The following is a 45,605-nucleotide window of genomic DNA, read 5'->3' as shown; positions in this document are numbered from 1 at the left end:
CGATCGTCATCGCCCAGCACATGCCGGGCGCCTTCACCGGCCCGTTCGCCCAGCGGCTGAACGATTCCATGCCGATCCGCGTGGTCGAGGCCTCTGACGGGGAGGTGCTTCGCCCGGGTACCGCCTACGTCATTCCCGGCGGAAAGCACGGCGAACTCGCCGGTCGGCCCGGTGCCTACAAGCTCAACCTGCGTGACCCGGTGGCCGACGAGCACTACCGGCCGAGCGTGAGCCTGGCGTTCTCCTCGGCCGCGCGTGTCGCCGGGAACGATCTGCTCGCGGTGGTATTGACAGGCATGGGGGATGACGGCGCCGAGGGCGCGCGCCAGGTGACCGCCGCACGCGGCCACGTCTGGGCACAGGACCAGGCGACCAGCGTCATTTACGGGATGCCGGCAGCCGTGGCCAAGGCAAACCTGGCCGAATCGATCCTGCCGTTGGGGCAGATCGGCGCGGCGATCGGAGGGGCATTGCGATGAAGATCTGGGCCGTTGCCAATCAGAAGGGCGGGGTGGGCAAGACCACCACCAGTGTCAGCCTGGCCGGGCATCTCGCCCGCGAGGGAAAACGCGTGCTGCTGGTCGACCTCGACCCGCACGGTTCGATGACGGTCTACTTCGGCATGGAGCCCGAGGCGCCGGGGGCGAGCGTCTACTCGCTGTTCAAGGCGGCCGCCGAGGGACAGCCGCTCGATCCGACGCGGGTCGTCCATCCAACGGCATTCGAGGGCATCAGCCTGATGCCCGCCTCGACGGCCCTGGCCACGCTGGATCGCCAGCTCGGCATGCGCGACGGCATGGGGCTGGTGCTCAAGCGCTCGATCGACCGCATTCGCGACGACTACGACTGCGTGCTGATCGACTGTCCGCCGATCCTGGGCGTGACCATGGTGAACGCCCTGGCCCTGGCGGAATTCCTGATCGTGCCGGTACAGACCGAGTTCCTTGCGCTCAAGGGGTTGGAACGGATGCTGCGCACGCTGGCGATGGTGCAGCGCTCGCGTCGCCAGCGGCTGGAGTACGTGATCCTGCCGACCATGTTCGACCGGCGTACGCGGGCCTCGCACGATACCCTGCGCATCCTGCATGATCGCTACCACGATGACGTCTGGACCGACGTCATCCCGATCGATACCCAGTTCCGCGAGGCGAGTCGCCAGGGCAAGCCCCTGCCGCTGATTCAACCCGACGCCCGCGGCAGCGAGGCATACAAGCAGTTTCTCCACTGGCTGGAAACCCATGTCGACGGGGAGGCGAAGGCGCCGGCCGCCGAACTGGATGCCAGCGGTGCCCGCCTGCAGGAGTCCCGCTGATGGCCGCCGAAAAGTATTCCGACAACCGGCAGTCGATCGTCGACCAGGACGCCGCGATCACCGCCTACCTCGACGGGTTGCTGCGCGATCCGGACGCCGACGAGCCGCCCGAACCCAGCGCACCGCGTCGTGTCCCCGGGCTCAAGGTGATCAACGTGCCGGAAGCACCGGTTGTCCCCCAGGCGCGATCCGGGTCGTCTCCACCGGTCGCTCAGGCGGCCGACGACCGTGGCGAGGTCGAGCCCTCTTCCGGGGCCGGCGATGCCTGGCGGCCCGAGGCCGGCGTCCTCGGGCAGGAACCCGTGACGGTGGCCGACGAGCCGGCGACGGACGAGGCACCAACGCCGACGGAATCGCCCGCCGACACATCAGTAGAAGAGGCCGAACCCGGGACTCAAGCTGCCGCGGAGTCGGCGGTATCGCCCGGGTCCGAGGCGGTCGTCGAGCCGGGGCGGGACGGCCGTTGGGGCTGGTTGCGCGTCGGTGGCATGACCATGGCCATCCCGGGCGATGCCGTGACGGCGCGCTATCCGGAGCCCGCGCTTGACCCGGTGCCGGGTGCGCCGGCCCATGTGGCCGGGGCGCTGGCGGTCGACGGACGGCCGCGCCTGATCCTGTCGCTGGCCGCCCTTGCCGGTATCAAGGAGCGAGACCTGGCCGCGCGTGAAGTGCTGCTGCTCGGGCAGGGGGGGCTGTGGGGCGTTGTCGGCGAGCGCGTCGACCGGGCTCCCGAGCTCGATGACCAGGCCGTCGAGTGGCGTGGCGAGGAGCAGAAGGCGCATCGTCGCCCGTGGCTGGCCGGTACGGCACCGACGGCAGGCGTGGCGGTGCTCGACGTGGCGGGGCTGCGTGCGGCGCTGAGAGCGTCCCGGTGATCCAAGAGGTGAACAGATGATGAATCAAGCGATGGAAAAGACCCGGACCCCGGAAGAGTACGACGAGGAGTTGGAGTCTCAGGATCAGGGACCGTTGATGCGTTGGGTCAGCTTCACGGTCGACGACGAGACCTACGCTCTTAACGTGCTGGACGTCCAGGAAGTGTTGCGCGACGCCGAGATCACTCCGATCCCCGGGGCGCCGGATGCCATCCTCGGCATCATCAACCTGCGAGGCAACGTGGTGACCGTGGTCGATGCCCGGACCTTCTTCGGCCTCGAGGAAAAGACCTGGGACGAGAACAGTCGCATCATGGTCATCGAGGTGGCTTCCGGCGAGATCGTCGGCCTGGTCGTCGACAGCGTTGCCGAGGTGATCGCCCTGCCGCAGGCCGTGGTCGATCAGGCGATGATGGCGGTGGCCGATGATCGTGCCCGGCACATCCTCGGCATCGTGCCGCAGGACGAGAAATTGATTATCCTTGTCGACATGAAGAGCCTCTCCGACATCTCTGCCCCATGAACCTGCCGCCCCTCTGGCTCGCAGGCGCCTCGCTGATCCTCGGCCTGATCGTCCTGCTGGTGACACTGTCTTTGTACCGGGAGCTCAAACGAGCCCAGCTGACCCGCGAGCGCTGGTTTCAGACCCAGATGGAGCGCCTGGAGCGTGAGCATCGCGGCCTGGAGTCGGCACTGGCCGGTTTCGGTAGGCATATCGATCAGCTCGACGAGCGGGTCGATACCTTGGGCGAACGTATCACCCAGCTCAACGCCCGCATCGATGCCGTGGCCGCGGATGACGACCAGCCCGGTTTCGGTCACGCGCTGCGGTTGGCCTCCCAGGGGCGGATCAGCGTCGACGAACTGATCGAGGACTTCGGCCTGTCGGAGAGCGAGGCGCGCCTGCTCATGCAGGTCAACCGACCCGAGGAGGACCGGCGCTTCTCCTCGTGATCACCCCGCGAAGCCGCCCGACAAGGAAGAAGGCCCGCCGATTCGGCGGGCCTTCTTCGTCGCTGGCGCCGAGCGGTGCCTGGCGTGGAGGGCGGGTCAGTCCTCGGCCTCCCGTTGCGCGGCCGCCAGGATCTCCTCGCGCAGCAGCTCGCGTACCGGCGCCGTGTCCGGACGCTTGCCGTGCCAGAGCGTGAAACTCTCGGCGGCCTGCTCGACCAGCATGCCCAGTCCGTCCAGGGCACGCGCCCCGCGCGATTCGCCCCACTCCATGAACACGGTCGGCTCCGCCCCGTAGGCCATGTCGTATGCCACAGTGCCCGATCCGACCAGCGCGTCCGGCAGCGGCGGCAGCTGGGCGGTCAGGCTGGCCGGGGTGGCATTGATGATCAGATCGAATCGCGACTCCTCGATCCCCGCCAGCGGGCAGCCCGAAAGCTGGCAGTCGCCGGCGGCATCGCTGAATTCCTCGACCAGGCCGTAGGCCCGTTCGGGGTTGCGGTTCGCGATCACGAGTTCCTCCGGCGCCTGCTGCAGCAAGGGGGCGAGCACCCCGCGGGTCGCCCCCCCGGCCCCGAGGATCAGCAGCCGGCGGCCGGAGACATTCACCCCGTGGAAGGTCAGGTCGTTGACCAGGCCGACCCCGTCGGTGTTGTCGGCGAAGATCGGCTCGGCAGGATCCGGCGCGAACACCAGGGTATTGGCGGCCAGCGCCCGTTCGGCGCGTTCGCTATGACGGCCGGCGAGGTCGAAGGCCTCGAGCTTGAACGGTACGGTCACGTTCATGCCGCGCCCGCCACGCTTGACGAAGGCGTTCACGGCCTCCTCGAAGCCGTCGATCGGCGCCCAGATCTTCTCGTAGGTCAGTTCGAGATCGAACTGACGGGCAAAGGCCCGGTGAATCAGGGGCGACCGGGAATGTTCGATCGGGTTGCCGATCACGGCGTACAACGCAGGCGTGTTGGTTGCCATTGGGGTTCGTGTCACAGGTTCATGGGGGCGAGATGTTCGCGCGACCAGGCGGCCCGTTCGGCGGGCGTTTCATGGCGCGCGAGGTGGTCGACGTGCCGGTCGATGCGTTCGATACGGTGACGCAATCCCTCGCCGTTTGCAACCTGGATGGAAAGCCCCGGACGGGCATTGAGCTCGAGGATCAGCGGACCCAGTTCACGGTCCAGGACCACGTCCACGCCCAGGTAGCCCAGGCCGGTCATGTCGCTGCATTTCGCCGCCATTTCCAGCAGGGATTGCCAGCCGGGGATCTCCACACCGCTGATCGGCTCGCGGGTGTCGGGATGGTGGGTCACGTGTCGATTGTGGGCGACTCCATCGAGTGTGTGGCCGCCGGCCATGTCCACGCCGGCGCCGATCGCACCCTGGTGGAGGTTGGCCTTGCCATCGGATTGGGTGGTTGGCAGGCGAACCATCGCCATCGTGGGGTAGCCGCGGTAGACGATGGTGCGAATGTCGGGTACGCCCTGGAAGCTGATCTTCTCGAACAGGGGAGAGAACTTCACCCGGTACTCGATCATCGCCACGTCCGGACGCCCACCGAGGCTGTAGGCGCCGGCCAGGATGTTGGAGATGTGCAGCCCGATCGCATCGAGGTTGATGGCCCGTCCGGAACTCTTGCGGTAGATCAGCGGCTTCTCGGACTGCTTGCCGTCGATCACCAGGATGCCGTCGCCACCGGCGCCGTGGGCCGGCTTGATGACGAACTCCTCGTGTTCGCCGACCAGTTTCGACAGGTGCTTGATCTCGTGGGTGCTGCGGATCACTCCGTAGAGCGCCGGGACGTTGAGTCCGGATTCTTCGGCCAGTTCCTTGGTCAGCAGCTTGTCGTCGACCAGGGGGTAGTAGCGGCGCCGGTTCATTTCGGCGATGAACTCGCCGTTGCGCTGGTTCATCCCGAGTACGCCCAGCTCCTTGAGCCGCCGTGGAGAGATCGGCCAGTTGATGGCCATCAGCGATGGTCTCCCGGGGGGGTGTCGCCCGGCGGGTCGGGGCGGCGGGCCTGCGCGAGCGTCTTGAAGGCGCGGAAGCGGAACAGCTCGGTCAGCCGGTAGCCGGTGTAACGGCCCACCAGCAGGGTGACGGCCAGGACGACCAGGAGGAGCTCGGGGAAGACGAAGAACAGGTGCGTGACGTAGGCGTTGACCATCACCAGGTAGGCCAGCGCCGCGACCACCAGCGAGCCGGCCGCTTGCGCCAGCGCGTCGCCGGGGCCGTGTTCCTCCCACACGATCGAGACCCGCTCGATGGTCATGGCGAGGATCACCATCGGGAACAGGCCGACGGACAGGCCGATGTCGAGCTCGAGTCGATGCGAGACGACGCTGATCAGCGCCATCAACAGGATCACGACGATCACCACGGCCGCCAGTCGTGGCACGAGGAGGAGCTTGAGTCGCTCCAGGTAGAAACGGATGGCCAGACCGAGCGCGACGATCAGCGTGAACAGCACCACGCCAGCGACCAGTTGCGTCTCGCGGAACGACAGCGCGATCAGCACCGGCATGAAGGTGCCGAAGGTGCGAATGCCGATGACGTTGCGCAGCAGCACGATGATCAGCGCGCCGAGCGGCACCAGCAAGAGGATCCGATAGGTGTTCTGCGTGTCGATCGGCAGGTCGAGCAGCGAGAAGTCCATCAGCCGGGAGTCGGCAATCGTCGATTGCAATTGGGCAGTCTCGACGGCGTCACGGGCGTTGCGCGTCGTGGCAAAGGTCAGTTCCATGTCCCGAAGGCCCGACGTGGTCAGTGCCGACCGGTCGCCATGCCACCACACCAGGAACTGTCGCGGGTAGCCCACCGCCCCCGAACGCGGGTCGATCGGCACCCAGCGCCGCGAGTTGTGCACCTCGAGCCAGGTGGTGGGGGTGAGGTTGCGCCCCTCGTCGGTGAGCATGACGCCGTGGGCCATGCGTGCCGGAATGCGGGCGATGGCCAGCAGTTGGATCGCCAGCCGGGTGCGCTCGGTCTCGGTGGCATCCGGCTTGAGAAAGGCGGCGATGTTCTCGTCCGGGCGACTGGCGTTGACTTCCTTGACCAGCAGGGTGGCGAAGGTCTGGATGTCGGCCGAGCCAGCCCGGATCTCCTCGACGAACGATTCGGCGGCCGACTTGAGCGGCTCCTCGAGCTTGGGTGGTGTGGCCGGGCCCGGGTAGGGCGAGGGTTCGATCTCCTCCTGATCCCGGTAGACCGTCGCCTGGTAGTAGAGGGTCTGGTTGCCCGCCGGATTGCGCTTGGTCCAGATTGACTCGCGCTGACGGTCGCTCGACTGGGTGGTCAGGCCCCAGCCACGCGAGACGAATCCCTCGTCGAGCAGGGTGTAGTGGGGAGGGTCGGTCGGCAGGGCGAAGCGGACCGATGCCGGTGCCGTACCCGGCTTCACCCCGATCTGCGCCTCGACCGTCCACGTCTCCGTCTCGCGGTCCGGGGTCAGGGGAAAGCCAAGTGTCTGGTACTTGTACCAGGCGACCGACAGGCCGACGGCGGTCAGCAGCAGGACGACGAACAGTAGATGGAGGCGTCTCATGGTCGCGAGCAGGGCTCCGGGGAGGACAAGGGAGGTGGTTGTCGGTCGGGTTCGGGCGGCACTCGACCGACGGGCTGGCGCGAGCTGGCCGTCGTCGCCAGGATCATCAGGATCGCCGGACTCGCCGGGATCACTGGCAGTCCGGCTCGCGCGTGTCCCTGACGGCGGAATCGACCAGCACGTGGCCGGCCAGGTGATTGCGGCCCACGAGCAGCGGGTAGTTCCACTTCTTTCGCGACGTCAGGGTCACTTCCTCGGTGATCAGCCGATCGCCGATGCACAAATCGAGCTCCACCACATAGCGCTCCTGCGCCTCCTTGCCATGACGCTTGATGCTGACGGTACGGGTGATCGGCTCCTCGAGTTCCTGTTCCTCGTCCGTGTCGCGATTGACCACGATGAAGCGGACCCACTCCTCGTCATCCTTCTCGAATTTATCGATGTCGCGCGCATCGATCGACGAGGTGGTTGCGCCGGTGTCGAGTTTGGCGCGCATGTCCCGCTCGAGTTCCATCACCCGCACGTTCTCGATATAGCCGAAAATCTGCTTGTGCGTGTCATCGTCGGCCTGGACCGATGCGATCAGCGCGCAGGTCAGCACGGCGATCCCTGCCTTTACGACGCCCGCCATGCGAGTTCGGCTCATCACCGGTTATCCGTCGATCTTGCGGATGTCGCCATCGGCGGTGCCGAGGATCAGCACGTCGGCCGGGCGCAGCGCGAAGATGCCGACGGTCACGACGCCGGGCAGGTCGTTGAGTTCCGCCTCGAGCTTGGCCGGCTCCATGATGCGCAGATTGTGCACGTCGAGGATCTGGTTGCCGTTGTCGGTGACGAAGCCGTCGCGGTAGACCGGCTGGCCACCGCGCTTGACCAGCTCGCGGGCGATCATGCTGCGGGCCATCGGAATCACCTCGACCGGCAGCGGGAAGGCACCGAGCACGTCGACCAGCTTGGTCTCGTCGGCGATGCAGACGAACTTCTTCGCCATCTGGGCGATGATCTTCTCACGGGTAAGCGCGCCACCGCCGCCCTTGATCAGCTGCAGGTTCTCGTTGGATTCGTCGGCCCCGTCGATGTAGACGGGCACGTCGTTGACGCTGTTGAGGTCGAACACCTCGATGCCGTGGTCCCTGAGGCGCTTGGTACTGGCCTCGGAGCTGGAGACCGCGCCCTCGATGCGATGCTTGATCTTGGCCAGTTCGTCGATGAAGTAGTTCACCGTCGAGCCGGTGCCCACGCCGACCACGCTGCCGGCCGGGACGTATTCGATGGCCGCGGCGGCGGCGAGTTTCTTGCCTTGTTCGGTATTGCTCATCAGCTGTTCCACTCTAGTTCGGGATTGGGGCCTCGGTCGCGGCTGGTCGCGGGGCCTTCAAGATTGGTCCCGGGGATGGGGCGCGCCTCGACTCGCCGTCGTCTCCGACGAGGCGGCTCGTTCGCCCGTCAGGGCCCGATGCACGCCGACCTTTCCCGGGATTCTGATAACCTCCTATCCTATATCAAGACCACCGTTCGGCGGGCAATGCCCCCCCTTGAAACCTTTTGAAACCGTTCCCGATCACCCACCAAGAGGTGCAGATTTGACGCCCCTGCTGCGCGATTATCTCGAGGCGATCCTCAAGGCCCGGGTCTACGACGTGGCGATCGAATCGCCCCTCGAGCCGGCCATTCAGCTTTCCGAACGCATCGGCAACCGGGTGCTGTTAAAGCGCGAGGACATGCAGCCGGTCTTTTCCTTCAAGCTGCGCGGTGCCTACCACAAGATCCACAAGCTCTGGCGCGAGGGGCGTATCGGGGGCGGCGTGATCGCCGCCTCGGCCGGCAACCATGCCCAGGGCGTGGCGCTGGCCGCCCAGACGCTCGGCCTGCGCGCGGTGATCGTGATGCCCGAGACCACCCCGGCGATCAAGGTCGACGCCGTGCGTCGGCGCGGCGCGGAGGCCGTGCTGGTGGGCGATGCCTTCGACGACGCCTTCGCCCACGCCAGGACGCTGATCGCCTCCGAGGGGCTCACCTACATCCCGCCCTACGATGACCCGGACATCATCGCCGGCCAGGGCACCGTGGGCGCCGAGATCCTGCGCCACCACCCCGATCCGATCCACGCGATCTTCGTGCCGGTCGGTGGCGGTGGCCTGATCGCCGGCGTGGCCGCCTACGTCAAGGCGTTGCGTCCCGAAATCCGGGTGATCGGGGTCGAGCCGGCGGATGCCGCCTGCCTGGCCGCCGCGATGAAGGCGGACGAGCGCGTGATCCTCGAGCAGGTGGGGCTGTTCGCCGACGGGGTGGCCGTCAGGCAGATCGGCGAGTATCCCTTCGAAGTGGCGCGCGAGGCGGTCGACGAGGTGATCACCGTCGACACCGACGAGATGGCCGCGGCGATAAAGGACATCTTCGACGACACCCGCAGCATCAACGAGGCGGCCGGAGCGCTCGCCACGGCGGGCCTCAAGCGTTACGCCCGCGAGCGGGACCTGACCGGCGAGACCCTGGTGGCGATCGCCTCCGGGGCGAACATGAACTTCGACCGGCTGCGCTTCGTCGCCGAGCGCGCCGAGATCGGCGAGCACCGCGAGGCGCTCTTCGCGGTCACCATCCCCGAACGTCCCGGCGCATTCCTCGCCTTCTGCGAACTGCTCGGGCGGCGCCAGATCACCGAGTTCAACTACCGTTACGCCGATGCCGACCGGGCGCACATCTTCGTCGGCATCAAGCTCGCCGAGCAGGCCGATCGCCAGCGGGTGTTCGAACAGTTCAAGTCCGCCGCGCTGCCCGCGATCGACCTGACCGACAACGAGATGGCCAAGCTGCATGGCCGGCACATGGTTGGCGGGCACGCCGGCGATATTCGCGACGAGCGGCTGTTCCGCTTCGAGTTCCCCGAACGGCCCGGGGCGCTGCTGAAGTTCCTCTCCCACCTCGGTGCGCGCTGGAACATCAGCCTGTTCCACTACCGCAATCACGGTGCCGACTACGGTCGGGTGCTGGTGGGCATCCAGGTGCCCGAGGACGAGGTGTCCGAGCTGACCGCCTACCTCGAGCAGTTGCGTTACCCCTACTGGGCCGAGAGCGACAACCCCGTCTACCCGCTGTTCCTTGCCTGAGCCTCAGACACTCGGCGTTGACCGCTATGGCAGGCGGGCAACTGCCCTCCCGAGCGGATCGTCGGGCCAAAGCCCGAACACGGGGTGGTTTCTCTCCACGTTCACGGCGCGATCAGGACGGTTGTGGGCGGGGCTTTCAGCCCCCACGTCGACCGTCAGGTCGACTTTTCGTCAGCCCTGATCCTCGAGCGAGAGGATGTGCTCCCATTGGTCCTCGGTCACCGGCATGATCGACAGGCGATTGCCACGGCGCACCAGCGGCATCTCCTCGAGGGCCGGGTCGGCCTTGAGTTCGGTCAGCGGGATCACGCGCTTGGTGTGGCGGACGTACTTGACGTCGACGAGGAGCCAGCGGGGCTTGTCCGGGTCGGACTTGGGGTCGTGGTACTTCGCGTCCGGGTCGAAGGCGGTGGGGTCGGGGCGCGGCTGGCTGACGATCTCCATGATGCCGACGATGCCGGGTACCTTGGTGTTGGAGTGATAGAAGAAGGCGCGGTCGCCCGGCTTCATCTCGTCGCGGATCATGTTGCGCACCTGGTAGTTGCGGATGCCGTCCCAGGGTTCGGTGCCGACGCGCTCGAGATCGTCGATGGAAAAGGCGTCGGGCTCGGATTTCATCAGCCAGTAGGCCATTGGCGTCTCCTGTGCGTCTGGATGCGGTGTCAGGTGGGACGGGCGTCGATCACGCCGGCGTCGGTCACGATGTAGTCGAGCGGCTGGTCCCAGGGGTCGACCGGCAGGGCCTCGGTCTGCTGGTCGGCGAAGGCCACGCCGATCGCCAGGGGGCGGCGGCCGCGCCGCTGGGCCAGCGCCCGGTCGTAGAACCCGGCGCCCATGCCGAGGCGATTGCCGCGCGCGTCGAAGCCCACCAGCGGGATCAGCAGGGCGTCGAGGCTGTTGATGCCGCGTCGGCGCGGGTCACCGGATTCGATGATGCCGAAGCGATTGGTACGCGGCATCCGCCGGCGCGAGCAGGCGGTGGGCGGATCGGCGTGGTGGAAGGCCAGCCGGTTGTCCGGCAGCACGCGCGGCAGCCAGATCTGGCCGCGATGGCGCCTGAGCCAGCCGTCGAGCTCGGGCTCGCCGTCGAAGGCGCAGTAGGCGGCCACCACGGTCAGGGACAGCCCGCGGGCGAGCCGCTCGAGATGCGCCTCGATGCGGCGGATGGCCTGGTGCCGGGCAAAACCGCCCAGCGCCTTCCGGCGAGCGCGCAGGGCTTTTCTCAGGGCGGCTTTGTCGGGCTGTTGCATGATCGTCGCAAGGAAGGCCCGCACGGGCCCGAAACCGCGCTGGCTCGACGAGCCATCGGGAATCGCGGTTTCGGGCCCGTGCGGGCCGTTTCGGTGTGAGGTGTCTTCCAGAACGCCGCTGGCGGCGCTACGACCTTGAACCGGAAGGTTCAAGTCGGGGGCTCCGCACGGCTCATCAGGCTTTCCGCGCTGGGCGCGGACATGCGCACAGAACCGTTTTGTCGCCCCCTGTGTCGCAATTTAAGGCTCAAGGGATTGAGCGCTGCCTGGCGCACGTCCCAGAAGACTGACTCTCATGCTAGGGGCGCTCGCCGAAGCTTTCAAGGATTGTTGCGTCGCCAGGCGATCTGTTCGCCGGCTCAGTGCTGCTCCATGGCCTCGAGCAGACGATCGATGCGCCCGGCCAGCTCGCCATTGTCGAGGTCGGCCGGCAGTTCGAGCTCGCGCCCTTCGAGCAGCTGGCGGGTGATGTTCAGCGCGGCGAGCACGGCGATCCGCTCGGTGCTGAGCACCTTGCTGGTCTTGCGGATCTCGGCCATCTCGTCGTTGAGGTACTCGGCGGTGCGCAGCAGCATGCCTTGCTCCTCGGGCGGGCAGACGATGCGGTAGTCCTTTTCCATCACCCGGACGGTGACGGGGCGGTTCGGCTGGCTCATGGGTCAATCCTCGCGTTGGGTCTCGGCGGCCTCGTTCTCGAGACGCCGCAGCTGGCCGGCCAGTTCCTCGATCCGGTCGTGGCTGTGCTCGATGAGTCGGCGCAGCTCCCGGTTCTCCTCGGCCAATGAGGTCGCCTGCGCGCGCCATTCGTTGCGCTCGGCATGGGCATGCTCCGCGGCGGCGAGCAGTCGTTCGATCTTGTCGGCAAGCCCTTCGGCCATGTGTCGAATCTCCGCGTGAATCGCCCCGGTGCATCCGTTCGGATGCCGGGCGGGGTGACGGGTGGGCGAGCGCCCGAAGTCCCCCGAGAGTCTATCATTTGGCCAGCTAAGCGGTGACAATGTGTCGGGTCGCGAGGCCCCGAGCCCGGGTAGCCATGACGGGCGGACAGAGCGGTCGAACAATCCGGGCGAACATGTATTGAGACGCGCAATGACCGAATATCAACGAATCCAGCAGTCGCTCGACTCCATCGGTGCGCTGGCCAACCCCGCCGAGGCGCATGGCGTGCTGATCGGCATGTGGATCGGCGGCGGACCGACCGAGCAGTCGCGCTGGCTCGCCGAACTGGTCGAGGAAGACGAGCCGCCGCAGGCGGTGCCTGCCGAGCTTGCCGGGCTCTACCAGCGCCTGGTCGAGCAGGTCACCACGGCCGACAACCTCGGTCTCGACCTGGTGCTGGCCGACGAGGAGGCCAGCCTCAAGGCGCAGGTGGAGGGCCTGATCGACTTCGCCCAAGGCGTGCTCTACGGCTACGCGATCGAGAACGGCCCGGCACGCCGGGCGCTCGGGGACGAAGCCCGCGAGGTGTTCGACGACCTCGGCGACATCGCCCAGCTCGATCCCGAGTCGGTCAAGACCGAGGACGACGCCTTCGATATCCACCAGATCGAGGAGTACCTGAGCTCGGCGCTTCTCGTGATGTACCTGCAGCTGCATCCGCCGGTGCCCGAGACGGCAGGCTCGCAGCGGCTGCAGTAGTCCGACGCCCCATCGATTCCCGACACGAGCGACCCAATGCAATTGATCGGTCCTTCTCCCACCGAGCGACGTGAATACCAGCGCCGCCGCAAGCGCCTGATCAAGGCGATCGGCAAGCGCAGCGCGGCCATCGTGCCGGCGGCCGTCGAGCAGCGGCGCAACCACGACAACCCGTGGCCGTTTCGCCAGTCGAGCGACTTCTACTACCTCACCGGCCTGGCCGAACCGGACGGGCTGCTGGTGATCTGCCCCAAGCGTCCCGAGGGCGAGGTGGTCGCCTTCGTCCACCCGCGCGACCCGGAGCGCGAACGCTGGGAAGGCCCGCAGCTCGGCACCGAACGCGCCCCGGCGACACTGGGTATCGACCAGGCCTTCGCGATCGACGAGATCGACGAGCGACTGCCGGAGCTGCTCAAGGGCTACTCCAAGCTCTACCTGCCCTTCGACGAGCACGACTGGGTGGTCCGGGCGCTCGGCTGGTTCGACGAGCTGCGCCGCGGAGCGCGGGCCGGGATACAGCCGCCGCAGACGCTCCGGGACGTGGCCGACCCCATCCACGAACAACGCCTGGTCAAGTCGGCGCAGGAGATCGACCGGTTGCGCCGGGCCGCGGCGGTGTCGGTCGAGGCGCATCTCGCCGCCGCGCGGGGCGTGCACGCGGGACTGTTCGAGTTCGAGATCGCCGCGATCCTGCAGAAGGTGTTCGCCAGCGCCCACGGTGAGCCGTCGTTCGCGCCGATCGTCGCCGGCGGGGCCAACGCCTGCGTGCTCCATTACCGGGCGAACGCCGCCGAGCTCAAGGACGGCGAGCTGGTCTTGATCGACGCCGGGGCCGAGGTGGACTACTACGCCGGCGACATCACCCGCACCTGGCCGGTCAGCGGCACGTTCAGCAAGCCGCAGCGGGCGCTCTACCAGGTGGTGCTGGACGCCCAGCTGGCCGCGATCGAGGCGATCGGCCCCGGCGTGTCCTTCGATGCCCCGCACCAGGCCGCCGTGCGCGTGATCACGGAGGGCCTGATCGAGCTCGGCCTGATCGAGGGGCCGCTCGACGAGGCGATCGAGGCGGGGCGCTACCGTGCCTACTTCATGCATCGCACCGGCCACTGGCTGGGTTCGGACGTCCACGACGTCGGCGGCTACCGTGTCGACGGCGACTGGCGCGAACTCGAGCCGGGCATGGTGATGACCGTCGAGCCCGGCCTGTACATCGACCCGCAGTCGGAGGCTCCCGAGGCATACCGCGGCATCGGCATCCGCATCGAGGACGACGTGCTGGTCACCGATGATGGTTTCGAGGTGCTTACCCGCGGTGTGCCCAAGCGGATCGACGAGATCGAGGCGCTGTTCGCCGGGCGGCGCGATCCCGTCAGCCAGCCGCTCGAATAGAACACTGGAGCAAGCCCTGGAGTGAACCGCAGCATGACACGCGATTCGGCCGTGCGAGACGAAGCATTCGACACCGACGTGATGATCGTCGGTGGCGGCATGGTCGGCGGCGTGCTGGCGCGCGCCCTGGCCGCGGACGGCTGGACGGTGGAGGTGATCGAGCCGCGTCAGCCGGACGACTCGGCCAGTTTCGACCGACGCCTGACCGCGGTGGCCGATGCCGGCTGGCAGTACCTCGACACGCTCGGCCTGGTCGACGCACCGCTCGCCGCGGCCGCCGAGTGCATCCGCGAGGTGCGGGTGTTCGACCGGGGGCATTTCGGACTGACCCGCATTACCGCCCGCTCGGCGGGCGTCGAGGCGCTTGGGTACGTGATGCCCAACCGCGCGCTGGGCGAGCGCCTGGAAGCCCTGCTGGCCTCGCCGCCGGCGGGGGACGGGCGGATCCGTTACCACCGCCCGGCACGTTATGAGCACCACGACACCGATGCCGACGGTGCGACCGTCGTGTTCCACGTCGATGGTGAAGGGCTAGTGACGCGCCGAGCGCGACTGGTGGTCGCGGCGGACGGCGCCGATTCCACCGTGCGCGAACAGGCCGACATGGCGGTCCGCCGCCGCGAGTACGATCAGGTCGCCACGGTGGCCACCGCCATGCCGGCGCGTCCGCACGACGGGGTGGCCTTCGAGTGCTTCACCACCGGTGGCCCGCTGGCGGTGCTGCCGGCCGCCGAGGGACGGGTCTCGCTGGTCTGGGTGGCGCGCTGCGCTGAGGCCGAGCGGCTGGCCACGCTGGATGACGAGGCCTTCGCCCGAGCCGTGGACGAGACCTTCGGCCACCGTCTGGGCGGCTTCTCGGCGCTGTCCCCGCGGGGCCAGTACCCGCTCACCCTCGTAACCGCCAATGAGCCGGTCGCCGACCGGCTGGTGGTGCTGGGCAATGCCGCCCATGCCCTGCATCCGGTCGCGGGGCAGGGTTTCAATCTCTGCCTGCGCGATATCCGGGACCTGGCGCGGGTGCTGCGTGCCGATCGCGGTGCGCCGGTCGATCCGGGCGACCCGGCCCGCCTGGCTCGTTACCGCGCGCTGCGCGAGGCGGACTACCGGCGCACGATCGGATTGACCGACGGCCTGGTGCGCGGTTTTTCGCTGGACCTGCCGGGACTGGGGCATCTGCGCGGCGGAACCTTGTCCGTGTTCGACGGGCTGCTGCCATTCAAGAATCGCCTGGTGCGCGCCACGCGGGGGATCGCCTGATGGCGGCCGTGCACCGGGTGGATGTGATCGTCGTCGGGGGCGGCATGGTCGGCGCCGCTACCGCGCTGGCACTGGCGCAGGCGGATCTCGAGGTCGCCGTGATCGAGCGCGAGCCGCCGGCGCCACTGGCCGGTGACGATCCCTTCGACCTGCGGGTCTCGGCCCTGGCACCGGCGAGTATCGCGCTGCTCGACCGGCTGGGCGCCTGGGCGAGCATTCGCGCCGAGCGCGCCGCCCTCTATCGGCGCATGCGGGTCTTCGATGCCGCCGGCCCGGGCGACCTGACCTTCGATGCCGCCGAGGTGGGGCGGCCGTATCTGGGTTACATCGTCGAGAATCGACGTGTGCAGCTGGCGCTGTGGTCGCGGTTGCGCGACTTCGACAACGTGGAGTTCTTCACCGGCAGCGAACCGCAACGTCTACAGTCCGGCGAGCGGGAGGTGGCTCTGACGCTCGCCGACGGACGCGAGCTGCGCGCCGATCTCGTGATCGGGGCGGACGGACAGCGCTCCTGGGTGCGCGAGGCGTCGGGCATCGGTGCGAGCAGTCGCGACTACGCGGTCGCCGCGCAGATCCTCTCGGTCGAGACGGCCTACCCGCAGCAGGACATCACCTGGCAGCGCTTCACCCCGGACGGTCCGCAGGCGTTCCTGCCCCTGGCCGGCCCTCGCGGCTCGCTGGTCTGGTACGACGCCCCCGAACGGGTGCGCGCCCGGCACGCCCTCTCGCCCGAGGCATTGCGCGAGTCGGCCATGGCCGCGTTTCCCGAGGAGCTCGGCGAGATCACGCGGGTGGCGGATCAGGGCTGGTTCCCGATCCGCCGCCTGCATGCCCACCGCTACTGGGCCGATCGCGTGTTGCTGGTCGGGGACGCGGCACATTCGATTCACCCGCTGGCGGGGCAGGGGGCGAACCTCGGTTTCGCCGATGTGGCGGCATTGGCGTCGGTCATCGACGAGTTGGGCGACCGAGGCCTCGGCGATGTGCGACTGGCACGCGCCTACGAGCGTCGCCGCCGTGCCGACAACCACCTGGTCCAGTCGTTGATGGATGGCTTTGACTGGGGCTATCGCCGCCGCGATCCGCTCACCATCGCCGCCCGTACCGTGGCGACCCAGCTGGTGGCCAATGTGCCGCCCCTGCGTCGCTGGATGACACGGATGGCGGGAGGTCAGCGCCTTGACGAATAAGGCATTGTTCGAATCGCCCGAAAAGCAGACGGCGAGACTTCTGATCAGCTGGGGGCTGCGATTGACCCGGCTGCTCGGCATTGCCGGGGTGGCCGATCACGAGAATCACGCGGCCCGCCGCTGGGCCATGCGTCTCGAGTTGCCCCTGTTGCTGATTTCCCTGTGGATCCCGGTGCAGTGGTATCTGGAGCATACAGGCCAGGTCGAGGTGGGGCAGGGCTTCTGGATCGATCAGCTCATCTGGGGGTTTTTCCTGGTCGAGCAGCTGATTCTGCTCGCCCTGGTCAAGGACAAGATCTTTTACTTGAAGACCAACTGGTTGCTGGTCGCCGTGGTGGCCGTTGGTTTGCCGTTGATCCTGATCGAGGCCGTGGCGTTCATGCTGGGGCTGCGCTTGCTGCGCGCGCTGCTGGTGTTGATTACGGCACTTCGGCTCGGGCGCCGTTACTTCCGCGAGCTGGGCCGGCACGTGTTCTTCGCCATCGGGCTGATGACGGCATTCCTGCTGGTGTTGGCAGGCTCCCTGATGCCGGTACTGGACCCGCAGACCTTCGACGATTTCAGTGACGGGGCCTGGTGGGCGCTGGTCACCTTGTCGACGGTCGGCTATGGCGACCTGGTGCCTCAGACTGACGCCGCCCGGGCGATGGGGTTCGTGTTCGTTGGTCTGGCGGTTGTCTGGCTGGCCCTGATCAGCGCCTCGACCGCCGCCTTTCTTGTCGGCCTGCGAATGGAGGCGAGCACCCAGAACGAGGAACGCATCGACATGCAGATGCTGTCCCGGCTCGATCGGATCGAGGCCTTGCTGGAACGCGATCTGGCGGCGCGAAGAGACGAGGAGTCTCGTCTGGCCGACAGCGAGAACAAACACGAACCACCGGGACGGTAGTGCCTCGACTCAGGCCGGACGGTGCCCTGCTACCAGCGCCCAGTCGCCCAGCTCGCGGAAGGTGGTGACCTCGTTGCCGGCGGCCGTCCAGGCCGCGGCCACGGCATCGGCCTGAGGAGCGAGGATGCCGGACAGCGCGAAGCCCGCACCCGGCTTGAGGTGGCCGCTGAGCATCGGGGCCAGTTCGATCAGGGTGGGGGCGAGGATGTTGGCCAGCAGGCCGTCGACCTGACGATCGGCGGGGTACTCGTCGGCCAGGTACAGCGAGAAGCGCGACGGATCGATATCGTTGAGGTCGGCGTTGCCACGGCTGGCGGTGAGTGCCTGCGGGTCGATGTCGGTGCCGTCGACCTGCCGCGCGCCCAGACGCAGGGCCGCGATCGCCAGGATCCCCGAGCCGCAACCGGCGTCCAGCCAGTGCTGCCCGGCGATCTCCTGCGTCTCCAGCCATTCCAGGCACAGGCGCGTGGTCTCGTGCTTGCCGGTGCCGAAGGCCAGTCCCGGGTCCAGCCGGATCGCGATGCGCTCGCCGGACGATCCGCCTTCCTCCCATGCCGGTTCGATGATCAGCCGTTCGCCGATCGGCATGGCGGTGAAATCGGCCTGCGTGCGGCGCACCCAGTCGTCCTCGTCGAACACCGCGTGGCCCAGCCGGTCGAGCAGGGCGGGGCGCAGTACTCCGTGCAGCGTGGCGACGATGTGCGCCGGCGAGACACTGCCCTCGAACAGTCCCACCACGCGGGTCTCGGCCCACAGCGGGGCCTCGCCCGGCTGCGGTTCGAGCACCGGCTCGTCGCCAAGCTCCTCGAGGGTGACCGACAGGGCGCCGGCAGCGAGCAGGGCGTTTTCGACCGCCTCGACGTCCGCTTGTGGGACGTCAAGCCAGAGGTGCTGCCACTCGTCGGCCATCAGGAAGTGATTCCGAGGCGCTTGTGCAGGAAGTGGATGTCCATGCCGCCGGCGATGAAGTTGGCATCCGACGTCAGCTCGCGGTGCAGCGGGATGTTGGTCTTGATGCCGTCGATCAGCATTTCCTCGAGCGCGCCGTTCATGCGGCGGATCGCCGCTTCGCGGTCGCCGGCGTGGGCGATCAGCTTGCCGATCATCGAGTCGTAGAACGGCGGTACCGAGTAGCCGTTGTAGATGTGCGAGTCGACCCGCACGCCCAGTCCGCCCGGGAAGTGCAGGTTGGTGATCTTGCCGGGGCTGGGCGCAAACGTGGCCGGGTCCTCGGCGTTGATGCGGCACTCGACCGCGTGCCCGCGGAACTCGACGTCGTCCTGGGTCAGTTGCAGCGGCACGCCCGCGGCGATCGCCAGCTGCTCCTTGACCAGATCGATGCCGGTGATCATCTCGGTGACCGGGTGCTCGACCTGCAGGCGGGTGTTCATCTCGATGAAATAGAACTCGCCGTTCTCGTACAGGAACTCGAAGGTACCGGCACCGCGGTAGTTCATCCGCTTGCAGGCCTCGACGCAGACCGCACCGATCTTGGCGCGCTGCTCGGGCGTAATGCCCGGGGCTGGCGCCTCCTCGATCACCTTCTGGTGGCGGCGCTGCATCGAGCAGTCGCGCTCGCCCAGGTGGATGGCGTTGCCCTGGCCGTCGGAGAGCATCTGTACCTCGATGTGGCGCGGGTGCTCGAGGAACTTCTCCATGTAGACCGCCGCGTTGCCGAAGGCCGCGCCGGCTTCGCTCCTGGTCATCTCGATGGCGTGGTGGAGGTGCGCCTCGGTGTGCACCACGCGCATGCCGCGACCACCCCCGCCGCCGGCGGCCTTGATGATGACCGGGTAGCCGATCTCGCGGGCCAGCCGATGGTTCTCGTCCGGATCGTCGGCCAGCGCACCCTCCGAGCCGGGTACGCAGGGCACGCCCGCCGCACGCATGGTCTCCTTGGCGGTGACCTTGTCGCCCATCATGCGAATGGACTCGGCGGTCGGGCCGATGAAGATGAAGCCGGATTCCTCGACCCGCTCGGCGAAGTCGGCGTTCTCGGAGAGAAAGCCGTAGCCCGGGTGGATGGCCGATGAATCGGTCAGTTCCGCGGCGGCGATCAGCGCCGGGACGTTCAGATAGGACTCGTTCGATCGCGGGCCGCCGATGCAGACCGACTCGTCGGCCAGACGGACGTGCTTGAGGTCGCGGTCGGCGGTGGAATGGACGGCCACGGTGCCGATGTCGAGCTCGCGGCAGGCGCGCAGGATCCGCAGCGCGATCTCGCCGCGGTTGGCGATCAGGACCTTGTTCAGCATCTTGGGGAAACTCCTGGAAAGACGAAGCCTGGGAAGACGAATGCGGCTGGATGCGGGTCGGGCAGGCGGGCCTTACTCGATCACGAACAGCGGCTGGTCGTACTCCACCGGCTGGCCGTTTTCCACCAGGACGGCCTTGATCGTGCCGTCGACCTCGGCCTCGATCTGGTTGAACATCTTCATCGCCTCGATGATGCAGATGGTGTCACCCTTCCTGACGCTGGTGCCCACCTCGACGAACGGGCTGGCGTCCGGCGAGGAGGCGCGATAGAAGGTGCCGACCATCGGCGAGTTGATGGTCTTGCCGCTGGCCTCGGGTGACTCGCTCGGGGCCGCTTCGCCGGACGGTGCGGGCGCGTGCGCGACCGGCTGCGGCGCGGGGGCCGGCGCGGCGGCGTGCATCACGGCAGGCTGCTGCGAGTGACGCGAGATGCGTACCGACTCCTCGCCCTCCTTGATCTCGATCTCGGCGACGCCCGACTCCTCGAGCAGTTCGATCAGCTTCTTGACCTTGCGGATATCCATGACGGGTTCTCTTGCGTTGTGCGTTCGAATCAGGCGGACGGTGCGTCCAGGTGAGCGATCAGGGCGGTGAGGGCCAGTTCGTAGCCCAGCGCGCCCAGCCCGACGATGCTGCCGACGGCAATGTCCGAGAAATAGGAATGCTGCCGGAACGTCTCGCGGGCATGAATATTGGAGAGGTGGATCTCGATGAACGGCAGGTCGATGGCGAGCAGGGCGTCGCGCAGGGCCACGCTGGTGTGGGTCCAGGCGCCGGGGTTGATCAGCACCCCGTCCAGCCCCTCGTCGCCCGCGCGGTGCAGCCGGTCGATGGCCTCGCCCTCGTGGTTGCTCTGGAAGTGCTCCAGGGCGAGCCCCTGTCCCTCGGCGGCCCGGTCGAGGCGCTGACCGATATCGGCCAGCGTCAGTCGTCCGTAGCGCTCGGGTTCGCGGCTGCCGAGTCGATTGAGGTTGGGGCCGTTGAGTACCAGGATCCGTTTCATGGAGACTCGCTCTCGTCGACGGGCAGAATGACCGTGTCCCCGCCGGGGCGGTGCCCGACGAGTCGATGATTGTCCCGCATTGTGCCGGTTGGTGTTGTCGAAGTCACGCGTTCGCCGTCGTTTTTTTGCCAATCGCCACCCATTGGGCGATTTTTCACGAACTTGTGTGGGTGGCGGGCACCCGTTGCAAAAGAGCCCCGCGATCGCGGGGCTCCGGGAGGTCAGCGATCGGCCACCGCCGAGACGTGGCCGAGGAACTCGTCGGGCGGCTGGTAGCCGACCACCCAGTGCTCGCGGACCCTCTCGCCGTCGGCATCCCAGAAGATGATGCCGGGCGGGCCGTAGAGGTCGAAGCGCTTGAGCAGGGCCTTGTGATCGGCGTTGTTGGCGGTCACGTCGGCCTGCAGCACCAGAAATCCGTTCAGGGATTCGATTACCTCCGGATCGCTGAAGGTGTTGTGCTCCATCTCCTTGCAGGTGACGCACCAGTCAGCGTAGAAGTCGAGCATCACCGGCTGACCGGCATCCTTCGCCTGGGCCAGCGCCTCGTCGAGTTCGGCCTCGTCGTCGACCTGACGGAACTCGAGTTCCGCGGTCTCGCTGCCGCCCCCGCCGAGCGAGATGCCGGACAGCGGTGCAAGTGGCGTTCCCTTGGCGCCGGCGGCCACGCCGACCAGTATCAGCGCCCCCCAGAGGAGCAGTACCAGTCCGAGCGACTTCCACAGGCGCAGCCAGCCGGAGGCGGCCTCTCGCAGCGACTCGGTCGCCCCCATGTAGACCGCCGAGGCAATCAGCAGCACGGCCCACATCAGCTGGGTGACGGCCGCCGGCAGGAAGCGCTCGAGCATCCAGATGGCCACCGCGAGGAACAGTACGCCGAAGACCGCCTTGACCGCGTCCATCCAGCCACCGGCCCTGGGCAGGTACTTGCCGCCCAGCGTGCCGACGAGTATCAGCGGCAGGCCCATGCCGATCGACAGGGCGAACAGCGCCAGCCCGCCGATGACCGCGTCACCGGTCTGGCCGATGTAGATCAGCGCGCCGGCCAGCGGCGGGGCCATGCAGGGGCCGACGATCAACGCCGAGAGGAAGCCCATCACGGCCACGCCGGTGAGCGTGCCGCCCTGCTGCCGGTTCTGTACCTGCATGATGCGCGACTGGATCGAGGAAGGCAGTTGCAACTCGAAGAAGCCGAACATCGAGAAGGCCAGCGCGACGAAGATCGCGGCGAACACCGACAGGACCCAGGGGTTCTGGAAGGCGGCCTGCAGGTTGGCGCCGAACAGCCCGGCGAGCACACCGGCGACGGTGTAGGTGAGTGCCATGGCGAGCACGTAGACCACCGAGAGCACGAAGGCCTTGCGGGTGGTGATGTGCTCGCCGTGACCCGCGATGATGCCCGAGAGGATCGGGATCATCGGGAACACGCAGGGCGTGAAGGCCAGCAGCAGGCCGAAGACCAAGAAGCCCAGCACGATCGCCCAGGGGGTACCCTCGACCAGCCGCTGGGTGATCATGTCGGTTTCCGAGCCGGCCGGGGCCCGCTCGGCGGCCTCCGAGGCGTCCTGGTCACGCTCTTCTCCCTTGTCGGAAGCGTCGGACCCGGACGGTGCCTCGGACGCCTCGTCGCCCAGTGCCGGCATCTCTTCGAGCGGGGTGAGTCCACCGATATCGTCCGGGACCTCGTCGAGGCGCTCGGCGTCGCCCGCGGCCGGATCGATGCGCCAGGCCTTTTCCATCGGCGGGTAGCACAGGCCCATGTCCGCGCAGCCCTGGTAGCCGATCACCAGGGTGTAAGGGGCATCGGCCTTCACGGCCAGTTCGGTTTCCAGCTGGTCGTGGAAGATCCGGACGGTACCGAAGTTGGGATCGTCCTTGCGCTCGCCCTCGCCGATGTGTGCCGCCCTGATCTCGGCGCCGTCACCGACAGCCGCCTTGGTGCGCTCACGGTACAGGTAGTACTCGGGCGTGATGTCGAAGCGGACGAACACGCTCTCGCCATCGATGATCACCTCGGGGACGAAGGCCTTCTCCGGATCCATCGGCTCGTTGTCGCCACCGCCAAGACCGTCCAGGCCGATCCCGCCGTCTCGGGATTCCGCGCCGGACGGTGCCGATTCGCTGCTCTTCTCCTCGGCTGCCGACGCGCCCTCGCCGGCGCCGGTTTCGGGTATGTCGACGGTCAGTTCGTGCGTCTCGGGCGGGTAGCAGACCCCGTGGATGTCGGAACAGCCCTGGTACTCGACGGTGACGGTCGCCTCGCCGCCCGGGGCGGATTCGACCGGGACACGCGCGGTGAAGTCTTCCTTGTACACCGGCGTTTCGCCGAAGACCGGGTCGTCGTCGATGACGGCCTCGGGCAGTTGCGGCTCTCCGAGTTCGACCGCATCGCCGCCACGGATCTTCAGCTTGTCCTGGTAGAGGTGGTAGCCCTCGACCACGCGGAAGTCGAGGCGCAGTTCACCGTCGTCGTGGCTGGCCTCGATGCCGAAGGCCTCCTCGGGGCCCAGCAGTTCGGGCTGGGCGTTTGCCGCCGTCTGCCACGCGAGGGCAGCGGTGGCTAGCAGGAAGGCGGCGATTCGCACCCAGGGTGCGGTCAGGGAGTGGTTTGCACGCATTGCTGAACCCATTCGGAGTAGGACTGGCTGCTTTCGGCGGGCAGAATGACCACCTCGGGGCAGTCGTAGGGATGATGACGCTCGATCGCCTCCTTGAGGTCGTCGATGCGGTCGAGACTGGTCTTCATGTGGAGCTGGTACTCCTCGTCGCGGCACAGCTCGCCCTGCCAGTGATAGGCCGAGCGGACCGGGCCGACGGTGTTCACGCAGGCGATCAGTCCCTCGGCCAGCAGGCGGGCACTGAACTCGTCGGCCGCCTTCGGGTCGTCCAGCGTCGTGATGACCAGTGCTATTGTGCTTTGCTCGATCGTCATTACTGTCTGTGCGTTGGCTCGTTGGGCCGGTTTTTGACCGTTGTGGCCCGATCTTGGGTCGCTGCCGGCGCATCGACGTTCCGCCAGGCGGCTGATTCGAAGGGCCGGCCTGGGCGCGGATCGCTTCGCAGGCAAGCGGCCATTGCCGGGTTTCGTCGCCCGGGTACGTTCGCGCCGGTGTTGCCCCGAAGCCTAGCGCCACATTCGATAGACGGCAAACAAATCCATCTCACCGCCGAGAAGTCATGCGAAAACTGTCCGGATTCATCCTCTTCCTGCCCCTCGTGGAGCTCGTGCTGCTGATCGCGATGGGCGCGGCCATGGGGTTTCTCGTCACGCTGTCGTGGATCGTCGCCACCGGCGTCTGGGGGGCGTGGCTGATGCGCACGGCCGGGCCGAACGCGCTGGCGCGTGCGCAACGCGACGTGGCGGCCACCGGGCGAGGGGAGATCGACGGGCTGGGGGTGGCGGCCAATTTCGTCGGCGGGCTGATGCTGTTGCTGCCCGGCCCGCTGACCGACGTGCTCGGGCTGGTGCTGGTCACGCCTTTCCTGCGCCGGCTGGCGTTCGGCGCCTGGTTGACGGGCCGGTTGCAGCAGGTCGTGGTCGAGCGTGGCGGGTTCGGCGGCGGGCCTCAGGGGCCCTTCGGATCGGGCGACGGCAAGGTCTACGATGCCGATCCCGACGACATCCGCCGGAACGAGCCGAACAGCTCGGGCGACCCCCATCGTCTCGACCGGGACCGGGGTCGCCGCTGATCCCGATGGCGCGCGGTTCACCGCGTCAGCCCTCGTCGGCGAGGATCCGTCGGGCAAGCGCCTGACCGTTCTCGAGACAGTCGCCCACCGCGATGCCCTCGCGCCAGTTGCCGATCAATGACAGGCCGGGGTGATGTTCGAGGGCCTGGTCGAGGCGCTCGATCCGGGCCAGGTGCCCCAGTTCGTACTGCGGGATCGCCCGCTCCCAGCGGCTGACGCGCTGCCACACCGGTTCCCCCTCGATGCCCAGCAGGTCGCCCAGGTCCTTGCCGACCTGCCGGACCAGCTCCGCATCGCTCATCTCCAGCGCCTCCGGGTCCTGTCGCCCGCCAATGAAGGCGGTGATCAGCTTGTGACCGTACGGGGCGCGATTGGGGAACAGTGTCGAGGAAAACAGCGCGCCCAGCGTGCGACGCCCCTCGCGACGCGGAATCAGCACGCCGAAGCCGTCCAGCGAGTGGGCCAGCACGCCCGATGGAAATCCCAGGGCGACCGAGGCGACCGGCGGGTAGACGATCTCGTCGAGCGGCTCGGCCAGCAGGGGATCGAGCGGACGCAGGAGCGCGGCACTCACGTGGGCCGGGGTGGCCAGCACCAGTCGGCGGGCCCGCCAGCGGGTGCCGTCCTGTTCGATCGCGCACCAGCCGCCGTCGACCGGCTGGACGGTCTCCACCCGACGCCCGCAGGCGATGGTGCCGCCGTCGGTCGCGTCGATCTCGGCGGCGAGCCGGTCGGTGAGGGTCTGGATGCCGCCGGGAAAGCTGATCAGCTTGCCGCGCCAGTCGCGTGGCATCGACTCCTTGCCCGCGCGGCGATCCTGCTTCGCCCGTTTCATCGTGGCGAATCCGCCGCGGATCAGCGAGCCGTGCTCGCGCTCGAGCGCGGCGAGTTTCGGCATTGCCGCTTCGACCGACAGCCGGGCCGGGTCGCCGGCGTAGACGCCCGAGACGAACGGGTCGACCAGGTAGTCGAGGATGTGCCGACCGAGGCGACGTTCGACGAACTGGGCGAGCGTCTCCTCGCCGGTGCCGCGGCGCACCCAGGGCTCACGCAGGATCCGGGCAATGCTGCGCGGGCCGAGCAGCGGGCTGAACGGGGCCTTGAGCGGATGGGTGGGCAGGGGGTACATCCGCTTGCCCTTGGCGATGTAGCGTTTCTTGCCCGCCTCGCCGGCGAAGGTCGCCTCCTCGGTCAGGCCGAGTTCCTCGAGCAATTGATACAGCGGCGGCTTGACCATCAGGGTGTTGGGCCCGATCTCGATCTGCCAATGGTCGTCGCGGCGACTCCGGATGTTGCCGCCGGGGGTGTCGGCGGCCTCGAGGACGGTCACCGGGCGGCCGTCACGCGCGAGCGCCCAGGCAGTGGCCAGCCCGCTGGCACCGGCGCCGATCACCAGGGTGTCGGTCGATTGCGTCTGCTCGGGGGTGTCGTGATTGCTTGCTGTCATGGCGTTCCGTGGCGTGGCCGTCATCGTTGCTGCTATGTCTGTCCGGGGGCTCGAGTGTACTCTACCGGTTCGATCAATTTCGGCAGTCCGACTGCCAGGGACGTTATGGACGAATCGCACGCCGTTGGTGGCAGCAATGAACCCGAGGGCTTGCCCCGGGCCGTGGTCCTCGGCGGGACCGGTTTCGTGGGCCGGAATCTGGTGCGGGAACTCTCCCGACGTGGCTGGGAGGTCGTCGTGCCAAGCCGCTTTGCCGCGCGTCATCGCGACATGGAGCTGTGGCCGAGCGTGGTGCTGGTCGACATGCATCCACCGGCCCGGTCGGACCTGGCCACTCACCGCGGCGCGCCCGAGCTGGCCGATCTTCTCGAGGGCGCCGACCTGCTGGTCAACCTGGTCGGCATCCTCAACGAGCGTCGACACGACGGCAAGGGCTTCGAGCGGGTGCACATCAAGCTGACCAAGGCCGCGCTGCATGCCGCGGCGGATGCGGGTGTGCCGCGCTATCTGCACATGAGTGCGCTGGGCGCGGACGAGGACGAAGGTGTCAGCCACTACCAGCGGAGCAAGGGCAAGGCCGAGAACTGGGTGCACCGCTTCGGGCGCAAGCACGACATCGCCGTCACCAGCTTCCGCCCCTCGGTGATGTTCGGCCCCGGCGACTCCTTCCTCAACCGCTTTGCGGGCCTGGCGAAACTGATGCCCGGCATCTTCCCGCTGGCCTGCGCCGGGGCGCGTTTCTCGCCGGTCTACGTCGGCGATGTGGTGCGCCGCTTCGTCGAGGCGATCGACGAACCGCAGGCGGTCGACGCGCGCTACGATCTCTGCGGCCCGCATGACTACTCGCTCGGCGAGCTGGTGCGCTATGCGGCGCGGACCAGCGGCCACCCGCGTTGGGTGGTCGGGCTGCCGATGTGGCTGTCGCGCATCCAGGCGCGGGTGATGGAGTGGCTGCCGGGCAAGCCGTTCAGCCGGGACAATCTGGATTCCCTGCAGCGCGACAACACCTGCTCGCCGGATTGCCCGCGCGAGCCGACCCGGCTCGAGGACGTCGCTCCGGGGTACCTCGCCCCTCAGGGGCGTGGTTCCGGAAAGAGCGCGTCCCGTCGCGGCTGAGCCGGTGGTAAGATAGCCGGGTCGCGCCCCGTTCTCCGGGGCGTTTCATCGTCGTCGAAAACCGAATCGAGGCCCGCCCGTGGAATCGGAAAAACCAACCCCCGCCCCGCGTCGCTCGAGTAACGCCGAGCACTACTTCGAACACTTCCTGTTCGGCAGCCGCTGGATCCTGGCCCCCGTCTATCTGGGCCTGGTCGCGGCGATGCTGTTGCTGTTGGTCAAGTTCGGCAGCGAGCTCTGGCATCTGGGCAGCCACGCCTTCACGCTCGCGGAATCCGAGATCATCATCGGGGTGCTCACGCTGGTCGACGTGGCCCTGATCATGAATCTCCTGATCATCATCATTTTCTCGGGCTACGAGAACTTCGTCTCCAAGATGGAGGACCTGCACAGCCACCACGATCGGCCGGAATGGATGGGACACATCGGCTTCACCGACCTCAAGATCAAGGTGATCGGCTCGATCGTCGCCATCTCGGGGATCGAGTTGCTGAAATCCTTCATGAACGTCGACAACCTTTCCGACCGGGATCTCGCCTGGATGGTGGGCATCCACCTGACCTTCGTCATCTCCGGGGTGCTCTACGCGGTGATGGACCGCCTGCAGGGCAAGGGCCACTGACACCGGCGCCAGCCGGCCTCTCCCCTCATTCCCCGATGTCCTCGTTCCAGAGGTCCGGGTGCGTCTCGATGAACCGCTGCATCAGCTCGATGCAGCGAGGGTCTTCCTCGACCTCCACGCGGACACCGCGGCCTTTCAACCATTCCTCCTCGCCCAGGAAGGTCCGGTTCTCGCCGATCACCACCCGCGGAATGCCGTACAGCAGAATCGCTCCCGAACACATCGGGCAGGGCGAGAGCGTCGTGTAGAGGGTGCACTCCCGGTAGAACGCGGCCGAGTGGCGCCCGGCATTCTCCAGTGCATCCATCTCGCCGTGGAGAATGCTGCTGCCGGCCTGCACGCGGCGATTGTGGCCGCGCCCGACGATCTTGCCGTCATGCACCAGCACCGAACCGATGGGAATGCCGCCCTCGTCACGGCTCGCCCGGGCTTCTTCAAGTGCGGCATCGAGAAAGGGATCTTGGCTCATGCTGGGCGCCTCCGTGAAAAACCTGACGCCTCCACGATACGAAAAAAACCCCGCCAATGGCGGGGTTTCCGGTAAGCGGTGTCCGGCCGGTTCGGCCGGAACGGCCGGTCTTACATCATGCCGGGCATCCCGCCCATGCCGCTCATGTCGGCCGGCGGGGTGCCGCCGTCGTCCTTGCTCGGCAGATCGGCGATCATGCACTCGGTGGTGATCATCAGGCCGGCAACCGACGCGGCGTTCTGCAGGGCGGTACGGGTGACCTTGGTCGGGTCCAGGATGCCCATCTCGACCATGTCGCCGTACTCGCCGTTGGCGGCGTTGTAGCCGTAGTTGCCTTCTCCCTGACGCACGCCCTGGACGACCACGGACGGTTCGCCACCGGAGTTCGCGACGATGAAGCGCAGCGGGTCTTCCATGGCGCGCAGGGCGATGGAGATGCCGGTCTGCTGGTCGACGTTGTCGCCCTTGAGTTCGCCGAGGCTGGCCAGCGCGCGGATCAGCGCGACACCGCCGCCCGGAACCACGCCTTCCTCGACGGCGGCACGGGTGGCGTGCAGCGCGTCGTCGACACGGTCCTTCTTCTCCTTCATCTCGACCTCGGTCGCGGCACCGACCTTGATGACGGCCACGCCGCCGGCCAGCTTCGCGATGCGCTCCTGGAGCTTCTCCTTGTCGTACTCGGAGGAGGTGTTCTCGATCTGGGCGCGGATCTGCTCGACGCGGGTCTCGATGTCGTCCTTGGTGCCGGAGCCGTCGATGATGGTGGTGTTCTCCTTGGAGACCACGACGCGCTTGGCGGTACCCAGGTCATCCAGGGTGACCTTCTCGAGGGTCAGGCCGACTTCGTCGGAGATCACCTGGCCGCCGGTGACGATGGCCAGATCCTGCAGCATGGCCTTGCGGCGGTCGCCGAAGCCCGGTGCCTTGACGGCCGCGACCTTGACGATGCCGCGCATGGCGTTGATGACCAGCGTGGCCAGCGCCTCGCCCTCGATGTCCTCGGCGACGATCAGCAGCGGCTTGTTCGCCTTGGAGGCGCCTTCCAGTGCCGGCAGGAGATCACGGATGTTCGAGATCTTCTTGTCGTGCAGGAGGATGTACGGATCCTCGAGCTCGACCAGCATCTGCTTCTGGTTGTTGACGAAGTAGGGCGAGAGGTAGCCACGGTCGAACTGCATGCCCTCGACCACGTCCAGCTCGTCCTCGAAGCCCGAGCCTTCCTCGACGGTGATCACGCCGTCCTTGCCCACGCGCTCCATGGCCTCGGCGATGATCTCGCCGACCTTCTTGTCGGAGTTCGCGGAGATGGTGGCGACCTGGGCGATCGCCTTGTTGTCGGTGCAGGGCTTGGACAGGTTCTTCAGCTCGCCCACGGCGGCCTCGACGGCACGGTCGATGCCGCGCTTGAGGTCCATCGGGTTCATGCCGGCGGCGACGGCCTTGACGCCCTCGCGGACGATGGCGGCGGCCAGCACGGTCGCGGTGGTGGTGCCGTCACCGGCGACGTCGGCGGTCTGGGAAGAGACTTCCTTGACCATCTGCGCGCCCATGTTCTCGAACTTGTCCTCCAGCTCGATCTCGCGGGCGACGGAAACGCCGTCCTTGGTCACGGCCGGCGCGCCGAAGCTCTTCTCGATGACGACGTTACGACCCTTCGGGCCCAGGGTGACCTTGACCGCGTCGGCCAGGGTGTTGACGCCACGCAGCATGCGATCGCGGGCACTGGTGGAAAAGCGGACTTCTTTGGCAGACATATTCAATATGCTCCTTGTGCTGATTCGTTACCGTTCGGAGAGAAAACTCGCCGAGGGATTACTCTTCGATGACGGCGAGGATGTCGTCTTCGCCCATCATCAGCAGTTCGTCGTCTTCGACCTTGACCTTCGTGCCGGCGTACTGGCTGAACAGCACCTTGTCGCCGACCTTCACGCCCATGGCGCGGACTTCACCCTTGTCGTTCGACTTGCCCGGGCCGGCGGCGACGATCTCGCCACGGTTCGGCTTCTCGGCAGCCGAGTCCGGCAGAACGATGCCAGAGGCGGTCTTGCGTTCTTCTTCTTCGCGCTTTACCAGCACACGATCATGCAAAGGACGGATTTTCATGCGGTTACTCCATGCGTTGACACAGAAAAAAGGATGTCGACAAGTTTGAGCGCGCCGGGACGAAGGGCGTGGCCTCGAGGGCCTTGTTAGCACTCGCCCGACTCGAGTGCCAATATTAGGAGCGGCCCGGGTGATTTCAAGAGGTGGGGACGAAAAAAATTCACCGGCGCCGCGTCTGCGCGAATGCAGGGGCGCATGCGGGCTGACGGCGCGCCTCGGCGGGATCACGTGAACCGGTATAATGCCGGCCAACTCGAGCGGGGCCGGTCGGCCGTCTGCCAAACACGCATCCAGCCAGGAGAGAGAACATGAGCTTCGAGAAGATCACCATCCCCGAAGGCGACAAGATCACCGTCACCGCCGATGGCGCCTTGACCGTGCCGGACCGGCCGATCATCCCGTTCATCGAGGGTGACGGCATCGGCATCGACGTGACCCCGGTGATGAAAAAGGTCATCGACGCGGCCGTCGAGAAGGCCTACGGCGGCAAGCGCCAGATCGCCTGGATGGAGGTCTACGCCGGCGAGAAATCGACTGAAGTCTACCCGGACGGCAGCGGCCTGCCCGCCGAGACCATGGAGGCGATCCGCGACTACGTCGTCTCCATCAAGGGCCCGCTGACCACGCCGGTCGGTGGCGGCTTTCGCTCGCTCAACGTCGCCCTGCGCCAGAAGCTCGACCTCTACGTCTGCCTGCGCCCGGTGCGCTACTTCACCGGCACCCCGAGCCCGGTCAAGCACCCGGAGAAGACCGACATGGTCATCTTCCGCGAGAACTCCGAGGACATCTACGCCGGTATCGAGTGGGCCGCGGGCACCCCGGAAGTCAAGAAGGTGATCGATTTTCTGACCAAGGAAATGAATGTCGAGAACATCCGCTTCCCGGAGAGCTCCGGCATCGGCATCAAGCCGGTCTCCGAGGACGGCACCAAGCGCCTGGTGCGCCGCGCGATCGAGTACGCGATCGCCAACGACCGCGAGTCGGTCACCCTGGTGCACAAGGGCAACATCATGAAATTCACCGAAGGGGCCTTCAAGAACTGGGGCTACGAGCTCGCGCGTGATGAGTTCGGTGCCGAGCCGCTCGACGGCGGCCCCTGGATGACGCTCAAGAACCCCGACACCGGCCGTGACATCGTCATCAAGGACTCGATCGCCGATGCCTTCCTGCAGCAGATCCTGCTGGTACCGGAAGAGTACGACGTGGTCGCCACCCTGAACCTCAACGGTGACTACGTCTCCGATGCCCTGGCCGCCCAGGTCGGCGGCATCGGCATCGCCCCTGGTGCCAACCTCTCGGACACGGTGGCGATGTTCGAGGCCACCCACGGTACCGCGCCGGACATCGCCGGCAAGGACCTCGCCAACCCGTCGTCGGTCATCCTGTCGGCCGAGATGATGCTGCGCCACCTCGGCTGGACCGAGGCGGCCGATGCGGTCATAAAGGCGATGGAAGGCGCGATCGCCAGCGGCAACGTCACCGGCGATCTCGCCCGCCTGATGGACAAGCCCAACCAGGTCGGCTGCAAGGCCTTCGGCGAGGAACTGATTCGCCAGATGGGCTGATCCGCGTTCGGCAACGCCAGAGTGAGATCGCAGGCGCGTCCGGGTATTTCCGGGCGCGCCTGCTACTTTTGAGGGGCAGGGAACAGACCCTGTGTCGCGTTCAGGAGGCGCCTCATGGAACCACTCATCGACGCCAGTGCCGTCTGCCCTTACTGCGGCGAGCCGGTCGACTTCTCGATCGATACCAGCGCCGGCGAGCAGACCTTCGTCGAGGACTGCAGCGTCTGCTGCCAGCCTATCGTGGTCACCATCGAGTGGAGCGCCGAAGGCCCGATCCTGGAACTGCACCAGGAGAACGAGTAGATACATCCCCATCTGGAGGGCTGTTCGCCACGCGTGATACCATGCTGCCGCCTCCAGACTGCCGATGTAGCTCAGCTGGATAGAGCAACCGCCTCCTAAGCGGTAGGTCGCAGGTTCGAATCCTGCCTTCGGCGCCAGACAGCTTCATGACGCGTTCCGCGTCGGTTGAACATCAGGGCGTGAAAGACATCACCGTGTCACATGCTCTCGGCATCGTGGAAACGTGGTCGGGTGCGGACGGCTTTTCAGGTCAGGCACCAACCACGAGCGGATGCCTGCCTCCCTCAGGTGCTCCATCAGGGCCGCTCTCGCTTGGTGATTTTTCTCTCACTCCTTGTTGCCCCGCCTCGTGCGGGGTTTTCTTTTGGATGCGTCAGTCGCGCAGGACGTGCTCGAGGATGCCGACCACCTGCTCCGGCGTGGTCGCCCAGGCCATGGCGGCGGCATCGACCTCCTTGAGCGGGTGGACGATATCCTCGTCGTGCAGGGTGATGTAGGGCGTGCCCAGTGCCGCGGTGTAGCCGGCGTCGAAGGCTGCGTTCCATTGCTTGTACTTGTCGCCGAAGCGCACCACCACGACGTCGGCCTGTTCGATCAACGTCTTGATGCGGATGGCGTTGACCTTGGCGGACTTGTGGTCGCGCCAGAATTGTTTCTCTTCCTCGCCGAGCAGGTCGCCGGCGGCGTCACTGGCGGCGTGATCGGTGACCGGGCGGGTGAAGGTGATATCCAGACCGGCATCGCGTGCGCCTTGCTCGATCTGTTCGCGCCAGTCGGTGTGGATTTCCCCTGACAGGTAAACGGTAAGGCTCATCGATGTCTCCTGGGTCGATTCAATCGGGTAGATCGGTGACCGCGCCGGTGGAGGCCGAGCTGACGGTCTTCGCGTATTTGGCCAGCACGCCACGCGGGTAGTTGGGCGCCGGGCGCTGCCAGTTGGCGCGGCGGCGTTCGAGTTCGTCGGGCTCGACGTGCATCTCGATGGTGTCGGCCACCGCGTCGATGGTGATGGTGTCGCCGTCCTCGACCAGCGCGATCGGCCCGCCGTCGAAGGCCTCGGGCGTGATGTGGCCGACGACGAAGCCGTGGCTGCCACCGGAGAAGCGCCCGTCGGTGATCAGTGCCACTTCTTTGCCCAGCCCCCGGCCCATGATCGCCGAGGTGGGCGAGAGCATCTCGCGCATGCCCGGCCCGCCGCGGGGGCCCTCGTAGCGGATGACCACCACGTCGCCGGCGCTGACCGTGCCGTCGAGGATGCGCGCCTGGGCCTCTTCCTCGGAGCCGAACACCCGCGCGGTGCCGGAAAAGCGCGTGCCTTCCTTGCCGGTGATCTTGGCCACCGCGCCTTCCGGGGCGAGGTTGCCCTTGAGGATGCGCAGGTGGCTGTCGGCCTTCTTTGGTGCATCCAGCGGGGCGATGATCTGCTGGTCGTCGGGGTAGGGCGCCACATCGGCTAGGTTCTCGGCCAGCGTCTTGCCGGTGACGGTCAGGCAGTCGCCGTGCAGAAGCCCCGCATCGAGCAGCATCTTCATCAGCGGCAGGATGCCGCCGATCTCGACCAGCTCGCTCATCATGTAGTGCCCCGACGGGCGCAGGTCGGCGAGTACCGGCACGCGCCGACCGATCGCGGTGAAATCATCCAGGGTGAGCGGCACGTCGACGACGTTCGCCATCGCCAGCAGGTGCAGCACGGCGTTGGTCGAGCCGCCCAGTGCAATGGTCACCGTGATGGCGTTCTCGAAGGCCTGCCGGGTCATGATGTCGCGCGGCCTGATGTCACGCTCCAGCAGGTCGAGCACCGCCCGGCCGGCGGCCTCGCTGTCGGCGCGCTTTTCCTCGGAGACCGCGTTCTGTGCCGAGCTGCCCGGCAGGCTCATGCCCATCGCCTCGATCGCCGAGGCCATGGTATTGGCCGTGTACATGCCGCCGCAGGAGCCGGGGCCCGGGATGGCGGTCTTCTCGATGTCCTCCAGCCGCGGCAGGTCGATCTCGCCCTTCGTGTAGGCGCCGACGGCCTCGAACACCGAGACGATGTCGGTGTGGCACTTGCCCGGCAGGATGGTGCCGCCGTAGACGAACACCGACGGGCGGTTCAGGCGCGCCATGCCGATCAGGCAACCCGGCATGTTCTTGTCGCAGCCGCCGATGGTCACCAGTCCGTCGAAGCCCTCGCAGCCGGCGACCGTCTCGATCGAGTCGGCGATCACCTCGCGCGAGACCAGCGAGTATTTCATCCCCTCGGTGCCGTTGGCGATCCCATCCGAGATGGTGATGGTGTTGAAGATCACGCCCTTGCCGCCGGCGGCGTCCGCGCCGTCGCTGGCCGCGCGGGCCAGCTTGTCGATGTGCATGTTGCAGGGCGTGACCTCGCTCCAGGTCGAGGCGACGCCGACCTGCGGTTTCTCGAAGTCCTCGTCCTGAAAACCCACCGCGCGCAGCATCGCGCGGCTGGCGGACTTGTTGATGCCGTCGACCACCGGGGCGGAATGACGACGGCGCGGATCGTTGCTGGGGTTGGTCATGCGGTTGCTCCTGGAAAAGTGCGCTGGACACACCTTAGCAGGGGTTTGGCAAGGGTCTGGCCCCGACGGGTAGGCCGGCTCCTCGACGTGCAGCTGCTATAACAAGCGGGACGGAGTGCGATCAAGGGTGACCGCGCCTGGGCGCGCGTCGAACGTCCCGGTTTTCCGGTCGGGGCGTGGCGGGAATGGCAAGGGATGAGGTGGTGTCACCGTGAAAGTGCAACTGTTCAAGTACTGGGAGTCACTGCGCACCAGCTTCTGGTTCATCCCGGCGATCATGGTGGTCGGGGCCGTGGCGCTTGCGGCAGCGGTCGTTCACGTGGATCGTCTCTCGGTGGACGGGGACCGGGCGTTGTGGGGCTGGGTGTTTACCGGTGAGCCGGAAGGCGCCAGCGCGGTGCTGGGCATTATCGCGGGGTCCATGACCACGATCGCCGGGGTGGTGTTCTCCATGACCCTGGTGACCCTTTCCCTAGCCTCGTCGCAACTCGGTCCGCGCCTGTTGCAGAATTTCATGCGCGACACGATTACCCAGATCGTGCTCGGCACATTCGTGGCCACGTTTCTCTACTGTGTGCTGGTGATGCTTGCCATTCGCCGTGGCGAGTCCGATCCCTTCGTACCGCATCTGTCGGTCACCCTTGGGGTGGCGTTGGCCGTGGTCAGCCTGGGGGTGCTGATCTACTTCATCCATCACGTGGCCCGTTCCATCCAGACCAACCAGGTCGTCGCGCGAGTCGGTCATGAATTGGTCGATGTGTTGGAGAGCCTGTTCCCCGAAACGATCGGCGAGGGGGCGGCGGGAGCGTCCGCAGAGCTGCCAGACGCTACCTTCTTGCGGCGCTTTGATCGCGAGGCCGAGGTAATCTGTTCCTCGGGCGACGGCTACCTGCAATTCATCGACGCGGATGCCTTGATGGCCCTTGCCGAGCGCGAGGACGTGGTCGTGCGGCTTGAGTGTCATCCCGGCCATTACGTGGTCGCCGGTAGGCCGATGTTACGGGTCTGGCCCGCGGGCGAACGGGGCGAGACGTTCGCCGGGGAGGTCAACGCGGCCTTTGCCCTGGGCCAGCAGCGCACCCCGGGCCAGGACATCGAGTTTTCCATCTATGAGCTGGTGGAAATTGCCGTGCGGGCGCTGTCGCCGGGGATCAACGACCCTTTCACTGCCATTGCCTGTGTTGATCGCCTCGGCTCGGCGCTATGTCGGCTGGCCACACGAGAAATGCCGTCTCCATATCGGTATGACGGCGAGGGGCAGTTGCGGGTGATTGCCCCGTCGCCGAGTTTCGCGGCGATGCTCGATGCGGGGTTCGACCAGATTCGGCAACACGGGGGATCTAGCGTGTCGGTGACCATTCGCCTGATGGAGACGCTTGCGGTGATCACCACCTTCGCCCATCGACCCGACGACCGAGAGGCGCTCTTGCGGCAGGCCGAGATGATCCGGCGGGGAGCTTGTCTGAATTTCTCCGAACAGGAGGACCATGAAGCGCTGGAGAGGCCCTACCGGAAGGTAAAGCAGGCGCTGGCGGTGTCGGCAGGGTAAGACAGCGACGGGACAGAAAAGCCCGACGTCTGTCGGGCTTCGGTTTGGTCAGGCGACGGAGATCGAACGGCCCGAGGGCGTCACCCTGCGGCGATCTCCTCGATCAGTGCGGCGTTGAAGGCCGGCAGGTCGTTCGGGTTGCGGCTGGTGATCAGGCCGTCGTCGACCACCACCTCCTCGTCGAGCCAGGTGGCCCCGGCGTTCTTGAGATCGGTCTGGATGCTGGGGTAGGAGGTGACGCGTCGTCCCTGGAGCACGTCGGCCTCGGCCAGCGTCCAGCTGCCGTGACAGATGGCGGCCACGGGCTTTTTCTGCTCGAAGAAGCCCCGGACGAAGGCGACGGCCGTCTCGTTCTGGCGTAGCGCGTCGGGATTCATCACCCCGCCCGGCAGGACCAGCGCGTCGAAGTCCGCCGCGCGGGCTGACTCCAGTGGCACGTCGACGTCGAAGGGATCGCCCCAGTCGGTGTGTTGCCAGCCTTTTACCTTGCCGTCGGCCGGCGAGACGATCCGGGCGATCGCGCCGGCTTCTTCAAGCGCACGCCTGGGCTCGGTCAGTTCGACCTGCTCGAAGCCGTCGGCCACCAGCAGGGCGACGTGCTTGCCATCGAGTGGCTTGGTCATGACGTACCTCCTCGTCGGTCCAGTCTGGTTGGAAACGCGGTGTCCCCAAGCGTAGAAGACAGGCAGCGATGCGTCAGATCAGGATCACCCCGGCTCGGCGCATTTGCGCCAGTGCATCCTCTCCACGGTCCGGAGAGACCGGTCGGGTGGCCTCCTTCACCAGCAGGGTCTCGAAGCCTTCCTGCCGCGCATCCAGGGCGGTGGCCAGTACGCAGACGTCCTGGGCCAGCCCCATCGCGAATACGCGCCTGATGTCCCGCGCGCGCAATTCGGTGGCCAGGCCGGTCTGGTCGAAGGCGGAGTTCTGATCCTGGTCGAAGCGTGTGCCCTTGGTGACCTTGATGACGTTCCCGGGCAGCCGCAGGTCGGGGTGAAACGCCGCGCCGGACGAGTCCTGCAGGCAGTGGGGCGGCCAGGGGCCTCCCCGTTCGTCGAAGCTGACGTGTTCGTTCGGGTGCCAGTCGCGCGAGGCGAACACGGGGATGCTGGCCGTGGTGGCCGCCTCGATCCAGCGATTGGCCACCGGCACGATCCGATCGCCTTCGTCGATGGGCAGGGCGCCGCCGGGACAGAAGTCGTTCTGCACGTCGACGATCAGGAGGGCGTCGCCGGGTTGCAGTTGGGTGGTCTCGGTCATGACGTGCCTCCTGGGTCTCGATCCGGGCCTCGATGTCGGGATTCGCGCTCGATGGCTGCCTGCCTGACCTCGTCCTGGTGCCTGCGCAGCTGCTCGCTGATCTCGACGGGGTAGGGGGGATCGGCCGGCTCGATGCGCCGTACGGCTTCCGGCAGCCGCTCCATCGCATCCCGGGCCTGTTCGCGCAGGTCGTCCAGGTCCGGCTCGGGGAACGTGCGGCGTCCGCCGGCCATGACGTGCCGGAGCAACGGTTCGCCGGGCTGGTCCTCGTCGTGGCGACCGATGACGTCCCCGCAGAAGATGCCGTCTTCGCTGCGGCGGAAGACCTGCTTGCGCCCGGGCAGGATGGGCTTGCCGGAGGAGAGCTTGAGCCGGCCGACGCCCGCGTACTCGGCGAGCTTGTAGGCAATGTCCAGATCCGGGGCGTCTTGCGAGACGCCCATGCTGGTACCCACACCGAAGGCGTCAATCGGAGCGCCGGAGTCGATCAGCCGCTTGATCTCGTGCTCGTCCAGCCCGCCGCTGGCGATGATCTCCATCTCGGTCAGGCCGGCCTCGTCCAGTCGCGCCCGCGCCTGCCGTGCCAGTTCCCCCAGGTCACCGGAGTCCAGTCGCACCGCGCGGACGGTGAAGTCGTCGCCCATCTCGCGGGCGAGCTCGATCACGCGCTCGATGCCGTCGAGGGTGTCGTAGGTATCGACCAGCAGCACGGTCTGCGGATAGCGCCGCGCGTAACGGCGGAAGGCGGTGGTCTCGTCCTCGCAGGCCTGGATGAAGCTGTGGGCCATGGTGCCCAGCACCGGCACGCCGTATTCGCGGCCGGCGAGCATGTTGGAGGTGCCGGCGATGCCGGCGAGGTGGTAGGCCCGCGCGCCCTTGATCGCCGCGTCGATGCCGTGCATGCGCCGGGCGCCGAAGTCCACCACGGGGCGTTTTCCGGCGGCGAGCGCCAGCCGGGCCGCCTTGGAGGCGAGCACGGTCTGCAGGTGGATCTGGTTCATCACCAGGGTCTCGATCAGTTGCGCCTGTGGTAGCGGGGCGACCACCTCGAGGATGGGTTCGTTGGGAAAGACCGGCGTGCCTTCCGGCACGGCGAACACGTCGCCGGTAAAGCGCAGATCGGCCAGCCAGCCGAGGAACGATTCGTCGAAGTGTCCCAGCGAGGCGAGATAGTCGATGTCTCCCCGCGAGAACCGCAGTGTCTCGAGCTGCTCGAGGAGGGTTTCCATGCCTGCGGCCAGCAGGAAGTTGCGGGTTTCGGGCAGTCGGCGGACGAACAGCGAGAACACGGCGGTCTCGTGCATGCCGGCCTCGTGATAGGCCTGCATCATCGTCAGTTCGTAGAGATCCGTGAACAGGCCCAGATCGCTGCCCGGCATGAGGGGCTGCCGATCCGTCTGTCTGCTGTGCCTCGTCATGTCACCTCCCGGGTAGAGCGATGCGCGGCCAGTTCAGGCGGGTAATCGGTGTTCCAGCGCGCGTGCATAGGTGGCGTGGTCGCCCTTGCCGTGCAGGACGAACCGGATGCGCCGCAGCGAGTTCAGCGTCGGCGCGGCCCCGACCACCGCATCGATGGCGATGCCGGCCGCCGCCTCGACCGGGAAGCCGAACGCCCCGGTGGAGATCGACGGGAAGGCCACGCTCTCCAGGGCGGTCTCCTCGGCCCGAGCCAGTGCGTTGCGATAGCAGGCGGCGAGCAGCTCGTCGGCCGGCTCGTCCCGGCCGTAGACGGGGCCGAGGCAATGGATGACGTGCGGATTGGGCAGGTCGTGCCCGCCCGTGATCACCGCCGCGCCCGGCCGTATGGGGGCGAGCGGTGCGCATTCCTCGGCCAGGGCCGGTCCGGCGGCGCGATGGATGGCCCCCGCGACGCCGCCACCGGGGCGAAGCTGCGCGTTCGCCGCGTTGACGATCGCATCCACGTCCGGCTGGTCGACGATGTCGCCCTCCACGCACTCGATGGTGATGTCGCCGATGGTTCGGGTTGTCATCTCTGCTCCCCGCGTGATCGTGCCGTGAGTGCCTCCCGTTCCAGCACGTGGAGTGTAGGCAAGCCGGGACGACGCTGCAGTGCCAGCGGCATCGGGCCGGCATTGCCGCTACCCTTGGTCGGAGGTGCCCGGAGATTCCGAATGATGCGAACCTTGCTGACGATCGCGCTGCTTGCCTGCTGCCTCATGCCCGGCACCAATCGTGCCGAGTTCACCACTCCCGCACGGATGTTCGATCTGGGTGAGCACGAGGTTCGTTATCACCTGCGGGGTGGTAAGGACGCGCCGGTCGTGATCGTGCTCGGTGGTGGACCGGGGTTCTCCAGCTGGAATCTCGAACCGATCCAGCGGCGCCTGGCGGAGCTGGGCTATCGCGCCGCGATCATGGACATGCTGGGCGTGGGGGAGAACGCGGCCGAGGTCCGTGGCTCGCCGCTGGACGAGTGGGTCGCACAGGTTGGGGGGCTGCACCGGGAACTGGCCGATGACCGGCCCGTGGTCCTCGTCGGCCACTCCTGGGGGGCGCTGATGGCGTTCGTCTATACACGGGAGGCCCCGGATAACGTGGCGCGACTGGTGCTGCTCAATCCCGTCGACCCGGAGCGCAAGGCCATGCGGACCGTGGTCGAGCAGATCGACGCCCGGCGGGCGCGCGAACGGGGAGAGCGCTGGGACGACGAGGGCGCCTGGGCGCAGGATGGTGGTGAGCGTTCGGCCGAGGCACATGCCCGCCACCAGATCGAGCGGAACCTGCCGAGCTACTTTCTCGACTACGAGCAGGGCCGGCGATACGCCGAGCGTTTCGATGACTCGGATTTCTCGGCCCACCTGAACGTCGAGGGCTGGCGGGCCTACCGGGACGACCCGGTGGACTACGCGACGATCCGGGAGTGGGCGGTGCCGATCGACGTGATCGGCTGTCGGCAGGACCTGCTCATGCCGACGAACCTCGATGCCCTGCGGGCCAATCTGTCGTTGGAGCAGGTCGAGGTGCTGGATGGCTGTGTACACTTTCCCTGGGAGGAGGTGCCGCGTGCATTCGGCGAGGCGCTGGGGCGCGTGCTCCCTGATCCGTCGTGAAGGGGTTCAGTCGTCCTCAGCGGCGCCTTCGATGGAGTTGCCGAGGCTCTGGATATCTTCACCGAGACCCTTCATGGTGTTGCAGCCGGTGGAGAACGCCAACAGACCCGCGAGAAGCGAGAGGGCAATGATTCGATGCATGGCAGGGTCTCCTCCTGGATTTTGATCAGTTGACGCCTGGCTGGCGTGTTCCGTTGCCGTCATGGCCGAAAGACCGAATCAAAACAGGCCGTGCCCAGCGGGACACGGCCTCGATGCACGGCGGAAGACCGATGGGATCAATACTCGTTATCGCCGTCGTGCTCGTCGGCTTCACTCTCGATCGCCTCGCCGGCGTCCTGGGTGTCTTCCCCGACACCTTCCATGGTGTGGCAGCCGGAAAGGAAGGCCAGCGGACCGGCAAGCAGCGCGATCAGGCCCATGCGCTTGAGAACGGAAATCATCATGAGTCTTCTCCGTTTGGGTTTTTCGCATCTTGCAGGGATTAGGATAGTCGCTGGAACGAGGAAAATCAGACGGGGAAAGTCATAGGCCGGGAAGGTTTCACTTCGGTCCGGTCCGGACCTTGAGGCCACGAGACATGGGGGCGGCGTGGAGATACTGCTGATCGGCATCCTGCTGCTGGCCGGGCTGGCCTTCGGCACGCTGGGGAGTCATTACTTCGGTGTCCCGCGGGTGGTTGGCTACATCTTGATCGGGATGTTGTTCTCGCCGGATCTGCTCGGCGATCATCTCGCTCTGGACACCGCCCGCTGGACCCAGCCGCTGGTGGCGATCGCGCTCGGCATTGTCGCCTACCTGATCGGTGGGGCGGCCACGGTGGGTCAGCTGCGTCGGCTGGGCGTGTCGATCCTCACGGCGACCGTCGGCAAGGTGGCTGGTGCCTTCGTCCTGGTTTTCGCCGGCTTCGTCTGGCTCGGGGTCACCGTGCCCGACCTGCCTGCCTGGGGGGCACCGCTGGTGCTTGCCGCGCTGGCCACCATCACCGCGCCGGCGGCGATCGTGGCGATCATCCACCAGTACCGCGCGCGCGGGCCACTGACCACGGCGCTGCTGGGCATGGTGGCGATGGACGATGCCCTGGGCGTGGTGATCTTCTCCGTGGTGCTGGCCCTGCTGGCGGCCGACGGCCTGGTCTCGGCCCTACCGCTGGTGATCTGGGAAATCGTGGCGGCCGTGTTGATCGGCGGCGTGGGTGGCTGGCTGATCGAGCGCATCATCCGTCTCCTGCACGAACACGAACTGCGGTTGGTGGCCCTGGTGGGTGCCATCATCCTGCTGGTGGGGTTAGCGGAGGCCTGGCATTTCTCGGCGTTGCTCGCCGCGATGACCCTGGGCTTTTCTGCCCGCTTCTTCGGCGGGACGCATGCCGACCGGTTGTTCGAGCCGGTCGAGCAGCTCGAGGAAATGGTGTTCGTGCTGTTCTTCACCTTCGCCGGGTTGTACTTCGACCCCTCGGTGGTGATCGAGCATGGCTGGCTGATCCTGATGTTCTTCGTGCTGCGCGCGGCGGGCCAGGTGGTCGGTGCCTGGGCCGGCGCCCGTCTGGGAAGGGCGTCGCCGGTGATCGCCAACAACGTCGGTCTGGGGATGTTGCCGCAGGGCGGCGTGGCCGTGGGCATGGCCCTGATGCTCGAGGGGCAGCCGCGCTTCGCCGAGGTGGCGACACTTGCGATCAACATCATCACGGCAAGCACGCTGTTGACCGAATCGGTCGGCGCGCTCGCCGTTCGGTACGGGCTCGGGCGGGCCGGGGAGCTCGACATGGCCAATGGCGGGCGTCCTGCCGGACAGCGGGGTCACCGACAGGGGGAGGGAGACGACGATGAAGGCAAGTGACTGGCTGGCAGCACACCCGGCGGACGGCGTGACCCTGTCGCCCGAGGCCACCCTGCCGGAGGCGGCGGCCATGTTCCTGGCGCACCCCGAAGTGCGCGACCTGTACGTGGTCGACGCCGACGGGCGGGTGGTCGGCCACCTCGGCTTTCGCCGGCTGGCAGGGTTGCTGCTCGCCCACCTGCGGCCCACCCACAGCCGGCGGCAACTGGTCGAGCGGGTCACGGCCGGCTGCGTGCGCGAGCACATGGACGACCACGTGCTTTGCATGCGTCCGGACGAGCGGATCAGCGAAGTGCTTCACCACCACATGGAGCGGCGGATCGAGGACATCCCGGTGGTCGATGCCGACCGGCGGCTGCTGGGGGTGATCCGCGTCGCGGATCTGTTGCGCAAGGCGATCGATCAGGCCGACTGATTGGCGTGATGGCGAGGAAGGGCGGGCTTGCCGGCGAGGTAGGAGGCCGCCGGGTCGACCAGGAAGCGTCCTTCCATCGCCTTGCGTCCCAGCAGCATGCGAAAGCGCATGGTGTCCCGGTCGGTCAGCGTCAGCTCGATGCGTTCCTCGATCTCGCCGATCACCAGCCGCGTGGCGATCACGTAACGGTTCTCGCGATGCCCGCCCGAGTCCGAGACCAGTCGGCGGTCGAGCAACTCGGCCTCGCAGCGCAGGACAGTATCGCTGTCGCCCTGGATCGGGTGGATGCCCAGTCGCACCCAGTCGCGTCCGTCGCGGCGGAATGGCTCGACGGCGAAGGCATGCAGCGCCGATGTGCGCGCGCCGGTGTCGACCTTCACCTTGATTCGTGAAATGCCGAGATCCGGCAGGGCCGCCCACTCTCGCCAGCCCAGACGAGTGAGCCCGTCGCTCGTGTCCTTGTGTCCGGTCATGCGCATCAGTCCTCGGAAACGACCTCGTCCTCGGCGTGGTTGGCCTGGAAATCCTCGACCTTGCCGGCGACCTCGCTGACGTCGCCCTTGAATCTCGCGATGTGATAGACGGCATCGCCCTCGTGGACCAGCGGGCGTTCCAGTCGGCCGATCACCACGCCGTCGCTGGTGGAGACGATCGATTCCCGCCGCCCGCTGTAGGCATCATCGACGTAGCCCAGTGTTTCGCCACGGGTGACCTGTGCGCCCAGTCGGACCACGGTGCCCAGCATGCCGCTTTCCGGTGCGCGCACCCAGAGGCTGCGTCGGGAGATGAAGGGTTCCGGGCGGGTCGTCTTGCGTCGGGTGGGCGGCAGCATGTCCAACGCGCGCATCACGTTGAGCACCCCCTGGGTGCCCGCCCGGATGGAGACCTCGTCGAAACGCAGCGCCTCGCCGGCCTCGTAGAGCAGGGTGGGGATACCCAGCTCGCCGGCCGCGGCGCGCAGCGAGCCGTCGCGCAGGGATGAGTTGAGAAGCACGGGCACACCGAACGCGCGTGCCAGGCGCAGGCTCTCGGGGTCGTCGAGGTTGCCGCGGATCTGCGGCAGGTTGGTGCGATGCATCGCCCCGGTGTGCAGGTCGATGCCGTGACTGCAGCGGCGGACGATCTCCTCGAGGAACAGGTTTGCCAGCCGGGCGGCCAGCGAGCCCTCGTCGGAGCCGGGAAACGAGCGGTTGAGATCGCGCCGGTCGGGCAGGTAGCGGCTTTCGTGGATCAGGCCGTAGGCATTGACCACCGGCACGGCGATCAAGGTGCCCCGCAGACGCTGCAACGTTCGTGTCTTGAGTACGCGCCGGATGATTTCCACGCCGTTGAGCTCGTCGCCGTGGACGGCCGCGCAGACGAACAGCGTCGGCCCGTCGCGTCGGCCGTGGATCACATGCACCGGCATGGACAGCGCGGTATGCGAGCTCAGCCGCGGCATTTCCAGGTCGACCAGGGCGCGTCGCCCCGGTTCGATTTGTCGCCCGGCGATCTCGAAGGCCGCGCGCATGTGCTCAGCCCCGGCCACGGGTGCGGGTCAGGCCGCGAGAGGTGCGCCGTTCGGCCAGCCGCTTCTCGATGAACTGTATCTGCGTGCCGGCGATGTCCTTGCCGGTGGCCGCCTCGATGCCCTCCAGCCCCGGCGAGGAGTTGACCTCCATGACCACCGGCCCGTGATTGGAGCGCAGCAGGTCGACGCCGGCGACGTTCAGCCCCATGGTCTTCGCCGCACGGACCGCCGTGGAACGTTCCTCGGGGGTGATGCGGATCAGGCTGGCCGAGCCGCCGCGGTGCAGGTTGGAGCGAAATTCCCCTTCCTTGCCCTGGCGCTTCATTGCGGCGACCACCTTGTCGCCGATGACGAAGCAGCGGATGTCGGCCCCGCCGGCCTCCTTGATGTACTCCTGCACCAGGATGTTGGCCTTCAGCCCCATGAACGCCTCGATCACGCTCTCGGCCGCCTGGTTGGTCTCGGCCAGTACCACGCCGATGCCCTGGGTGCCCTCGAGCAGCTTGATCACCAGTGGCGCGCCGCCGACCATCTTGATCAGGTCCTCGACGTCGTCCGGGCGATGGGCGAAGCCGGTCACCGGCAGGCCGATGCCCTTGCGCGAGAGCAATTGCAACGAGCGTAGCTTGTCACGCGATCGGCTGATCGCGACCGACTCGTTCAAGGGAAAGGTGCCCATCATCTCGAACTGGCGCAGCACCGAGGCGCCGTAGAAGGTCACCGACGCACCGATGCGGGGGATGACCGCGTCGAAGTCGTCGAGCGTCTCGCCCTTGTAGTGCACCTTGGGCTTGTTGGAGGTGATGTTCATGTAACAGCGCAGCACGTCCAGTACCCGTACCTCGTGGCCACGCTCGGTGGCGGCCTCGACCAGGCGTCGGGTGGAGTAGAGCTTCGGGTTGCGCGACAGAATGGCGATTTTCATGACACGGTTCGATCCAGGCGAAAAGCGGGATGAAAGAGGAGGTCGGCGAGCATCGTCCGGACCCCGCCGATCGGGGCGCGGGTGATCGCGACGGTTCGCAGATGATGCCCTTACTGTAGGAAAGATCGCGCCCACTGTAGGAAAGATCCGTGCCGGACTGGTCGATTCGTTGTCGGGATCGCTCGTCGGCGCGGGAGATCTGGTGCGGGTGGCCGGACTCGAACCGGCACGGCCTTTCGGCCTGCAGATTTTAAGTCTGCTGTGTCTACCAATTCCACCACACCCGCGGAGGGAGGCGCTTCGGGCGGGCCGCCCGGCGAGACCGGCATTCTATCGCCTTTTCCACCTGCCCGCGACCGGCATGCAAGCCCCGGCAGGTGCGTTACACTGAGCGGTTCGATCCATTCAGCGATGTTCATCCCGGAGTCACGCGCAAGCATGTCACAAGCCAACGGTTCACAGGCCAACGGTCACCATCCCGCGTTCACCCTGCTGCGCTCGGTACCCATCGAGGCGCTCAACCTGACCGTCGACGAGTACCGCC

The 45,605-nt window shown here is 67.1% G+C and carries 50 protein-coding genes, 2 tRNA genes and 1 other RNA gene; 21 read left to right on the top strand and 32 right to left on the bottom strand.

Going from position 1 to position 45,605, the window contains the following annotated elements; translation table 11 throughout:
* From ACLFRM_RS02670 to ACLFRM_RS02650, 5 genes are all read left to right on the top strand, one after another.
* Positions 1-479: CheB methylesterase domain-containing protein (locus tag ACLFRM_RS02670; RefSeq protein ID WP_410754167.1), on the top strand; the 479-nt coding region annotated here is incomplete at its 5' end.
* Positions 476-1,312: a ParA family protein gene (locus tag ACLFRM_RS02665; RefSeq protein ID WP_410754166.1), complete on the top strand. Its 837-nt coding sequence runs from the start codon at positions 476-478 to the stop codon at positions 1,310-1,312. The genes ACLFRM_RS02670 and ACLFRM_RS02665, both read left to right, overlap by 4 nt.
* On the top strand, positions 1,312-2,187 hold the full coding sequence (locus ACLFRM_RS02660) for a chemotaxis protein CheW (RefSeq protein ID WP_410754165.1): 876 nt from the start codon (positions 1,312-1,314) through the stop codon (positions 2,185-2,187). The genes ACLFRM_RS02665 and ACLFRM_RS02660 overlap by 1 nt, the downstream gene beginning before the upstream one ends.
* 16 nt (positions 2,188-2,203) lie before the next feature.
* Positions 2,204-2,710 carry a chemotaxis protein CheW gene (locus ACLFRM_RS02655; protein WP_410754164.1) on the top strand — a complete coding sequence of 169 codons (507 nt, stop codon included), beginning with the start codon at positions 2,204-2,206 and terminating at the stop codon, positions 2,708-2,710.
* Positions 2,707-3,141, top strand: coding sequence for a DUF2802 domain-containing protein (locus ACLFRM_RS02650; RefSeq protein WP_410754163.1), 435 nt, complete (start codon positions 2,707-2,709; stop codon positions 3,139-3,141). Before ACLFRM_RS02655 ends, ACLFRM_RS02650 begins: the two co-directional genes overlap by 4 nt.
* 96 nt (positions 3,142-3,237) lie before the next feature.
* On the opposite strand, the gene aroE is transcribed toward ACLFRM_RS02650, so the two are convergent.
* The 5 genes from aroE to rpiA form a co-directional block, all read right to left on the bottom strand.
* Positions 3,238-4,110, bottom strand: a complete 873-nt coding sequence (aroE, locus tag ACLFRM_RS02645) for a shikimate dehydrogenase (RefSeq protein WP_410754162.1) — start codon at positions 4,108-4,110, stop codon at positions 3,238-3,240.
* Between the two features lie 11 nt (positions 4,111-4,121).
* Positions 4,122-5,102: an alpha-L-glutamate ligase-like protein gene (locus tag ACLFRM_RS02640; RefSeq protein WP_410754161.1), complete on the bottom strand. Its 981-nt coding sequence runs from the start codon at positions 5,100-5,102 to the stop codon at positions 4,122-4,124.
* Complete coding sequence (locus ACLFRM_RS02635) at positions 5,102-6,676, bottom strand: inactive transglutaminase family protein (protein WP_410754160.1); 1,575 nt, start codon at positions 6,674-6,676, stop codon at positions 5,102-5,104. Before ACLFRM_RS02635 ends, ACLFRM_RS02640 begins: the two co-directional genes overlap by 1 nt.
* A gap of 130 nt (positions 6,677-6,806) precedes the next feature.
* Positions 6,807-7,322 carry an ATP-dependent zinc protease gene (locus ACLFRM_RS02630; protein WP_410754159.1) on the bottom strand — a complete coding sequence of 172 codons (516 nt, stop codon included), beginning with the start codon at positions 7,320-7,322 and terminating at the stop codon, positions 6,807-6,809.
* Positions 7,323-7,328: 6 nt separating this feature from the next.
* The gene (gene rpiA / locus ACLFRM_RS02625; RefSeq protein ID WP_410754158.1) at positions 7,329-7,994 is read right to left on the bottom strand and encodes a ribose-5-phosphate isomerase RpiA; all 666 of its coding nucleotides are present in this window, start codon (positions 7,992-7,994) and stop codon (positions 7,329-7,331) included.
* 265 nt (positions 7,995-8,259) lie between these two features.
* Here rpiA and ilvA point away from each other — a divergent pair, with 265 nt between their 5' ends.
* A complete protein-coding gene (ilvA, locus tag ACLFRM_RS02620) occupies positions 8,260-9,783 on the top strand; it encodes a threonine ammonia-lyase, biosynthetic (protein WP_410754157.1) in 1,524 nt (507 codons plus the stop codon).
* Positions 9,784-9,954: 171 nt separating this feature from the next.
* Here ilvA and ACLFRM_RS02615 read toward each other — a convergent pair whose 3' ends face one another.
* The 5 genes from ACLFRM_RS02615 to ACLFRM_RS02595 all read right to left on the bottom strand — a co-directional run bounded on the left by ACLFRM_RS02615 (position 9,955) and on the right by ACLFRM_RS02595 (position 11,911).
* Positions 9,955-10,416: an EVE domain-containing protein gene (locus tag ACLFRM_RS02615; protein ID WP_410754156.1), complete on the bottom strand. Its 462-nt coding sequence runs from the start codon at positions 10,414-10,416 to the stop codon at positions 9,955-9,957.
* Between the two features lie 29 nt (positions 10,417-10,445).
* Positions 10,446-11,033, bottom strand: coding sequence for a 5-formyltetrahydrofolate cyclo-ligase (locus ACLFRM_RS02610; protein WP_410754155.1), 588 nt, complete (start codon positions 11,031-11,033; stop codon positions 10,446-10,448).
* A 100-nt stretch (positions 11,034-11,133) separates the two neighbouring features.
* A non-coding RNA gene (gene ssrS / locus ACLFRM_RS02605) (6S RNA) lies at positions 11,134-11,321 on the bottom strand.
* Between the two features lie 71 nt (positions 11,322-11,392).
* A complete protein-coding gene (locus tag ACLFRM_RS02600) occupies positions 11,393-11,689 on the bottom strand; it encodes a cell division protein ZapA (RefSeq protein ID WP_156227946.1) in 297 nt (98 codons plus the stop codon).
* Positions 11,690-11,692: 3 nt separating this feature from the next.
* Entirely contained in the window at positions 11,693-11,911 is a 219-nt protein-coding gene (locus ACLFRM_RS02595) for a hypothetical protein (RefSeq protein ID WP_410754154.1), read from the bottom strand.
* 211 nt (positions 11,912-12,122) lie between these two features.
* On the opposite strand from ACLFRM_RS02595, the gene ACLFRM_RS02590 reads away from it, so the two are divergent.
* From ACLFRM_RS02590 to ACLFRM_RS02570, 5 genes are read left to right on the top strand one after another with little or no spacing between them, the layout of a single operon-like run.
* A complete protein-coding gene (locus ACLFRM_RS02590) occupies positions 12,123-12,671 on the top strand; it encodes a UPF0149 family protein (protein WP_410754153.1) in 549 nt (182 codons plus the stop codon).
* Between the two features lie 36 nt (positions 12,672-12,707).
* Entirely contained in the window at positions 12,708-14,060 is a 1,353-nt protein-coding gene (locus tag ACLFRM_RS02585; protein ID WP_410754152.1) for an aminopeptidase P N-terminal domain-containing protein, read from the top strand.
* A gap of 33 nt (positions 14,061-14,093) precedes the next feature.
* Positions 14,094-15,317 (top strand): FAD-dependent monooxygenase, encoded by a 1,224-nt coding sequence (locus ACLFRM_RS02580; protein ID WP_410754151.1) that lies wholly within the window; start codon positions 14,094-14,096, stop codon positions 15,315-15,317.
* Entirely contained in the window at positions 15,317-16,507 is a 1,191-nt protein-coding gene (locus tag ACLFRM_RS02575) for an FAD-dependent oxidoreductase (RefSeq protein ID WP_410754150.1), read from the top strand. Before ACLFRM_RS02580 ends, ACLFRM_RS02575 begins: the two co-directional genes overlap by 1 nt.
* 4 nt (positions 16,508-16,511) lie before the next feature.
* The gene (locus ACLFRM_RS02570) at positions 16,512-17,396 is read left to right on the top strand and encodes a potassium channel family protein (protein ID WP_410754149.1); all 885 of its coding nucleotides are present in this window, start codon (positions 16,512-16,514) and stop codon (positions 17,394-17,396) included.
* A gap of 9 nt (positions 17,397-17,405) precedes the next feature.
* On the opposite strand, the gene prmA is transcribed toward ACLFRM_RS02570, so the two are convergent.
* The 6 genes from prmA to cutA all read right to left on the bottom strand — a co-directional run bounded on the left by prmA (position 17,406) and on the right by cutA (position 23,587).
* A complete protein-coding gene (gene prmA, locus ACLFRM_RS02565) occupies positions 17,406-18,305 on the bottom strand; it encodes a 50S ribosomal protein L11 methyltransferase (RefSeq protein ID WP_410754148.1) in 900 nt (299 codons plus the stop codon).
* Positions 18,305-19,651 (bottom strand): acetyl-CoA carboxylase biotin carboxylase subunit, encoded by a 1,347-nt coding sequence (accC, locus tag ACLFRM_RS02560; RefSeq protein ID WP_410754147.1) that lies wholly within the window; start codon positions 19,649-19,651, stop codon positions 18,305-18,307. The genes prmA and accC overlap by 1 nt, the downstream gene beginning before the upstream one ends.
* A 72-nt stretch (positions 19,652-19,723) precedes the next feature.
* Positions 19,724-20,176: an acetyl-CoA carboxylase biotin carboxyl carrier protein gene (accB, locus tag ACLFRM_RS02555; RefSeq protein ID WP_410754145.1), complete on the bottom strand. Its 453-nt coding sequence runs from the start codon at positions 20,174-20,176 to the stop codon at positions 19,724-19,726.
* A gap of 29 nt (positions 20,177-20,205) precedes the next feature.
* Entirely contained in the window at positions 20,206-20,655 is a 450-nt protein-coding gene (aroQ, locus tag ACLFRM_RS02550) for a type II 3-dehydroquinate dehydratase (protein ID WP_410754143.1), read from the bottom strand.
* Between the two features lie 221 nt (positions 20,656-20,876).
* Positions 20,877-23,273, bottom strand: coding sequence for a protein-disulfide reductase DsbD (gene dsbD / locus ACLFRM_RS02545; protein ID WP_410754141.1), 2,397 nt, complete (start codon positions 23,271-23,273; stop codon positions 20,877-20,879).
* Positions 23,252-23,587: a divalent-cation tolerance protein CutA gene (gene cutA / locus ACLFRM_RS02540; RefSeq protein WP_410754139.1), complete on the bottom strand. Its 336-nt coding sequence runs from the start codon at positions 23,585-23,587 to the stop codon at positions 23,252-23,254. Before cutA ends, dsbD begins: the two co-directional genes overlap by 22 nt.
* A 245-nt stretch (positions 23,588-23,832) precedes the next feature.
* Here cutA and ACLFRM_RS02535 point away from each other — a divergent pair, with 245 nt between their 5' ends.
* The gene (locus ACLFRM_RS02535) at positions 23,833-24,345 is read left to right on the top strand and encodes an FxsA family protein (protein WP_410754137.1); all 513 of its coding nucleotides are present in this window, start codon (positions 23,833-23,835) and stop codon (positions 24,343-24,345) included.
* A 25-nt stretch (positions 24,346-24,370) separates the two neighbouring features.
* Here ACLFRM_RS02535 and hemG read toward each other — a convergent pair whose 3' ends face one another.
* Positions 24,371-25,792: a protoporphyrinogen oxidase gene (gene hemG / locus ACLFRM_RS02530; protein WP_410754136.1), complete on the bottom strand. Its 1,422-nt coding sequence runs from the start codon at positions 25,790-25,792 to the stop codon at positions 24,371-24,373.
* 105 nt (positions 25,793-25,897) lie between these two features.
* Between hemG and ACLFRM_RS02525 the strand changes: the two genes are divergently transcribed.
* Both ACLFRM_RS02525 and ACLFRM_RS02520 read left to right on the top strand, forming a co-directional pair.
* Positions 25,898-26,908: a complex I NDUFA9 subunit family protein gene (locus ACLFRM_RS02525; RefSeq protein WP_410754134.1), complete on the top strand. Its 1,011-nt coding sequence runs from the start codon at positions 25,898-25,900 to the stop codon at positions 26,906-26,908.
* A 79-nt stretch (positions 26,909-26,987) separates the two neighbouring features.
* A complete protein-coding gene (locus ACLFRM_RS02520; protein WP_410754133.1) occupies positions 26,988-27,530 on the top strand; it encodes a TIGR00645 family protein in 543 nt (180 codons plus the stop codon).
* A 25-nt stretch (positions 27,531-27,555) separates the two neighbouring features.
* Here ACLFRM_RS02520 and ACLFRM_RS02515 read toward each other — a convergent pair whose 3' ends face one another.
* From ACLFRM_RS02515 to groES, 3 genes are all read right to left on the bottom strand, one after another.
* Entirely contained in the window at positions 27,556-27,999 is a 444-nt protein-coding gene (locus ACLFRM_RS02515; RefSeq protein WP_410754131.1) for a nucleoside deaminase, read from the bottom strand.
* 110 nt (positions 28,000-28,109) lie between these two features.
* Positions 28,110-29,753, bottom strand: coding sequence for a chaperonin GroEL (gene groL, locus ACLFRM_RS02510; protein WP_410754130.1), 1,644 nt, complete (start codon positions 29,751-29,753; stop codon positions 28,110-28,112).
* Between the two features lie 58 nt (positions 29,754-29,811).
* On the bottom strand, positions 29,812-30,102 hold the full coding sequence (gene groES, locus ACLFRM_RS02505) for a co-chaperone GroES (protein ID WP_410754128.1): 291 nt from the start codon (positions 30,100-30,102) through the stop codon (positions 29,812-29,814).
* 308 nt (positions 30,103-30,410) lie between these two features.
* Here groES and icd point away from each other — a divergent pair, with 308 nt between their 5' ends.
* From icd to ACLFRM_RS02490, 3 genes are all read left to right on the top strand, one after another.
* On the top strand, positions 30,411-31,667 hold the full coding sequence (gene icd, locus ACLFRM_RS02500) for an NADP-dependent isocitrate dehydrogenase (protein WP_410754127.1): 1,257 nt from the start codon (positions 30,411-30,413) through the stop codon (positions 31,665-31,667).
* Positions 31,668-31,781: 114 nt separating this feature from the next.
* Positions 31,782-31,970, top strand: coding sequence for a CPXCG motif-containing cysteine-rich protein (locus ACLFRM_RS02495; RefSeq protein WP_410754125.1), 189 nt, complete (start codon positions 31,782-31,784; stop codon positions 31,968-31,970).
* Positions 31,971-32,030: 60 nt separating this feature from the next.
* A tRNA-Arg gene (locus tag ACLFRM_RS02490) sits at positions 32,031-32,107 on the top strand.
* 236 nt (positions 32,108-32,343) lie between these two features.
* Here ACLFRM_RS02490 and ACLFRM_RS02485 read toward each other — a convergent pair.
* A complete protein-coding gene (locus tag ACLFRM_RS02485) occupies positions 32,344-32,784 on the bottom strand; it encodes a YtoQ family protein (RefSeq protein WP_410754124.1) in 441 nt (146 codons plus the stop codon).
* A 19-nt stretch (positions 32,785-32,803) separates the two neighbouring features.
* Entirely contained in the window at positions 32,804-34,492 is a 1,689-nt protein-coding gene (gene ilvD / locus ACLFRM_RS02480) for a dihydroxy-acid dehydratase (protein ID WP_410754123.1), read from the bottom strand.
* 211 nt (positions 34,493-34,703) lie between these two features.
* Between ilvD and ACLFRM_RS02475 the strand changes: the two genes are divergently transcribed.
* Positions 34,704-36,041 carry a DUF2254 domain-containing protein gene (locus tag ACLFRM_RS02475; protein WP_410754122.1) on the top strand — a complete coding sequence of 446 codons (1,338 nt, stop codon included), beginning with the start codon at positions 34,704-34,706 and terminating at the stop codon, positions 36,039-36,041.
* Positions 36,042-36,121: 80 nt separating this feature from the next.
* Here the strand turns inward: ACLFRM_RS02475 and ACLFRM_RS02470 are convergent, their stop codons facing one another.
* From ACLFRM_RS02470 to ACLFRM_RS02455, 4 genes are all read right to left on the bottom strand, one after another.
* Complete coding sequence (locus tag ACLFRM_RS02470) at positions 36,122-36,664, bottom strand: type 1 glutamine amidotransferase domain-containing protein (RefSeq protein WP_410754121.1); 543 nt, start codon at positions 36,662-36,664, stop codon at positions 36,122-36,124.
* Between the two features lie 73 nt (positions 36,665-36,737).
* Entirely contained in the window at positions 36,738-37,301 is a 564-nt protein-coding gene (locus tag ACLFRM_RS02465; RefSeq protein ID WP_410754120.1) for a nicotinamidase, read from the bottom strand.
* Positions 37,298-38,680 (bottom strand): nicotinate phosphoribosyltransferase, encoded by a 1,383-nt coding sequence (locus tag ACLFRM_RS02460; protein WP_410754119.1) that lies wholly within the window; start codon positions 38,678-38,680, stop codon positions 37,298-37,300. The genes ACLFRM_RS02465 and ACLFRM_RS02460 overlap by 4 nt, the downstream gene beginning before the upstream one ends.
* A 72-nt stretch (positions 38,681-38,752) precedes the next feature.
* The gene (locus tag ACLFRM_RS02455; RefSeq protein ID WP_410754118.1) at positions 38,753-39,292 is read right to left on the bottom strand and encodes a macro domain-containing protein; all 540 of its coding nucleotides are present in this window, start codon (positions 39,290-39,292) and stop codon (positions 38,753-38,755) included.
* Between the two features lie 141 nt (positions 39,293-39,433).
* Here ACLFRM_RS02455 and ACLFRM_RS02450 point away from each other — a divergent pair, with 141 nt between their 5' ends.
* Positions 39,434-40,372: an alpha/beta fold hydrolase gene (locus ACLFRM_RS02450; RefSeq protein WP_410754117.1), complete on the top strand. Its 939-nt coding sequence runs from the start codon at positions 39,434-39,436 to the stop codon at positions 40,370-40,372.
* 6 nt (positions 40,373-40,378) lie between these two features.
* On the opposite strand, the gene ACLFRM_RS02445 is transcribed toward ACLFRM_RS02450, so the two are convergent.
* Positions 40,379-40,513: an entericidin A/B family lipoprotein gene (locus tag ACLFRM_RS02445; protein ID WP_410754115.1), complete on the bottom strand. Its 135-nt coding sequence runs from the start codon at positions 40,511-40,513 to the stop codon at positions 40,379-40,381.
* Positions 40,514-40,650: 137 nt separating this feature from the next.
* Positions 40,651-40,818, bottom strand: a complete 168-nt coding sequence (locus ACLFRM_RS02440; protein WP_410754114.1) for an entericidin A/B family lipoprotein — start codon at positions 40,816-40,818, stop codon at positions 40,651-40,653.
* 145 nt (positions 40,819-40,963) lie between these two features.
* Between ACLFRM_RS02440 and ACLFRM_RS02435 the strand changes: the two genes are divergently transcribed.
* Together ACLFRM_RS02435 and ACLFRM_RS02430 are read left to right on the top strand one after the other, a co-directional pair.
* On the top strand, positions 40,964-42,211 hold the full coding sequence (locus ACLFRM_RS02435; RefSeq protein WP_410754113.1) for a cation:proton antiporter: 1,248 nt from the start codon (positions 40,964-40,966) through the stop codon (positions 42,209-42,211).
* Positions 42,198-42,626 carry a CBS domain-containing protein gene (locus ACLFRM_RS02430; RefSeq protein ID WP_410754110.1) on the top strand — a complete coding sequence of 143 codons (429 nt, stop codon included), beginning with the start codon at positions 42,198-42,200 and terminating at the stop codon, positions 42,624-42,626. Before ACLFRM_RS02435 ends, ACLFRM_RS02430 begins: the two co-directional genes overlap by 14 nt.
* On the opposite strand, the gene ACLFRM_RS02425 is transcribed toward ACLFRM_RS02430, so the two are convergent.
* From ACLFRM_RS02425 to ACLFRM_RS02410, 4 genes are all read right to left on the bottom strand, one after another.
* Positions 42,614-43,099 (bottom strand): ATP-dependent zinc protease, encoded by a 486-nt coding sequence (locus ACLFRM_RS02425; protein ID WP_410754107.1) that lies wholly within the window; start codon positions 43,097-43,099, stop codon positions 42,614-42,616. The genes ACLFRM_RS02430 and ACLFRM_RS02425 overlap by 13 nt on opposite strands.
* 5 nt (positions 43,100-43,104) lie before the next feature.
* Positions 43,105-44,136, bottom strand: a complete 1,032-nt coding sequence (locus tag ACLFRM_RS02420; protein ID WP_410754105.1) for a succinylglutamate desuccinylase/aspartoacylase family protein — start codon at positions 44,134-44,136, stop codon at positions 43,105-43,107.
* A gap of 4 nt (positions 44,137-44,140) precedes the next feature.
* A complete protein-coding gene (gene rimK / locus ACLFRM_RS02415) occupies positions 44,141-45,061 on the bottom strand; it encodes a 30S ribosomal protein S6--L-glutamate ligase (RefSeq protein WP_410754103.1) in 921 nt (306 codons plus the stop codon).
* 200 nt (positions 45,062-45,261) lie between these two features.
* Positions 45,262-45,348, bottom strand: a tRNA-Leu gene (locus ACLFRM_RS02410).
* Between the last annotated feature and the right edge of the window lie 257 nt (positions 45,349-45,605).

The organism is Guyparkeria sp., assembly GCF_046540515.1.
Classification (GTDB): Bacteria; Pseudomonadota; Gammaproteobacteria; order Halothiobacillales; family Halothiobacillaceae; genus Guyparkeria.
The sequence above is the reverse complement of the archived record's forward strand: the minus strand, read 5'-3'. Positions and strand labels throughout refer to the sequence as shown.

Coding starts and splice junctions, on each gene's coding strand:
- ACLFRM_RS02665 (WP_410754166.1), top strand. CDS start 476: ATGAAGATCTGGGCCGTTGCCAATCAGAAGGGCGGGGTGGGCAAGACC.
- ACLFRM_RS02660 (WP_410754165.1), top strand. CDS start 1,312: ATGGCCGCCGAAAAGTATTCCGACAACCGGCAGTCGATCGTCGACCAG.
- ACLFRM_RS02655 (WP_410754164.1), top strand. CDS start 2,204: ATGATGAATCAAGCGATGGAAAAGACCCGGACCCCGGAAGAGTACGAC.
- ACLFRM_RS02650 (WP_410754163.1), top strand. CDS start 2,707: ATGAACCTGCCGCCCCTCTGGCTCGCAGGCGCCTCGCTGATCCTCGGC.
- aroE (WP_410754162.1), bottom strand. CDS start 4,110: ATGGCAACCAACACGCCTGCGTTGTACGCCGTGATCGGCAACCCGATC.
- ACLFRM_RS02640 (WP_410754161.1), bottom strand. CDS start 5,102: ATGGCCATCAACTGGCCGATCTCTCCACGGCGGCTCAAGGAGCTGGGC.
- ACLFRM_RS02635 (WP_410754160.1), bottom strand. CDS start 6,676: ATGAGACGCCTCCATCTACTGTTCGTCGTCCTGCTGCTGACCGCCGTC.
- ACLFRM_RS02630 (WP_410754159.1), bottom strand. CDS start 7,322: ATGAGCCGAACTCGCATGGCGGGCGTCGTAAAGGCAGGGATCGCCGTG.
- rpiA (WP_410754158.1), bottom strand. CDS start 7,994: ATGAGCAATACCGAACAAGGCAAGAAACTCGCCGCCGCCGCGGCCATC.
- ACLFRM_RS02615 (WP_410754156.1), bottom strand. CDS start 10,416: ATGGCCTACTGGCTGATGAAATCCGAGCCCGACGCCTTTTCCATCGAC.
- ACLFRM_RS02610 (WP_410754155.1), bottom strand. CDS start 11,033: ATGCAACAGCCCGACAAAGCCGCCCTGAGAAAAGCCCTGCGCGCTCGC.
- ACLFRM_RS02600 (WP_156227946.1), bottom strand. CDS start 11,689: ATGAGCCAGCCGAACCGCCCCGTCACCGTCCGGGTGATGGAAAAGGAC.
- ACLFRM_RS02595 (WP_410754154.1), bottom strand. CDS start 11,911: ATGGCCGAAGGGCTTGCCGACAAGATCGAACGACTGCTCGCCGCCGCG.
- ACLFRM_RS02590 (WP_410754153.1), top strand. CDS start 12,123: ATGACCGAATATCAACGAATCCAGCAGTCGCTCGACTCCATCGGTGCG.
- ACLFRM_RS02585 (WP_410754152.1), top strand. CDS start 12,708: ATGCAATTGATCGGTCCTTCTCCCACCGAGCGACGTGAATACCAGCGC.
- ACLFRM_RS02580 (WP_410754151.1), top strand. CDS start 14,094: ATGACACGCGATTCGGCCGTGCGAGACGAAGCATTCGACACCGACGTG.
- ACLFRM_RS02575 (WP_410754150.1), top strand. CDS start 15,317: ATGGCGGCCGTGCACCGGGTGGATGTGATCGTCGTCGGGGGCGGCATG.
- prmA (WP_410754148.1), bottom strand. CDS start 18,305: ATGGCCGACGAGTGGCAGCACCTCTGGCTTGACGTCCCACAAGCGGAC.
- accC (WP_410754147.1), bottom strand. CDS start 19,651: ATGCTGAACAAGGTCCTGATCGCCAACCGCGGCGAGATCGCGCTGCGG.
- accB (WP_410754145.1), bottom strand. CDS start 20,176: ATGGATATCCGCAAGGTCAAGAAGCTGATCGAACTGCTCGAGGAGTCG.
- aroQ (WP_410754143.1), bottom strand. CDS start 20,655: ATGAAACGGATCCTGGTACTCAACGGCCCCAACCTCAATCGACTCGGC.
- dsbD (WP_410754141.1), bottom strand. CDS start 23,273: ATGCGTGCAAACCACTCCCTGACCGCACCCTGGGTGCGAATCGCCGCC.
- cutA (WP_410754139.1), bottom strand. CDS start 23,587: ATGACGATCGAGCAAAGCACAATAGCACTGGTCATCACGACGCTGGAC.
- ACLFRM_RS02535 (WP_410754137.1), top strand. CDS start 23,833: ATGCGAAAACTGTCCGGATTCATCCTCTTCCTGCCCCTCGTGGAGCTC.
- hemG (WP_410754136.1), bottom strand. CDS start 25,792: ATGACAGCAAGCAATCACGACACCCCCGAGCAGACGCAATCGACCGAC.
- ACLFRM_RS02525 (WP_410754134.1), top strand. CDS start 25,898: ATGGACGAATCGCACGCCGTTGGTGGCAGCAATGAACCCGAGGGCTTG.
- ACLFRM_RS02515 (WP_410754131.1), bottom strand. CDS start 27,999: ATGAGCCAAGATCCCTTTCTCGATGCCGCACTTGAAGAAGCCCGGGCG.
- groL (WP_410754130.1), bottom strand. CDS start 29,753: ATGTCTGCCAAAGAAGTCCGCTTTTCCACCAGTGCCCGCGATCGCATG.
- groES (WP_410754128.1), bottom strand. CDS start 30,102: ATGAAAATCCGTCCTTTGCATGATCGTGTGCTGGTAAAGCGCGAAGAA.
- icd (WP_410754127.1), top strand. CDS start 30,411: ATGAGCTTCGAGAAGATCACCATCCCCGAAGGCGACAAGATCACCGTC.
- ACLFRM_RS02495 (WP_410754125.1), top strand. CDS start 31,782: ATGGAACCACTCATCGACGCCAGTGCCGTCTGCCCTTACTGCGGCGAG.
- ACLFRM_RS02485 (WP_410754124.1), bottom strand. CDS start 32,784: ATGAGCCTTACCGTTTACCTGTCAGGGGAAATCCACACCGACTGGCGC.
- ilvD (WP_410754123.1), bottom strand. CDS start 34,492: ATGACCAACCCCAGCAACGATCCGCGCCGTCGTCATTCCGCCCCGGTG.
- ACLFRM_RS02470 (WP_410754121.1), bottom strand. CDS start 36,664: ATGACCAAGCCACTCGATGGCAAGCACGTCGCCCTGCTGGTGGCCGAC.
- ACLFRM_RS02465 (WP_410754120.1), bottom strand. CDS start 37,301: ATGACCGAGACCACCCAACTGCAACCCGGCGACGCCCTCCTGATCGTC.
- ACLFRM_RS02460 (WP_410754119.1), bottom strand. CDS start 38,680: ATGCCGGGCAGCGATCTGGGCCTGTTCACGGATCTCTACGAACTGACG.
- ACLFRM_RS02455 (WP_410754118.1), bottom strand. CDS start 39,292: ATGACAACCCGAACCATCGGCGACATCACCATCGAGTGCGTGGAGGGC.
- ACLFRM_RS02450 (WP_410754117.1), top strand. CDS start 39,434: ATGATGCGAACCTTGCTGACGATCGCGCTGCTTGCCTGCTGCCTCATG.
- ACLFRM_RS02445 (WP_410754115.1), bottom strand. CDS start 40,513: ATGCATCGAATCATTGCCCTCTCGCTTCTCGCGGGTCTGTTGGCGTTC.
- ACLFRM_RS02440 (WP_410754114.1), bottom strand. CDS start 40,818: ATGATGATTTCCGTTCTCAAGCGCATGGGCCTGATCGCGCTGCTTGCC.
- ACLFRM_RS02430 (WP_410754110.1), top strand. CDS start 42,198: ATGAAGGCAAGTGACTGGCTGGCAGCACACCCGGCGGACGGCGTGACC.
- ACLFRM_RS02425 (WP_410754107.1), bottom strand. CDS start 43,099: ATGACCGGACACAAGGACACGAGCGACGGGCTCACTCGTCTGGGCTGG.
- ACLFRM_RS02420 (WP_410754105.1), bottom strand. CDS start 44,136: ATGCGCGCGGCCTTCGAGATCGCCGGGCGACAAATCGAACCGGGGCGA.
- rimK (WP_410754103.1), bottom strand. CDS start 45,061: ATGAAAATCGCCATTCTGTCGCGCAACCCGAAGCTCTACTCCACCCGA.